At 73.4% G+C, this 56,533-nt stretch carries 49 protein-coding genes, 1 tRNA gene and 1 pseudogene (1 of these 51 cut by a window edge); 27 read left to right on the forward strand and 24 right to left on the reverse strand.

Annotated elements, in window-relative coordinates; translation table 11 throughout:
* Both IE287_RS11725 and IE287_RS11730 read left to right on the forward strand, forming a co-directional pair.
* A pseudogene (locus tag IE287_RS11725) lies at positions 1-111 on the forward strand (class E sortase); the annotation flags it as partial.
* A gap of 36 nt (positions 112-147) precedes the next feature.
* A complete protein-coding gene (locus IE287_RS11730; RefSeq protein WP_189848927.1) occupies positions 148-825 on the forward strand; it encodes a class E sortase in 678 nt (225 codons plus the stop codon).
* 105 nt (positions 826-930) lie between these two features.
* On the opposite strand, the gene pknB is transcribed toward IE287_RS11730, so the two are convergent.
* The 6 genes from pknB to IE287_RS11760 form a co-directional block, all read right to left on the reverse strand.
* Positions 931-2,964, reverse strand: a complete 2,034-nt coding sequence (gene pknB, locus IE287_RS11735) for a Stk1 family PASTA domain-containing Ser/Thr kinase (protein WP_189848928.1) — start codon at positions 2,962-2,964, stop codon at positions 931-933.
* A gap of 158 nt (positions 2,965-3,122) precedes the next feature.
* Positions 3,123-4,589: a peptidoglycan D,D-transpeptidase FtsI family protein gene (locus tag IE287_RS11740; RefSeq protein WP_189848929.1), complete on the reverse strand. Its 1,467-nt coding sequence runs from the start codon at positions 4,587-4,589 to the stop codon at positions 3,123-3,125.
* On the reverse strand, positions 4,586-6,028 hold the full coding sequence (locus IE287_RS11745; RefSeq protein WP_189848930.1) for an FtsW/RodA/SpoVE family cell cycle protein: 1,443 nt from the start codon (positions 6,026-6,028) through the stop codon (positions 4,586-4,588). The genes IE287_RS11740 and IE287_RS11745 overlap by 4 nt, the downstream gene beginning before the upstream one ends.
* A gap of 26 nt (positions 6,029-6,054) precedes the next feature.
* Positions 6,055-7,557, reverse strand: a complete 1,503-nt coding sequence (locus tag IE287_RS11750) for a Stp1/IreP family PP2C-type Ser/Thr phosphatase (protein WP_189848931.1) — start codon at positions 7,555-7,557, stop codon at positions 6,055-6,057.
* Positions 7,558-7,653: 96 nt separating this feature from the next.
* A complete protein-coding gene (locus IE287_RS11755) occupies positions 7,654-8,181 on the reverse strand; it encodes an FHA domain-containing protein FhaB/FipA (RefSeq protein ID WP_189848932.1) in 528 nt (175 codons plus the stop codon).
* 10 nt (positions 8,182-8,191) lie between these two features.
* A complete protein-coding gene (locus IE287_RS11760) occupies positions 8,192-9,037 on the reverse strand; it encodes an FHA domain-containing protein (RefSeq protein ID WP_189848933.1) in 846 nt (281 codons plus the stop codon).
* 698 nt (positions 9,038-9,735) lie between these two features.
* On the opposite strand from IE287_RS11760, the gene IE287_RS11765 reads away from it, so the two are divergent.
* The 3 genes from IE287_RS11765 to IE287_RS11775 all read left to right on the forward strand — a co-directional run bounded on the left by IE287_RS11765 (position 9,736) and on the right by IE287_RS11775 (position 12,501).
* Positions 9,736-9,822 (forward strand) — tRNA-Leu (locus tag IE287_RS11765).
* A gap of 170 nt (positions 9,823-9,992) precedes the next feature.
* Positions 9,993-11,786 carry a sensor histidine kinase gene (locus IE287_RS11770; protein WP_229883424.1) on the forward strand — a complete coding sequence of 598 codons (1,794 nt, stop codon included), beginning with the start codon at positions 9,993-9,995 and terminating at the stop codon, positions 11,784-11,786.
* Positions 11,787-11,829: 43 nt separating this feature from the next.
* Positions 11,830-12,501: a response regulator gene (locus IE287_RS11775; protein ID WP_268254977.1), complete on the forward strand. Its 672-nt coding sequence runs from the start codon at positions 11,830-11,832 to the stop codon at positions 12,499-12,501.
* Positions 12,502-12,622: 121 nt separating this feature from the next.
* Here IE287_RS11775 and IE287_RS11780 read toward each other — a convergent pair whose 3' ends face one another.
* Entirely contained in the window at positions 12,623-13,060 is a 438-nt protein-coding gene (locus IE287_RS11780) for a MarR family winged helix-turn-helix transcriptional regulator (RefSeq protein ID WP_229883460.1), read from the reverse strand.
* Positions 13,061-13,303: 243 nt separating this feature from the next.
* On the opposite strand from IE287_RS11780, the gene IE287_RS11785 reads away from it, so the two are divergent.
* From IE287_RS11785 to IE287_RS11800, 4 genes are all read left to right on the forward strand, one after another.
* On the forward strand, positions 13,304-14,449 hold the full coding sequence (locus IE287_RS11785) for an ABC-2 transporter permease (RefSeq protein WP_229883425.1): 1,146 nt from the start codon (positions 13,304-13,306) through the stop codon (positions 14,447-14,449).
* 116 nt (positions 14,450-14,565) lie between these two features.
* Complete coding sequence (locus IE287_RS11790; RefSeq protein ID WP_189848935.1) at positions 14,566-16,020, forward strand: DUF2252 domain-containing protein; 1,455 nt, start codon at positions 14,566-14,568, stop codon at positions 16,018-16,020.
* A gap of 511 nt (positions 16,021-16,531) precedes the next feature.
* The gene (locus IE287_RS11795) at positions 16,532-17,344 is read left to right on the forward strand and encodes a J domain-containing protein (protein ID WP_189849227.1); all 813 of its coding nucleotides are present in this window, start codon (positions 16,532-16,534) and stop codon (positions 17,342-17,344) included.
* A gap of 50 nt (positions 17,345-17,394) precedes the next feature.
* Positions 17,395-17,736: a rhodanese-like domain-containing protein gene (locus IE287_RS11800; RefSeq protein WP_189848936.1), complete on the forward strand. Its 342-nt coding sequence runs from the start codon at positions 17,395-17,397 to the stop codon at positions 17,734-17,736.
* Between the two features lie 78 nt (positions 17,737-17,814).
* On the opposite strand, the gene IE287_RS11805 is transcribed toward IE287_RS11800, so the two are convergent.
* The 6 genes from IE287_RS11805 to paaA form a co-directional block, all read right to left on the reverse strand.
* Entirely contained in the window at positions 17,815-18,948 is a 1,134-nt protein-coding gene (locus IE287_RS11805) for an acyl-CoA dehydrogenase family protein (RefSeq protein WP_189848937.1), read from the reverse strand.
* Between the two features lie 106 nt (positions 18,949-19,054).
* Positions 19,055-20,116, reverse strand: coding sequence for a 2Fe-2S iron-sulfur cluster-binding protein (locus tag IE287_RS11810; RefSeq protein ID WP_189848938.1), 1,062 nt, complete (start codon positions 20,114-20,116; stop codon positions 19,055-19,057).
* A complete protein-coding gene (gene paaD, locus IE287_RS11815; protein ID WP_189849228.1) occupies positions 20,117-20,617 on the reverse strand; it encodes a 1,2-phenylacetyl-CoA epoxidase subunit PaaD in 501 nt (166 codons plus the stop codon).
* A complete protein-coding gene (gene paaC / locus IE287_RS11820; RefSeq protein ID WP_189848939.1) occupies positions 20,614-21,393 on the reverse strand; it encodes a 1,2-phenylacetyl-CoA epoxidase subunit PaaC in 780 nt (259 codons plus the stop codon). Before paaC ends, paaD begins: the two co-directional genes overlap by 4 nt.
* Positions 21,390-21,677, reverse strand: a complete 288-nt coding sequence (gene paaB / locus IE287_RS11825) for a 1,2-phenylacetyl-CoA epoxidase subunit PaaB (protein WP_043229098.1) — start codon at positions 21,675-21,677, stop codon at positions 21,390-21,392. Before paaB ends, paaC begins: the two co-directional genes overlap by 4 nt.
* The gene (gene paaA / locus IE287_RS11830) at positions 21,674-22,687 is read right to left on the reverse strand and encodes a 1,2-phenylacetyl-CoA epoxidase subunit PaaA (RefSeq protein ID WP_189848940.1); all 1,014 of its coding nucleotides are present in this window, start codon (positions 22,685-22,687) and stop codon (positions 21,674-21,676) included. Before paaA ends, paaB begins: the two co-directional genes overlap by 4 nt.
* 161 nt (positions 22,688-22,848) lie before the next feature.
* Between paaA and IE287_RS11835 the strand changes: the two genes are divergently transcribed.
* The 3 genes from IE287_RS11835 to IE287_RS11845 are packed head-to-tail and all read left to right on the forward strand — an operon-like array spanning position 22,849 to position 25,525.
* Entirely contained in the window at positions 22,849-23,544 is a 696-nt protein-coding gene (locus tag IE287_RS11835) for a DUF5819 family protein (protein WP_189848941.1), read from the forward strand.
* Positions 23,541-24,851, forward strand: coding sequence for an HTTM domain-containing protein (locus IE287_RS11840; RefSeq protein WP_229883426.1), 1,311 nt, complete (start codon positions 23,541-23,543; stop codon positions 24,849-24,851). The genes IE287_RS11835 and IE287_RS11840 overlap by 4 nt, the downstream gene beginning before the upstream one ends.
* Positions 24,848-25,525, forward strand: a complete 678-nt coding sequence (locus IE287_RS11845) for a TrmH family RNA methyltransferase (protein WP_189848942.1) — start codon at positions 24,848-24,850, stop codon at positions 25,523-25,525. The genes IE287_RS11840 and IE287_RS11845 overlap by 4 nt, the downstream gene beginning before the upstream one ends.
* Before the next feature lie 50 nt (positions 25,526-25,575).
* On the opposite strand, the gene paaN is transcribed toward IE287_RS11845, so the two are convergent.
* The gene (gene paaN / locus IE287_RS11850; RefSeq protein ID WP_189848943.1) at positions 25,576-27,273 is read right to left on the reverse strand and encodes a phenylacetic acid degradation protein PaaN; all 1,698 of its coding nucleotides are present in this window, start codon (positions 27,271-27,273) and stop codon (positions 25,576-25,578) included.
* 220 nt (positions 27,274-27,493) lie between these two features.
* On the opposite strand from paaN, the gene IE287_RS11855 reads away from it, so the two are divergent.
* On the forward strand, positions 27,494-29,026 hold the full coding sequence (locus tag IE287_RS11855) for a 3-hydroxyacyl-CoA dehydrogenase (RefSeq protein ID WP_229883461.1): 1,533 nt from the start codon (positions 27,494-27,496) through the stop codon (positions 29,024-29,026).
* Positions 29,023-29,613: a TetR/AcrR family transcriptional regulator gene (locus IE287_RS11860; RefSeq protein WP_189848945.1), complete on the forward strand. Its 591-nt coding sequence runs from the start codon at positions 29,023-29,025 to the stop codon at positions 29,611-29,613. Before IE287_RS11855 ends, IE287_RS11860 begins: the two co-directional genes overlap by 4 nt.
* A 172-nt stretch (positions 29,614-29,785) precedes the next feature.
* Here the strand turns inward: IE287_RS11860 and IE287_RS11865 are convergent, their stop codons facing one another.
* Positions 29,786-30,337: an Lrp/AsnC family transcriptional regulator gene (locus IE287_RS11865; RefSeq protein WP_373307837.1), complete on the reverse strand. Its 552-nt coding sequence runs from the start codon at positions 30,335-30,337 to the stop codon at positions 29,786-29,788.
* Between the two features lie 201 nt (positions 30,338-30,538).
* On the opposite strand from IE287_RS11865, the gene pdhA (IE287_RS11870) reads away from it, so the two are divergent.
* From pdhA (IE287_RS11870) to IE287_RS11900, 7 genes are all read left to right on the forward strand, one after another.
* Positions 30,539-31,690 carry a pyruvate dehydrogenase (acetyl-transferring) E1 component subunit alpha gene (gene pdhA / locus IE287_RS11870; RefSeq protein ID WP_373307838.1) on the forward strand — a complete coding sequence of 384 codons (1,152 nt, stop codon included), beginning with the start codon at positions 30,539-30,541 and terminating at the stop codon, positions 31,688-31,690.
* The gene (locus IE287_RS11875; protein ID WP_189848948.1) at positions 31,687-32,724 is read left to right on the forward strand and encodes an alpha-ketoacid dehydrogenase subunit beta; all 1,038 of its coding nucleotides are present in this window, start codon (positions 31,687-31,689) and stop codon (positions 32,722-32,724) included. The genes pdhA (IE287_RS11870) and IE287_RS11875 overlap by 4 nt, the downstream gene beginning before the upstream one ends.
* A complete protein-coding gene (locus IE287_RS11880; RefSeq protein WP_189848949.1) occupies positions 32,724-34,145 on the forward strand; it encodes a dihydrolipoamide acetyltransferase family protein in 1,422 nt (473 codons plus the stop codon). Before IE287_RS11875 ends, IE287_RS11880 begins: the two co-directional genes overlap by 1 nt.
* A gap of 364 nt (positions 34,146-34,509) precedes the next feature.
* Positions 34,510-35,520: a DUF6457 domain-containing protein gene (locus tag IE287_RS11885; RefSeq protein WP_189848950.1), complete on the forward strand. Its 1,011-nt coding sequence runs from the start codon at positions 34,510-34,512 to the stop codon at positions 35,518-35,520.
* On the forward strand, positions 35,517-36,896 hold the full coding sequence (locus IE287_RS11890) for a molybdopterin molybdotransferase MoeA (protein WP_189848951.1): 1,380 nt from the start codon (positions 35,517-35,519) through the stop codon (positions 36,894-36,896). The genes IE287_RS11885 and IE287_RS11890 overlap by 4 nt, the downstream gene beginning before the upstream one ends.
* The gene (locus tag IE287_RS11895; protein WP_189848952.1) at positions 36,884-37,975 is read left to right on the forward strand and encodes a potassium channel family protein; all 1,092 of its coding nucleotides are present in this window, start codon (positions 36,884-36,886) and stop codon (positions 37,973-37,975) included. The genes IE287_RS11890 and IE287_RS11895 overlap by 13 nt, the downstream gene beginning before the upstream one ends.
* Before the next feature lie 63 nt (positions 37,976-38,038).
* Entirely contained in the window at positions 38,039-39,019 is a 981-nt protein-coding gene (locus tag IE287_RS11900; protein ID WP_189848953.1) for an NAD(P)H-quinone oxidoreductase, read from the forward strand.
* A gap of 85 nt (positions 39,020-39,104) precedes the next feature.
* Here IE287_RS11900 and IE287_RS11905 read toward each other — a convergent pair whose 3' ends face one another.
* The 6 genes from IE287_RS11905 to IE287_RS11930 form a co-directional block, all read right to left on the reverse strand.
* Complete coding sequence (locus IE287_RS11905) at positions 39,105-39,659, reverse strand: bacterial proteasome activator family protein (protein WP_189848954.1); 555 nt, start codon at positions 39,657-39,659, stop codon at positions 39,105-39,107.
* 99 nt (positions 39,660-39,758) lie between these two features.
* Positions 39,759-42,623, reverse strand: coding sequence for an FtsX-like permease family protein (locus tag IE287_RS11910; protein ID WP_189848955.1), 2,865 nt, complete (start codon positions 42,621-42,623; stop codon positions 39,759-39,761).
* Positions 42,620-43,363, reverse strand: coding sequence for an ABC transporter ATP-binding protein (locus IE287_RS11915; RefSeq protein WP_189848956.1), 744 nt, complete (start codon positions 43,361-43,363; stop codon positions 42,620-42,622). The genes IE287_RS11910 and IE287_RS11915 overlap by 4 nt, the downstream gene beginning before the upstream one ends.
* A 201-nt stretch (positions 43,364-43,564) precedes the next feature.
* Positions 43,565-44,233 carry a PadR family transcriptional regulator gene (locus IE287_RS11920; protein WP_229883427.1) on the reverse strand — a complete coding sequence of 223 codons (669 nt, stop codon included), beginning with the start codon at positions 44,231-44,233 and terminating at the stop codon, positions 43,565-43,567.
* 98 nt (positions 44,234-44,331) lie between these two features.
* Positions 44,332-45,300 (reverse strand): hypothetical protein, encoded by a 969-nt coding sequence (locus tag IE287_RS11925; RefSeq protein ID WP_189848957.1) that lies wholly within the window; start codon positions 45,298-45,300, stop codon positions 44,332-44,334.
* 78 nt (positions 45,301-45,378) lie between these two features.
* Positions 45,379-47,031, reverse strand: coding sequence for a protein kinase domain-containing protein (locus IE287_RS11930; RefSeq protein WP_189848958.1), 1,653 nt, complete (start codon positions 47,029-47,031; stop codon positions 45,379-45,381).
* Positions 47,032-47,321: 290 nt separating this feature from the next.
* Here IE287_RS11930 and IE287_RS11935 point away from each other — a divergent pair, with 290 nt between their 5' ends.
* On the forward strand, positions 47,322-48,977 hold the full coding sequence (locus IE287_RS11935) for a protein kinase domain-containing protein (protein WP_189848959.1): 1,656 nt from the start codon (positions 47,322-47,324) through the stop codon (positions 48,975-48,977).
* Between the two features lie 40 nt (positions 48,978-49,017).
* On the opposite strand, the gene IE287_RS11940 is transcribed toward IE287_RS11935, so the two are convergent.
* The 3 genes from IE287_RS11940 to IE287_RS11950 form a co-directional block, all read right to left on the reverse strand.
* Positions 49,018-50,034, reverse strand: a complete 1,017-nt coding sequence (locus IE287_RS11940) for a phosphotransferase (RefSeq protein WP_189848960.1) — start codon at positions 50,032-50,034, stop codon at positions 49,018-49,020.
* A 15-nt stretch (positions 50,035-50,049) separates the two neighbouring features.
* Positions 50,050-50,481, reverse strand: a complete 432-nt coding sequence (locus tag IE287_RS11945) for a pyridoxamine 5'-phosphate oxidase family protein (protein ID WP_189848961.1) — start codon at positions 50,479-50,481, stop codon at positions 50,050-50,052.
* A 154-nt stretch (positions 50,482-50,635) separates the two neighbouring features.
* Entirely contained in the window at positions 50,636-51,295 is a 660-nt protein-coding gene (locus tag IE287_RS11950) for a response regulator (RefSeq protein ID WP_189848962.1), read from the reverse strand.
* A gap of 342 nt (positions 51,296-51,637) precedes the next feature.
* Here IE287_RS11950 and pdhA (IE287_RS11955) point away from each other — a divergent pair, with 342 nt between their 5' ends.
* The 5 genes from pdhA (IE287_RS11955) to IE287_RS11975 all read left to right on the forward strand — a co-directional run.
* Entirely contained in the window at positions 51,638-52,819 is a 1,182-nt protein-coding gene (gene pdhA, locus IE287_RS11955; protein WP_189848963.1) for a pyruvate dehydrogenase (acetyl-transferring) E1 component subunit alpha, read from the forward strand.
* Between the two features lie 2 nt (positions 52,820-52,821).
* On the forward strand, positions 52,822-53,802 hold the full coding sequence (locus IE287_RS11960) for an alpha-ketoacid dehydrogenase subunit beta (RefSeq protein ID WP_189848964.1): 981 nt from the start codon (positions 52,822-52,824) through the stop codon (positions 53,800-53,802).
* Between the two features lie 10 nt (positions 53,803-53,812).
* Positions 53,813-55,213 carry a dihydrolipoamide acetyltransferase family protein gene (locus IE287_RS11965; RefSeq protein ID WP_189848965.1) on the forward strand — a complete coding sequence of 467 codons (1,401 nt, stop codon included), beginning with the start codon at positions 53,813-53,815 and terminating at the stop codon, positions 55,211-55,213.
* 92 nt (positions 55,214-55,305) lie between these two features.
* Entirely contained in the window at positions 55,306-55,980 is a 675-nt protein-coding gene (locus tag IE287_RS11970) for a GntR family transcriptional regulator (RefSeq protein ID WP_189848966.1), read from the forward strand.
* Positions 55,977-56,533 carry the 5' portion of an MFS transporter gene (locus IE287_RS11975; protein ID WP_189848967.1) on the forward strand. 760 nt of this gene lie beyond the right edge of the window, so the window shows 557 of its 1,317 coding nt (coding positions 1-557); it begins with the start codon at positions 55,977-55,979; its stop codon lies beyond the right edge, outside the window. The genes IE287_RS11970 and IE287_RS11975 overlap by 4 nt, the downstream gene beginning before the upstream one ends.

The following is a 56,533-nucleotide window of genomic DNA, read 5'->3' on the forward strand; positions in this document are numbered from 1 at the left end:
CTCACCACCTGCACCCCCGAGTTCACCAGCACCTACCGCATGATCGTCTGGGGAAAGCTCGTCGAGGAACGACCACGCAGCAAGGGCAAACCCGCCGCACTCGTAGGCTGAGACCCCACACCTCCAGAAGGGACGAGGTCCGACCCAGTGTCACGTGCGCGCAACCGGATCGCCGGGCTCATCAGCGTCTTCGGTGAACTCCTCATCACAGCCGGCCTCGTGCTCGGACTCTTCGTCGTCTACTCGCTGTGGTGGACCAACGTCCTCGCCGACCGCGCCGCCGACAAGGAGGGCGCGCAGATCCGCGGCGAGTGGGCCGACCCGGGGCCCGGAGCCCTCGACACCAAGGGCGGCCTCGGCTTCCTCCACGTGCCGGCCTTCGGCGGCGACGAGATCCTGGTGAAGCGGGGGACCGAGAGCTCCGTCCTCAACAACGGCGTCGCCGGCTACTACACCGACCCGGTCGCGTCGGCCCTCCCGCAGGACAAGCGCGGCAACTTCACGCTCGCCGCCCACCGGGACGGGCACGGCGCCAAGTTCCACAACATCCACAAGCTCAGGAACGGCGACCCGATCGTCTTCGAGTCCAAGGACACCTGGTACGTCTACAAGGTCTACAAGACCCTGCCGGAGACCACGAAGTACAACGTGGACGTCCTCCAGCCGGTCCCCGAGGAGTCCGGGAAGACCACGCCGGGCCGGTACATCACCCTCACCACCTGCACCCCGATGTACACCTCCGACCACCGCTTCATCGTGTGGGGCGAGCTGGCCCGCACGGAGAAGGTCGACGCGAACCGCACCCCGCCGGCCGAACTCCGCTGACGGCCGCACTCCGCCGCCGGACGAGGGAAAAGGGACGCGGAAAAGGGGAGAGCCCCGGAGCCTGCGCAAGGCTCCGGGGCTCTCCCCTTCTTCCACGGCCGGGGGCTAGTCGAACCAGCCGCCGATGTTGCCGTCGCCGTTCCCGCCGTCCTGCTGGCCGTTCCCGCCACCGGGGTTGCCCCCGCCGCCGTCCACGGTGAACAGCGTGACCGTGTCGCCCTGCTTGACCGGCGAGCCCGCGGGCGGGTTCGACTGGGCCACCCGGGCGTCGTCCTTGTCGACGCCGACCACGACCACGGTGACGCCCTGGCCCTGGAGGTTGTCCCGGACCTCCTTGAGCGGCTTGCCGACGATGTCCGCGGGAATCGTGACCTGGGTCACGGCCGGGCCCTTGGAGACCTTCAGCGTGATCTCCACGTCCAGCGGCTGGTTGGTGTTGCCGGCCGGGTTCTGCTCCAGGACCGTGCCCTTGGGCTGGTCGTTGTCGACCTCCTCCTGCTTCACCTTGGTGAAGCCGAGGCCGTTGAGCTGCTGGAGCGCGAGGCTGATGTCGCGGTTGGTCACCAGCGGCAGCTGCGTCAGCTTCTTCTTGGCGACGGTGAGCGTGACCTCGGAGTTCTTCTCGGCCTTGGTGCCGTTCTGCGGGTTCTGCCGCAGGACGGTGCCGGGGTCCTCCTCGGACTCCTCCTCGTCGACCTTGACCTTGAAGCCCTTGCCCTCCAGGGTCTCCTTCGCCCGCTCCAGCGACTGCTCCTGGACGTCCGGGACCTCCACGAGCGGGGCGCCCTCGGAGACCCACACCTGGACGGTGCCGTCGACGTCCATCTTGGTGACGCCGTCGGAGACCGGGCTCTGGCGGCAGATCGCGCCGGTGGGCTGGTCGCAGCGCTCGGTGCCGGCTTCCGCGAGCTTCACCTGGGCGTTGGTCGCGGACCCCTGCGCCTCGGCGATCTTCTGGCCCACGAGCGGCGGCACCAGGGTCTGCTGCGGCGTGTCGTTGGTGTCCATCAGGTACCGCGCGATGAAGATCGCGCCGACCAGCACCAGGACGCCGCAGAGCGCGAGCAGGATCGTCGAGGCGTTCGACTTCTTCTGCCCGCCGCGGCGCCGGTCCGGACGGTCGTCGTACCCGTCGTACCCGCCGTAGCCGCCGCCGTCCGGCGGGACCGGCGGCATCATCGAGGTCTGGCCGACCGGGTCCGCCTGGCGCAGCGCGGTGGTCTGCTGGTCCTCCTGCGGGTAGCCGTAGCCGTTGTACGCCGGGGCCGCCATGCCCATCGCGGCGGCGGCCGCGACCGGCTGCCCGTCGAGGCAGGCCTCGATGTCCGCGCGCATTTCGTCGGCGGACTGGTAGCGGTAGTCGGGGTCCTTGACCAGCGCCTTGAGGACGATGGCGTCCATCTCGGGCGTGATCTCGGCGTCGAAGTTGCTCGGCGGCTGCGGCTCCTCCCGGACGTGCTGGTAGGCCACGGCCACGGGGGAGTCGCCGATGAACGGCGGCCGGACGGTGAGGAGTTCGTAGAGCAGGCAGCCCGTGGAGTACAGGTCGGAGCGGGCGTCGACCTGCTCGCCCTTGGCCTGCTCGGGGGAGAGGTACTGGGCGGTGCCGATGACCGCGGCGGTCTGCGTCATGGTCATGCCCGCGTCGCCCATGGCGCGCGCGATGCCGAAGTCCATGACCTTGACCTGGCCGGTGCGGGTCAGCATCACGTTCGCGGGCTTGATGTCGCGGTGCACGATGCCGGCGCGGTGCGAGTACTCCAGCGCCTGGAGGATGCCGACGGTCATCTCCAGGGTGCGCTCGGGCAGCAGCTTGCGGCCGGAGTGCAGCAGCTCACGGAGGGTCGAACCGTCGACGTACTCCATCACGATGTACGGGATGGAGACCCCGTCGACGTAGTCCTCGCCGGTGTCGTAGACGGCGACGATCGCCGGGTGGTTCAGGGAGGCGGCGGACTGTGCCTCGCGGCGGAACCGGGCCTGGAAGGACGGGTCACGGGCCAGGTCGGCCCGCAGCGTCTTCACGGCGACGGTGCGGCCGAGCCGGGTGTCCTGGGCGAGGTACACCTCGGCCATGCCACCGCGGCCGAGCACCGAGCCCAGCTCGTACCGGCCGCCGAGGCGACGCGGCTCTTCCATAGCTAATCCAGCCCTCTCCGTCTGTCCCGACCGCACCCATGGGTGGTCCGGCGGTGTGTGCTGTCCGCGCATACGCTACCGGCCCCGAAGAGCCGTACCGTCCGCGGAGGGCAGCTGATACCTGACCGGTACCTGGAGCGCACCGGCCCTTCGCAAGATCAGCCGCGGCTCTTCAGGACGGCCTTCATGACCGCCTTCGCGATCGGCGCGGCCAGACCGCCACCGCTGATGTCCTCACGTCCGACGCCCTCGGCGTCCTCGACGATCACGGCGACGGCGACCGGGGAGCCCTGGTCGGTCTTGGCGTAGGAGATGAACCACGCGTAGGGGCGCTTGGCGTTCTTCTCGCCGTGCTGCGCGGTACCGGTCTTGCCGCCGACCTTCACGCCGTCCATCTTCAGGTCGGCCTTGCTGCCGGTGCCCTTCGAGACGACGTTCTCCATCATCGCCTGGAGCTTCTGCGCGTTCTCCGGGGAGACCGGCTGGCTCATCTGCTCCGGCTCGTTCTGCTTGATGACGTCCAGGTTCGGCGCGCGCAGCTGGTCGATCATGTACGGCTTCATCAGCTTGCCGTCGTTCGCGATCGCCGCCGTGACCATCGCCATCTGGAGCGGGGTGGTCGCGGTGTTGAACTGGCCGATGGAGGAGAGCGCGTTGCCGCCGCGGTCGGCCTTCTTGTCGTAGACGGAGGCGGCGGACCGGACCGGGGTGAACTGCTCGGCGTTGAAGCCGAACTTCTCGGCCGTCTCCACCATCTTGTCGCGGCCGACGTCGTCACCGAGCTTGGCGAAGACCGAGTTGCAGGAGACCCGCAGCGCCTCGTTGATGCTGGCGTTGGCGCAGCCGCCCGAGTGGTTCTTCATCGGGACGGTGGAGAGCGGGATCTTCCACCCCTCGGGGGTGTCCGTCGCCGCGTCGATGTCCTTGATCTTGCCGGACTCCAGCGCGGCGGCGGCGGTCACGACCTTGAAGACGGAGCCCGGCGGGTAGATCTCGCGCAGGGCGCGGTTCTGCTTCGGCTTGCCCTTGTCCTGCTCCAGCGCGACCCAGGCCTTCTCGTCCTTGCCGGAGTAGCCGGCGAAGGAGGACGGGTCGTACGAGGGGGTGGACGCCAGCGCCAGGATCTTGCCGGTCGACGGCTCGATCGCGACGACGGCGCCGGTGTTCTTGCCGAGGCCCTCGAAGGCGGCCTTCTGCGCGGCGCCGTTGAGGGTGGTGACGACGTCGCCGCCCTTCTTCTTCTCCCCGGTGAACATCGACAGGGTGCGGTCGAAGAAGAGCCGGTCGTCGTTGCCGGTGAGGATGCCGTCCTCGATCTTCTCGATCTGGTTGGCGTCGTAGGCCTGCGAGGCGTAGCCGGTGACGGGCGCCCACATGGGGCCGTTCACGTAGGTCCGCTTGTAGGTGAAGTACTCGTCGCCCGAGTCGATCGAGCCGGTGATCGGCTTGCCGTCGACGATGATGTTGCCGCGCTCGTTCGAGTAGCGCTCGATCTGGACGCGCCGGTTCTTCGGGTGCGCGTTCAGCTCGTCGGCGCGGACGAACTGGAGCCAGTTGTCGCGCAGGAGCAGGGCGAGGACGAGCAGGCCGCAGAAGATCGCGACCCGGCGCAGCGGCTTGTTCACGGACGGACCACCTGCGTCATCTCGGCGTCGGGGTTCGGAGCGGGGGAAGGGGCCGGGCGGCGCGCGGTGTCGCTGATCCGGATCAGGATGCCGATCAGGGCCCAGTTGGCGATCACGGACGAACCGCCGTACGCGAGGAACGGCATCGTCATACCGGTGAGCGGGATGAGGCCCATCACGCCGCCGGCGACCACGAAGACCTGCAGCGCGAACGCGCCGGACAGGCCCATCGCGAGGAGCTTGCCGAAGGGGTCGCGGGCGGCGAGGGCGGTGCGGATGCCGCGCTCGATGATCAGGCCGTAGATCAGCAGGAAGACCATGACGCCGGCCAGGCCGAGCTCCTCGCCGACGGTGGCGAAGATGAAGTCGGAGTTGGCGGCGAACTGGATGAGGTCGGAGTTGCCCTGGCCGAGGCCGGTGCCGAGGATGCCTCCGGAGCCGAAGGACATCAGCACCTGGGTCATCTGGTCACAGGCGTAGGCCATGTTCGAGCCCTCGGGTGCCGTCTTCAGGCACTCGAAGGGGTCGAGCCAGGCCGCCACGCGGGACTGCACGTGGCTGGCCGTGGAGCTCACGGCCACCGCGCCCGCGACGGCCATCAGCAGACCCATGACGATCCAGCTGGTCCGCTCGGTCGCCACGTACAGCATGATCACGAACATGCCGAAGAACAGCAGCGAGGTGCCGAGGTCGTTCTCGAAGACCAGGATGAGCAGGCTGACCGCCCAGATCGTCAGGATCGGGCCGAGGTCGCGGCCGCGGGGCAGGTAGAGCCCCATGAAGCGGCGGCTGGCCAGGGCCAGGGCGTCCCGCTTCACCATCAGGTAGCCGGAGAAGAACACGGCCAGGACGAGCTTGGCGAACTCACCGGGCTGGATCGAGAAGCCGCCGATGCGGATCCAGATCTTGGCGCCGAAGACGTCGGCGCCGAGGCCGGGGACGAGCGGCAGCAGCAGCAGCACGAGCGCCGCGACCATGGAGATGTACGTGTAGCGCTGGAGGACGCGGTGGTCCTTCAGGATCAGCAGCACGCCCACGAACATGGCGATGCCGATCGCCGAGTACATCATCTGGTTCGGCGCGGACGGGCTGAAGGCCCCGTAGCTGCGCTTCGCCAGGTCGATCAGCCGGGGCGACTGGTCGAGCCGCCAGATCAGCACCAGGCCCATGCCGTTGAGCAGGGTCGCCAGCGGGAGCAGCAGCGGGTCCGCGTAGGGGGCCCACTTGCGGACCACGAGGTGGGCGACGGTCGCGAGGAGCGCGAGGCCGAGCCCGTACCCGAGCATGCCGGAGGGGACCTCGCCGTCGAGCGCGAGACCCACGTTGAGGTACGCGAACACCGGGATGGCGACGGCGAACGCCAGCAGCGCCAGCTCGGTGTTGCGGCGGCTCGGCGCCTCGATGGCGCCGATGGTGGTCGTGTTGGTGACAACGCTCATGGTGGTGAAAGGCCCCCTACGGGTGCTTACTGCTTGCCGCAGTTCGAGGCCAGCTTCTGCTCCTCCGCGGTGAGGGTGGGACCCGGGGTCGGAGCGGCTGTGGTGGGCTTGGATTCGGGCTTGGCGTCCGCGTTCTCGCCGTCGGCCGGCGGCTTGGTCGCCTCGGCGGCGGCCTTCTCCTTGTCGGCCTTCTCCTTGGCCACGCGGCGCTCCTCGGTCTTCTTGCAGGCCGAGGCCTGCACCGAGAGCTCGGTGATCTTCGTCTGGGCCTTGGCGAGGCTGCCGCCCGCGATCGTGTCCTCGACCTGCTTCCGCTGGTAGGCGGGGAGGTACTTGAGTTCGATCTCGGGGTGGTCCTTCTCGACCTCCGAGAGCTTCACCCAGGCGAGGTCCTGGCTGATGCCCCGGTACAGCGCCACGTGCTCGTCCTTGGAGCCCACGTAGTACTGGGTCTGGGTCCAGCGCCAGCCGCCGTACGCGCCGCCGGCGAGGACGCCGAGCGCGAGGAGGAGGATCAGGGTGCGCCCGATCCACCGCCGCCGCTTCCGCGGCTTCACGAACTCGTCGTCGGTGTACGCGTCGAAGGAGCCGTGCGGCGGCACCGCGCCGTAGCCGTGGTCGTCGCCGCTGCCGGGCGGGCCGAAGCCGCCGGCGGGCGGCTGGTGGTGCGCGGGGCGGCCGAGCCCGGAGGCGCGGCCGGCCGGGGTCTGCATGGCCCCGCCGTCGTTCAGCTGCGTCTGGTTCTCGGCGACCGCGCCGACGACCACGGGGGTGTCGCTGAGGTGGCCGGCGAGGGTGTCGCCGCCGTCGACGTCGAGGACGTCGGCGACGATCACCGTGATGTTGTCGGGGCCGCCGCCGCGCAGCGCGAGCTGGATCAGCTCCTGCACGGTCTCCTGCGGGCCCTGGTAGCTGGCGAGGGTGTCCTCCAGGGTCTGGTGGGACACCACGCCGGACAGGCCGTCGGAGCAGATCAGGTACCGGTCGCCGGCGCGGACCTCGCGGATCGAGAGGTCGGGCTCGACGTGGTCGCCGCTGCCGAGCGCGCGCATCAGGAGCGAGCGCTGCGGGTGGGTGGTGGCCTCCTCCTCGGTGATCCGGCCCTCGTCGACGAGCCGCTGGACCCAGGTGTGGTCCTGGGTGATCTGGGTGAGGATGCCGTCGCGCAGCAGGTAGGCGCGCGAGTCGCCGACGTGCACGAGGCCGAGCCGCTGCCCGGTCCACAGCAGGGCGGTGAGCGTGGTGCCCATGCCCTCCAGCTGCGGGTCCTCCTCGACCATCATCCGGAGCTGGTCGTTGGCGCGCTGCACCGCCGTACCGAGCGAGGTGAGGATGTCGGAGCCCGGGATGTCGTCGTCGAGCGTGACGAGCGTCGAGATCACCTCGGAGGAGGCGACCTCGCCGGCGGCCTGGCCGCCCATGCCGTCGGCGATCGCGAGCAGGCGGGGACCGGCGTAACCGGAGTCCTCGTTCCCCTCGCGGATCATGCCCTTGTGCGAGCCCGCGGCGAATCGCAGGGACAGACTCATGCCCACCTGCCCTGTCGCCGCTGCATCGGGGTACAGCCGGTCTCGACCCACACTGCCCACCCTCCGGTCGCTCCGGTCAGCTCGCTCATTGTCGTACTACTTCCGCAGCTCGATGACGGTCTTGCCGATGCGGATCGGCGCCCCCAGCGGAATCGGCGTCGCGGTGGTGAGGCGGGTCCGGTCGAGGTACGTGCCGTTCGTGGACCCGAGGTCCTCGACGATCCACTGGCCGTCCCGGTCGGGGTAGATCCGGGCGTGCCGGCTGGACGCGTAGTCGTCGTCCAGCACGATCGTCGAGTCGTGCGCCCGCCCCAGGGTGATCGTCTGGCCCTGGAGGGCGACGGTGGTGCCGGTGAGGGTGCCCTCGGAGACGACCAGCTTGGTCGGCGCACCGCGGCGCGACCGGCCACCGCCGGCCGGCTGCTGCTGCTGTTGGGCACGCTGCTGCGGCGGCGCGGCCTGGCGCCCGCCCTGCTGAGGACGCGCCTCCTGGCGCCGCGAACCGCGCTGGGTCACCCGCGTACCGAAGAGGTCGCTGCGGATGACCTGCACGGCCACGATGACGAACAGCCACAGAACGGCCAGGAAACCCAACCGCATGACCGTCAGGGTCAGCTCTGACATTGCCCCCGCTTCACCCTTCGGCTTGCCGGTAAACGATGGTGGTGCTGCCCACGACGATCCGCGAGCCGTCGCGGAGCGTAGCGCGGGTGGTGTGCTGCCCGTCCACCACGATGCCGTTGGTGGATCCCAGATCCTGGATCGTCGAGGGCGTTCCGGTCCGGATCTCGCAGTGCCGGCGGGAGACGCCGGGATCGTCGATCCTCACGTCCGCGTCGGTGCTGCGGCCGAGGACCAGGGTCGGGCGGGAGATCTGGTGGCGGTTGCCGTTGATCTCGATCCAGCGGCGCACCTGGGTGCCGCCGGCCGCCGGAGGACGGCCGCCGCCGGCGGGGGGCCGGTGCCCCGCGCCACCGGGCGGCGGTGCGGACGGCATCGGCGGAGCGCCCGCCGGAGGCCCCTGCGGGTACCCGTAGCCGCCGCCCTGGCCCTGGGGCTGGTGCGGCTGCGGCGGGTTCCCGGCGTGCGGCTGCGGCTGGGACGTGCTCGACGCCAGCGTACGGCTGCGCACCCGGTAGAGACCGGTGTCGAGGTCGTCGGCCCGCTCCAGGTGGACCTTGATCGGTCCCATGAAGGTGTACCGCTGCTGCTTGGCGTAGTCACGGACCAGGCCGGCGAGCTCGTCGCCCAGCTGGCCCGAGTAGGGGCTCAGACGCTCGTAGTCGGGCGCGCTGAGCTCCACGATGAAGTCGTTGGGGACGACGGTCCGCTCGCGGTTCCAGATCTGCGCGTTGTTGTCGCACTCGCGCTGGAGCGCGCCGGCGATCTCGACCGGCTGGACCTCGGACTTGAACACCTTGGCGAAGGTGCCGTTGACCAGACCTTCGAGACGCTGCTCGAAACGCTTCAGGACTCCCATGGGGCACCTCCTCCGTCGTTGCCGTCCTGGTACTGCTTACTGATCGTATCCACGCGTCGGGAAATCGGCTGGTTCCCCTTCTCTGCCCTGTGGACGAGTGTCACCTCTCACAGGCCCTCCCCCCAGGGATCGTAGAGGGGGCCTGTGGACAGTGTCCCGCACCCGGCTGTGCGACAGGAGGGGCGGAGCGCGGGAGTGGGCGTGCCGGACGGAGCGGCCGGGGCCACAACCTCCCGCTTCTCCCCCGTCTCTCCCATCTCTCCGGTCTCTCCCCTGTGTCCCTTCTCTCCTTCTTCTCCGCACTTCTCCCCTCGCGACTTTTCCCCTCGTGGCGACATCTCCCCTCGCCGTGCTTCCTCCTTCCCCGCTCCGCTGCCCTCACCGCTTCCCCGCCCGGCTTCCTCGTCCCGTTCTCCCCGCCGGCCCCTGGTCCCCGGCCGGCGGGGAGGGCGGGCGGCAGGGCGGGCCGATGGGTCGATGAGTCCGCTGGGGCCGCGGGGCCGGGGCGGAGCTCCGTCGCCCGGTCGCCCTCCCCGCTTCTCCGCCTCCACGCCTTCCCGGGCCCCCTCCCCCTCTCCTCTGTTCTGCTCGCGGGGGGCCGAAACAACGGATGTGAATCCACCGTCCGCGACGTGCTAATCTTCAGATGTCGCCAGGCGCTCCCACCGAAAAGGTGAGAGACCGGGAGACCACCCAATGCGCGGGTGGCGGAATAGGCAGACGCGCTGGATTCAGGTTCCAGTGCCCGAAAGGGCGTGGGGGTTCAACTCCCCCCTCGCGCACCAGACGGAAGCCCCGTAGGTCTCAGACCTACGGGGCTTCCGCGTTGTTCCCTGACGCTCCGTCCTTCGGCGCCCCGTCACCCTGCACCTCCTCGCCTTCACCTCCTTTCGTCGTTCCCGGGCGCGACGAAAGGGGGACGACCCGGGCGTGCGGTGCTGCCTAGGGTGCGAGCGTGGAAGCGACGAGTGTGGGTACGACGGCGAGGGCGGCGGCCGGTCGCGGGATCGGGGCCAGGGCGGCAGCCGCGTGGAAACGGCTCGCGCCCGCCGGGGAGTGGTCGCGGCGCAGGACCGTCGGTGAGCTGGCCCTCACCGCCGTCGTCGCGCTGCTCGCCGCCGGCACCGAGGAACTGCTCGGCGGCGCGGGAGGGCAGCTCGCCGCGGTCGCCGCCGGCGCGGCCGTGCTGTCACTGCTGCGCCGCCGGTTCCCCGCCACCGTGCTCGTCGTGACCGCCGCGCTCAGCCCCGTCGTCCCGGGCCTCGGCCCGCTGCTGCTCGTCCTCGGCTGGTCCGCCGGCGGCCACGTCGTCGGCGTCGGCCGGGCCCTGTACGCGTTCGTCGCCGCCTACGTCCTCAACGTCGCCGCCACCCTGATCGCCGCCTGGGACCACCAGCGGATGCTCACCCTCGCCTTCATGGCGACCCTGTACTACCTGGGCACCACCCTCGCCCCCGGACTCGCCCACCGCTACTGGGCCCAGCGCCGCACCCTCCTCCACGCCCTCCAGGAGCGCAACGTGCGCCTGGTGCGCGAGCGGGCCATGATCGGGCGCAACGCCCGGCTGCGGGAGCGTCAGCGCATCGCCCAGGACATGCACGACAGCCTCGGCCACCAACTCGCCCTGATCGCCGTGCACACCGGCGCGCTGGAGGTCGACCGCGGGCTGAACGAGCGTCAGCGCGAGGTCGTCGGCGTCCTCCGCAACGCCTCCGTGACCGCCATGCACGAACTGCGGGAGGTCGTCGGCATACTCCGCGACGGCACCGAGGCCCCCGACCCCGACGCCGGCCCGGTCGCCGCCGGCGACGAGAGCGGCCGCGCGGCCCGCGGCATCGCCGGCATCGAAGGCCTCGTCGCCTCCGCGCGCGCCGCCGGGACCCCCGTCGAACTGCGGCGCATCGGGGACGAGCGGCCCCTGGAACCGGCCGCCGGGCACGCCGCGTACCGCATGGCCCAGGAAGCGCTCACCAACGCCTACAAGCACGCCCCCGGTGCCCCCATCAGCGTCGAACTGCGCTACGAGCCCGACACCTTCGTCATCGAGATCTTCAACGAGGAGCCGCCCGCCGGGCCCGCGGAAGGCGTCGTCAGCGGCGGCCAGGGCCTGGCCGGACTCGTCGAACGGGCGCGGCTCGTCGGCGGCATGTGCCACGCCGGCCCGGCCGACGGCGGAGGCTTCCGGGTCGCCGGCATGCTGCCGTACGGTGCCGCCCCGACCGGGGAACCGGCGCCTTTGGTCGACGCTGCCGACGACTTCCGGCAGCAGTCGACGAAGCCCTTCGGCCGCAAAGGTCGTTCCGTACCGGTCGGAGAGCCCGACTGGACCTTCACGGAACGGGAGTTGGCGATGGCACTGCACGGGGGCAAGACCCGCAGCACCGGAGGATCGGTCGCGCTCGGCTGCGGCATCGCCTTCGCCGCGCTCGTCGTCCTCCTCGTCGCGGCCGGCTTCGGCCTCTACTACTTCGTCGGATCGGTCCAGGACGCCATGGTCGAACCCGCGAAGTACGACGCGATCGAGGTCGGCATGGCGGAGAAGGACGTCCGCGCCATGCTGCCCGACGGCGAATCCTTCGCCAACATGGCCGTCACGGGCAAGGGAGCGCCCCCGGAGCCGCCGGGCGCGTCCTGTCTCGCCCTGCTCTCCACGGAGATGGGCGACGACTTCGGGACGGATCCCGTTTTCCGGTTCTGCTTCAAGGACGGCAAGCTGATCGAGAAGAAGTCGTACGAGGTGAGGCAGTAGCTTCACGGCCGCCGCCCGTACCGGGGGCGTGGGGGGAGGAACGGTGCAGACAGGGCAGACGAGGCGGACCGTCAAGGTCGTGGTCGCCGACGACGAGCCGCTGATCAGGGCGGGGATCCGGATGATCCTCAACTCCGATCCGGACATCCACGTGGTCGCCGAGGCCGCGAACGGCCGGGAGGCCGTCGACGCGGCCCGCGCGCACGCCGCCGACGTCGTGCTCCTCGACATCCAGATGCCCGTCCTCGACGGGCTCTCCGCCCTCCCGGAGCTCCGCCGGGCCGCGCCGGGGGCGAGGGTCATCGTCCTGACCACCTTCGGCGAGCGGGAAAACGTCCTGAGGGCGCTGGAACACGGCAGCGCCGGCTTCCTCCTGAAGGACACCGCGCCCGCCGAACTCATCGGAGCCGTACGGGCCGCGGCCGTTGGCGACGCCTACCTCTCGCCCGCGGCGACCCGGCACGTCGTCGAACGGCTCGCCTCCGGCCGCGAGACCGCGCGCGCCGAGGAGGCCCGCGGCCGCGTCGCCGCGCTCGGCGCGAAGGAGCGCGACGTCCTCGCCCTCCTCGGCGAGGGCCTCTCCAACGCGGACGCGGGCCGCCGCCTGCACATGAGCGAGGCCACCGTGAAGACCTACGTCAGCAGGATCCTCGCCAAGCTCCAGTGCGAGAACCGCGTCCAGGCGGCCCTCCTCGCCCGCGACGCCGGGCTGTAGGCACGGGGGCGCGGAGGGCGGCGACGGCGGGACGGCGGACGGCGGACGGCGGGCGGAGGGCGGCGACGGCTGGCCGGCGGGCGGCGGGCCGGCACGGGGGCCGGGGTGGGGACCGGGGCGGTCAGCGGGGGTCGGGGAGGCCGCTGAGGAGGCCACCGGGGTCCGCGGAGTTGTAGCGGAGCAGGTAGTGGGCGAAGCGGGCCAGATCCTCGCCCGACCAGTCCTTCAGGCGCTCCTGGTACGCGGCGAGGCGGTTGGCCTGGGCGGTGGCGAGCACCGCGAGACCGGCCTCCGTCGGGTGCAGCACCTGCACCCGGTGGTCCTCGGGGGCGGGCCGGCGCTCCACCAGCCCCAGCTTCTCCAGGCCCGCCAGCTGGCGGCTGACCGTCGACTTGTCCAGCAGGTAGTGCGCCGCCAGGTCCGTGGCACGGCAGCCGCGCCGCTCCTCGATGTGGGAGAGGAGCGTGTACGAGACGAGCGGGATCTCCGGATGGACCCTGGCCGCGGCGGCGCGGGCCCGGCGTGCGAAGGCCGTCAGCTCGCGCTGGATGACGTCCACGGACTCCTCGCGCGGGCGGGCTTCGGAGACCTCGCGGGGCTGTTCGTGGGCTGCCTCGGGGAGTGCTTCCTGGGCTGCCTCGTGGGTGGCTTCGTGGGGTGCGTCGTGAGCTTCCCGGCGGGGCGGGTCGGTTTCGGCGGCGGGCATCCGGGCTCCCTCGTCGTTCGCCCCCTGCGGGCTTTCAGTTGTATAGTACAACGGTTCTTTAGTTGTAAAAGCCAACCAAAGCCTTCGGAGGTCACGGTGTCCACAGGACCGAACCCCACCGCCGGCGCCCTGCGGCACGTCCTCGGGCACCTCCTCACCCCCCTCCTCATGTGCATCGGCATGGGCCTCGCCTACCTCGGCGCCTTCCACGCCCCCCAGCCCCACGACCTCCGCGTCGACGTCGTCGGCTCGGCACCCGCCACCCAGGTCCTCGCCCAGACCCTCCAGGACCGGGCCGCGGGAGCCCTCGACGTCCGCACCGTCCCCGACCGGGCCACCGCCGCCGCCGCGCTCCAGCGGCAGGACGCCTACGGCGCCTACATCCCCGGCGACCACCCCGAGCTCCTCGTCGCCTCCGCCTCCTCCGACACCAGCGCCATGGCCGTCGAGAAGGTCTTCACCCAGGTCGCCGCGGGCCAGGACGCCCCCCTCAAGGTCACCGACCTCGCCCCCACCGCCTCCGGCGACCCCACCGGCCAGGGCGTCTTCTTCCTCCTCGTGGCCGTCAGCATCGGCGCGTACGCCTCCGTCGCGGTCATCGGCGCCGCCGGAGCGGCCCTCCCGATGCGCATCCGAGCCCTCCTCGCCGCCGGCACCTCCCTCGTCGTCAGCCTCATCGGCACCCTCTTCGCCGGCCCCGTCTTCCACCTCGTCGACCACGGCCTCGCCGGCGTCTGGGCACTGTCCTGGCTCTACGCCGCCGGCATCCTCCTCATCGGCGTCGGCCTCCACACCTACCTCCGCCGCTGGACCACGCTCGGCGTCATGGTCCTGTTCGTCATGCTCAACTTCACGAGCTCCGGGGGCATCTACCGCCCCGAGCTGCAGCCGGGCTTCTTCGGCTCCCTGCACGCCTTCTGGAACGGCGCGGGCCTCGTCGAGGGCATCCGGAGCCACGTCTACTTCGACGGGCACGCCCTCGGCGGCAACGTCCTCGTCCTCGCCCTCTGGTTCCTCGCCGGAGCCGCCCTCGTCACCCTCGCCGGCCGCACCGAGGCCCGGCGGAACGCGGCGCCCGCCCGGGAGGGGACGGCACCGGAGAGCACCGGGGCGAAGACCGGAGCGAAGACCGGAGCGAAGACCGGGACGAAGGGGGCGCTCCGGGAGGGGACGGCGGCCGGGAACGAGGAGAGGGCGGAGGAGAGGGCGGAGGAGGAGATGGAGGAGGCCGTCGCCGTCTGACCAGGGGCCGGCAGTTGTCCACAGGCCCTTGTCCACAGGGGGAGACGAGTGATCGGGACCGGCTGTACGGTCAGGCCCGAAAGGTGTTCGGACCAGTCATCGGGGGAGGCCGTCCCATGGACGAGACCCAGGCCGTCGTGCCGGGACAGCGTGGAGGAGCAGTGGACGGGGAGCGCATCCCGCACGTGCCCGGATTCGCGCGGCGCGGTGCCGCGGAGGACTCCCCCAGGACGCGCGGCAAGCAGCTGCGCACCGCAGTCCCCCGCTCCTCCCACGCGGAGCTGACCCTCCCCGCCGGGCGCCCGGACGCCGTGCGCGCCGTCGAGGAGTCCAGCCGGGACCGGGTCCCCGAGCTCACCCCCCTCCGCGTCGGCCGCATGGCCGCCAACCCCTTCGCGTTCCTGCGCGGCTCCGCCGGCCTCATGGCCCACGACCTCGTCGGCACCCCCGTCACCGGCATCGCCGCCCAGCTCTGCGGCGACGCCCACGCCGCCAACTTCGGCCTCTACGGCGACGCCCGCGGCCGGCTCGTGATGGACCTCAACGACTTCGACGAGACCGTCGTCGGCCCCTGGGAATGGGACCTCAAGCGGCTCGCCACCTCCCTCGTCCTCGCCGGCCGTGTCGTCGGCGCGGACGAGGACACCTGCCGGGCCGCCGCCTTCGACACCGTCGGCGCCTACCGGCGCACCATGCGCCTCCTCGCCCGGCTCCCCGCCCTCGACGCCTGGAACGCGATACCCGACGAGGAGCTCGTCTCCCACACCGACGCCCGCGACCTCCTCGGCACCCTGGAGCGCGTCTCCGCCAAGGCCCGCAACAACACCAGCGCCCGGTTCGCCGCCCGCTCCACCGAAGCCGTCGGCGGGACGGACGGGATCGACGGAGGCCGCCGCTTCGTCGACGCGCCCCCGGTGCTCCGCCGGGTGCCCGACGCCGAGGCCGCCGCCGTCACCGCCGCCCTCGGTGACTACCTGGAGACCGTCTCCGAGGACCGCCTCCCGCTCCTCGCCCGGTACGCCGTCCACGACGTCGCCTTCCGGGTCGTCGGCACCGGCAGCGTCGGCACCCGCTCCTACGTCGTCCTGCTCCTCGACCACCGCGGCGAACCGCTCGTCCTCCAGGTGAAGGAAGCCCGGCCGTCCGTGCTCCTGCCGCACCTGCCCGCCGCAGGGTTCGCCGTCCCCGACCCCGGCCACGAGGGCCGCCGCGTCGTCCTCGGCCAGAAGCGCATGCAGGTCGTCAGCGACATCCTGCTCGGCTGGACCACCGTCGACGGGCGCCCCTTCCAGGTGCGCCAGTTCCGCAACCGCAAGGGCAGCGTCGATCCCGCCGCGCTCACCGCCGACCAGGTCGACGACTACGGACGCATGACCGGCGCGCTCCTGGCCCGCGCCCACGCCCACAGCGCCGACCCGCGCCTGATAGCCGGCTACTGCGGCAAGAGAGAGGAGTTCGACGAGGCCGTCGCCACCTTCGCCGTCGCCTACGCCGACCGCACCACCGAGGACCACGCCGACCTGCTCACGGCGATCCGCACCGGCCGCCTGGCGGCGGAACTCGGAGTCTGACGGACGGCTGGACACCGGACACGGGCGTGACGGGGCCCGGACACGGGCGTGACGGGGCCCGGAGCGGGCGTGACGGGGCCCGGAGCGGGCGTGACGGGGCCGGGGAGCGGGCGTGACGGGGCCCGGTGGACGTCTGGCGAGTGCCTGGCGAGTGACTGAGGGGCGGCTGACGGGCATCGGGCGTGAGCCCCGGCGGGTGTCCGGCGCGAGCCTGGCATCGGGGCCGGGAGGCTTCGGGCAGGGCGGGGAAACGAGGGGGAGGGGGAGGGGAGGGGAGGGAGGGGGGAGGGCCCCCGGTGAGGACCTAGGCTTGAGAGGTCGGGCCGGAACGAGGACGTGGGCGGGCGTGAACGTGAGCGAGGACCAGGACCAGGGTCAGGGCCAGGAGCCGAACCCGGGGACGCGGGAGGGCGCGGTGCCCGAGCCCGGACCCGGCCCGGTGCCGGAGGGTGGCTCCGAGGGCGCGGCCGCCGGGACGGCCGAGGACGCTTCCGTTGCCGAGGACGCTTCCGTGGCCGAGGGCGCCTCCGCAGGGGCCTCCGAGGGCGGGGAACGGCCGGAGGCTCGGCTGGAGCGGGCCGTGCGGGCGGCCGAGCAGGCGTTGATCGAGTTCGAGATCGCCGTGGAGACCTTCCGCGTCGAGGTGGAGAACTTCTCGCGGCTGCACCACCAGAAGCTGGGGCCGATGTACGCGCGGCTCGACGAGCTGGACGCGTCGATCGCGGAGGCGCGGGCCGCGCGGACCGGAGACCCAGAGGACCTGCGGCGGGCCCAGGAGGCACGGGCCGCGGTGATGCCGCTGCCGGGGGTCGAGGTGCTCTTCGACGACTGGATCGACTCCGACGGCATCTCCCCGGAGGCGGCCGCGATGCTGACCGAGCGGCCGGTCCGGCCGCCGCAGCGGGTGCGGCCCAGCGAGGAGGTGCGCCGGCTCTACCGGGAACTGGCGCGCAAGGCCCACCCCGACCTGGCGCGGGAGGACGACGACCGCAAGCGGCGGGAGGAGTTCATCACCCGGGTGAACGCCGCCTACGCGCGCGGCGACGAGGGGCTCCTGCGGGAGCTGGCCCAGGAGTGGGAGGCCGGGCCGGCGCCGGCCGAGGAGCGGCTGAGCGAGAGCGAGGAGCTGTACGCCCGCCTGGAGTGGCTGGCGCAGCGCAAGGACCTGCTGTCGGTGGTGGCGCGGGAGCTGGAGGAGAGCGCGATCGGTTCGATGCTGCGGCTGGCGCCGGAGGACCCGGACCGCCTCCTGGAGGAGATCGCCGAGCAGCTGCGCGGCCAGGTGTCCGAGCGCGAGGCCGAGCTGGCCACGCTGGTGCAGTAGGTTTTTCCGGGTCGAGGCGGTTCCGCCGTACACGAGAGAAGGTCAGTGCCATGAGTTTCGCCCCGCTGCCGTCGGTGCCCGCCGCGTCCGTGCCCGCCGATGCCCTGGTGCTCGACGTGCGCGAGGACGACGAATGGGCGGCCGGGCGGGTCGAGGGTGCGCTGCACGTGCCGATGAGCGACTTCGTGGCGCGGTTCGCCGAGGTCGGCGAGCAGCTCGCCGAGCACGGGCGCGCCTATGTGATGTGCCGCGTCGGCGGCCGGTCGGCGCAGGTCACGCAGTACCTGGTGCAGCAGGGCTACGACGCGGTGAACGTGGACGGCGGGATGGTGGCCTGGGAGGGCGCCGGGCGCCCCGTGGTGTCGGACCACGGCCCCGGGTTCGTCGCCTGACCCGTGCGGTGTCGGGCGGCGAACCCGTTCGTCGCCCGGGCCGGCGGGGCCGGCGGGAGACCCCGGCGCCGGTGCCGGTCAGTCCAGGGGGTGGGCGGCGATGAGGTCGCCGAGGGCCTCCTCGTGGGCGGCGGCCGGGCCGAGGGAGAGTTCGAGGTACTTGGCCCAGGCGTGGTAGCGGTGCAGGGGGTAGTCCGTGTCGGCGCCGAAGCCGCCGTGGAGGTGCTGGGCGGTCTGGACGACCCGGCGCACGCCCTCCGCGGCCCAGATCTTGGCGACGGCGAGGTCCGCCTCGGCGGGCAGGGCCGCTTCGGCGGCGGTGGAGACGCGCCAGGCCGCCTGCCAGAGGGTGGCCTCCATGGCGCGGAGGTCGATGTAGCGGTCCGCGGCCTGGACGGCGACGGCCTGGAAGGTCGCCACGGGATGGCCGAACTGTTCGCGCTTGCCGGTGTACTGGCTGGTCATGGTGAGCACCTGCTCGCCGAGGCCGAGGGCGAGCGCGCAGGTCCCGGTGGTGAGCAGGGCGCGCAGGGCCGGCCAGGCGGCGGCGGCGTCGAGGACGCGGTCGGCGTCGAGGCGGACGGCGTCGAGCCGTAGCCGGGCGAGGCGCTCGCCGTGGGTGCCGTACTGGGCGTCGAGAGCGAGCCCCGTGTGGTCGCGGGGGACCAGCGCGAGGACCGTACGGCCGTCGGCGGTGCGGGCGGGGACGGCGGTCAGGTCGGCGTGGTGGGCCCAGGGGACGTGGTCGGTGGCGCCGTCGAGGATCCAGTGGGTGCCGTCGTGGCGGGCGGTGACGGCGTTCTCCGCGGGCTCGTGGCCGGTGGTGCCGTGGGCGGCTGCGGTGAGGACCAGCCGGCCGGCGGAGACCTCGGGCAGCAGGGCGGCGGCGGTGCCGGCCGGGGCGTGGTGCTGGAGGACGTGCGCGACGGCGGTGGTCTCCAGGAGGGGGACGCGGGCCAGGACGCGGGCGGATTCGCGCAGGACGAGGCAGAGGGCGACCGGGTCGAGGCCGGTGCCGCCGTGCTCGGGCGCGACGAGGAGCCCCAGGAGGTCGGTGGCGGCGAGCCGCTGCCACAGGGGGCGGTCGAAGTCGTCGGCGACGGCGGTCGGAGTGAGCGCGGGGCTGGGTACGGCGTCGGGAGCGACGTCGGCGAAGACGGTGCGGGCCGTCTCCGCGGCCGCCTGCTGCTCCTCGGTGAACGTGAAGTCCATGGCCCGGTCCTTCCGTTGCTGTCCGTCGCCGATCCTGCGGCCCGTCAGGAGGCAGTTTTCTGACGGGCCGTCAAGATAGAACAGGTTCTAGCGGAAGGGAATGGGCTCAGCGGTCGAAGTCCAGCTCCACGTCGGCGCTGGCCGGGTGGGACTGGCAGGCCAGGACGTAGCCGGCGTCGGTCTCCTCCGGTTCGAGGGCGAAGTTGCGGTCCATGCGGACCTCGCCGCCGACGACGAAGGCCCGGCAGGTGCCGCAGACCCCGCCCTTGCAGGCGTAGGGGGCGTCGGCGCGGGCGCGCAGGACGGTGTCGAGGAGGCTCTCGCCGCGCTCGACGGGCCAGGTGCCGGAGCGGCCGTGGAGGGTGGCCGTGAGGGTGGCGTGGGCCGGGGTGTCGGCGGTGGGGACGGGCGCGGGGCCCGAGCCGTCGTCGACGTGGAAGATCTCCTGGTGGACGCGGGTCCGGTCGACGCCGAGGCCGCGCAGGGCCCGCTCGGCCCCCTCGACGAGGCCGTAGGGGCCGCAGAGGAACCAGCCGTCGATCGAGTCGACCGGGAGGAGGGCGGGCAGGAGGGCGGTGAGCCGCTCCCGGTCGAGGCGGCCGGAGGGCAGGCCGGCCTGCTGCTCCTCGCGGGAGAGGACGGTGACGAGCTGGAAGCGGTCCGGATGACGGTCCTTCAGGTCGGCGACCTCGTCGAGGAACATCGTGGAGGCGGCGGTGCGGTCGCTGCGGATCAGGCAGAACCGGGCGCCGGGTTCGCGGTCGAGGAGGGTGGCGGCCATGGAGAGCACCGGGGTGATGCCGCTGCCGCCGGCGACGGCGGCGAAGCGGCCGGGGCGCGGATCGAGGACGAAGCGGCCGGTGGGGGCCATGACGTCGACGGTGTGGCCGGGGGCGAGCTCCTTGAGGGCCCAGGTGGAGAAGGCGCCGCCGTCCACGAGGCGGATGCCGACGCGGAGTTCGGGTCGCTCGCCGGCCGGGGTGGCCGGGGAGCAGATCGAGTAGGTGCGGCGGATCTCCTGGCCGGTCTCGTCGGTGCGGCGCAGGGCGAGGTGCTGGCCGGGGCGGTGCCGGAAGGTCTCGTGGAGGGAGTCGGGGACCGCGAAGGTGACGGCCACGGAGTCGTCGGTGAGCTGCTCGACCCGGCTCACCGGGAGCGGATGGAACATCTACAGCTCCTTGAAGTGGTCGAAGGGCTCGCGGCAGGCGGCGCAGCGGCGCAGGGCCTTGCAGGCGGTGGAGGAGAAGCGGCTGAGCAGCTCGGTGTCCGTGGAGCCGCAGTGGGGGCAGCGGATGGCCAGGGTGAGGGCGACGGGTCCGCCGGCGGGGCCCTGGGGGCGGGGCGGGGCGATGCCGAACTCGGTGAGCTTGCGGCGGCCCTCCTCGCTGATGTCGTCGGTGGACCAGGCGGGGGCGAGGACGGTGACGACGGTGACGTCGGGGACGCCGTGCGCGTGGAGGGCGTGCTCGATGTCGGTGGACATCGTCTCGACGGCGGGGCAGCCGGTGTAGGTGGGCGTGAGGGCGACCTCGACGCGGCCGGGGCCGGTGACGTGGACGCCGCGCAGCACGCCGAGTTCGGCGAGGGTGAGGACGGGCATCTCGGGGTCGAGGACGGCGCCGGCGATCCGGGCCAGCTCCTCTTCGAGCGGGGTGGCGGTGCCGGTCACCACGCCGCCCCCGGGTGGCTGCGGTGCAGGTGCTGCATCTCGGCGAGCATCCGGCCGAAGGACTCGGTGTGGAGGCCCTGGCGGCCGGCTCCGGCGCGCCAGGCGCCGGTGCGGGGGGCGTCGGGGACGGTGAGTCCGGCGCGGGTGAGGACGGTAGTGACGGAGTCCAGCCAGGCCGCTTCGAGGGCGGCGGTGTCCAGGCCGAGGCCGTCGAGGGGCTGGAAAAGCTCGCCGGTGTACCGCCAGAGGGCGTCGCAGCCGGCCTGCATGCGGCGGTGGCTCTCCTCGGTGCCGTCGCCGAGGCGGAGGGTCCAGTGCTCGGCGTGGTCCTGGTGGTAGGCCACTTCCTTGACGGCCTTGGCGGCGAGCCCGGTCAGCGGGCCGTCGCCGGAGGCGAGGGCCGCGTAGAGGAGCCGCTGGTAGGTGGAGAAGTACAGCTGGCGGGCGATGGTGTGGGCGAAGTCGCCGTTGGGCTGCTCGACCAGCTGGACGTTGCGGAAGTCGCGCTCCTCGCGGAGGAAGGCGAGTTCGTCCTCGTCGCCGACGAGGGAGAGGAGGACGCGGGCCTGGCCGAGGAGGTCGAGCGCGATGTTGGCGAGGGCGACCTCCTCCTCCAGGACGGGGGCGTTGCCGGCCCACTCCCCCAGGCGCTGGGCGAGGACGAGGGCGTCGTCGCCGAGGGCGAGCGCCGCGGCCGTGGCGGCCGGGTCGGCGGCCGGTGCGGGGGCCGCCGTGGCGACGGTGCCCGTGGCGCCGGCGGTGTCGGTGGCGGTCACAGGTGCTTCACCCCCTCCGGGATCTCGTAGAAGGTCGGGTGCCGGTAGGGCTTGTCGGCGGCCGGCTCGAAGAAGGGGTCCTTCTCGTCCGGGGAGGAGGCGGTGATGGAGGCGGAGGGGACGACCCAGAGGGAGACGCCTTCCATCCGGCGGGTGTAGAGGTCCCTGGCATTGCGCAGGGCCATCTCCGCGTCGGGGGCGTGGAGGCTGCCGGCGTGGGTGTGGGAGAGCCCTCGGCGGGAGCGCACGAACACCTCCCACAGGGGCCAAGTGTCGCTGCTCATGCCTGTGCCTCCCCGTGCTGTCCGGTGTGCTTGCGCGCGTAGGCCGCGGCGGCCTCTCTGACCCAGGCGCCGTCCTCGTGGGCCCGGCGGCGCTGGTTGATCCGCTGGTCGTTGCAGGGGCCGTTGCCCTTCAGCACGTCCCAGAACTCGGCCCAGTCGATGGGGCCGAAGTCATAGTGCCCGCGCTCCTCGTTCCACTTCAGGTCGGGGTCGGGGAGGGTGAGGCCGAGGGTCTCGGCCTGCGGGGCGGCGATGTCGACGAAGCGCTGGCGCAGTTCGTCGTTGGAGTGGCGCTTGATCTTCCAGGCCATCGCCTGCGCGGTGTGGGTCGATTCGTCGTCGGGCGGGCCGAACATCATCAGGGACGGCCACCACCAGCGGTCGACCGCGTCCTGGGCCATGGCGTGCTGGGCCTCGGTGCCGCGGGAGAGGGCGAGCAGGGCCTCGTACCCCTGGCGCTGGTGGAAGGACTCCTCCTTGCAGACGCGGACCATGGCCCGGGCGTACGGGCCGTAGGAGCAGCGGCAGAGGGGGACCTGGTTGGTGATGGCGGCGCCGTCGACGAGCCAGCCGATGGCGCCGACGTCGGCCCAGGTGAGGGTGGGGTAGTTGAAGATCGAGGAGTACTTCTGGCGGCCGGTGTGGAGCTTGTCGAGGAGCTCGTCGCGGCTGACGCCGAGGGTCTCGGCGGCGCTGTAGAGGTACAGGCCGTGGCCTGCCTCGTCCTGGACCTTGGCCATGAGGATGGCCTTGCGGCGCAGCGAGGGCGCGCGGGTGATCCAGTTGGCCTCGGGCTGCATGCCGATGATCTCGGAGTGGGCGTGCTGCGCGATCTGGCGCACGAGGGAGGCGCGATACGCCTCCGGCATCCAGTCGCGCGGCTCGATGCGCTCGTCGGCCGCGACGGCGGCGTCGAACACCGCCTCGCGGGCGGCCTGCGCCGCCGCGTCCGCGGCGTGCGCGCCGGGCGCTTGCGCGGTCACTGCCGTCCCTGCCGTCCCTGCGGTCATCGGACCCCCTACCGACCGATCGTTCGGTTGAATGACTTCAATGGTGGGTCGGCGGCCCGTATGGTGTCAACCCTGTGGATAACCGCCTGCTCCGATCGGGGCGCAACGAGCGGGTCACCGGTGGGTCGGGAACGGGTCGGGAAGCCCGGGATCGGGGTGGGATGAGCGCGCACATCGACGACGGCGGGGAGCGGCGGCCGGCCGCGGGGATCCTGGCGCTGTCCATGCCGTACCAGGTGGTGGCCGCGGTGACGCTCGCCGCCCTGGCCGTCCTCGCCGCCCTCCACCTGGCCATGGTCTTCCTGCACGTGGCGCCGTCGAACACGATCACCAAGCAGCACGGACAGGCCGTCGACGACTGGATCTACCCCGAGTTCGAGCAGAACTGGAAGCTCTTCGCCCCCAACCCGCTCCAGCAGAACGTCGCCGTCGAGGTCCGCGCCGAGGTCGCCGACCCCTCCGGCACCCGCCGCACGACGGGCTGGATCGACCTGACCGCGCAGGACGTCGAGGACGTCCGGGGCAGCGTCTTCCCCAGCCACACCGAGCAGAACATGCTGCGCCGCGCCATCGACTGGTACGGCAACGCGCACGACGACGAGGGCCGCCCCAAGGGCTTCCGCGGCCGGCTGTCGGAGGAGTACATGCGCCGGATCGTGCTGCCGCGCATCGAGGGGCCCGGGGCGCGCGCGGACGTCGGCGGCACGGTGGAGCGGATCCAGCTCCGCCGGGTCGCCCGTCCGGTACCGGCCCCGCACTGGAGCGACGAGAAGCGCTCCACCACCCCCTCCACCACCGTCATGCCCTGGTGGGACATCACCGACGCCGACCGCAGCCGTACGGAGACGAGCCGATGACCGCCCCCAGCCCCGCCCCGGCCGAGGCTCCGGCGCGCGTGCCCCTCGACCGCAGGCTGGCCCGGGCCGCGCAGACCGTCACCTCGCGCGCGCTGGGCCCGTACCAGACCGCGATCGTCCGCATAGGCTTCTCGCTGACCTGGCTGTTCTTCCTGCTGCGGGAGTACCCGCACCGGCACGAGATGTACGGCCCCGACGGCCCCTGGTCGTTCGAGCTGGCCCGCCGGCTGATCGCCGACAACCGGGCCTTCACGGTCCTGATGTGGTCCGACGGACGGCTCTGGTTCGAGGTCGTCTACGCCCTCGCGGTGGTGGCCGCGGCGCTGCTGCTGGTCGGCTGGCACACCCGGGCCGTCTCCGTCGTCTTCATGGTCGGCGCGCTGTCCCTGCAGAACCGGTCCGTCTTCCTCGGCGACGGCGGCGACAACGTCGTACACCTCGTCTCGATCTACCTCACCCTGCTGCGCTGCGGCCAGGTGTGGTCCCTGGACGCCCGGCGGGCGGCCCGCAGGGTCCCCCGGGACGCGGGGGGCGGTAAGGCCGCCCGGCGGGTGGAGCTCGCGGGGCCGGTCCTCTGGATCGTCCTCGGCGGCTTCCTGGTCGCGGCGACCTGGTTCAGCCCGGTCACCGGCGAGTGGTGGATGTACGTGCTGCTGTGGGTGCTCTGGCTCGCCCAGGGCCTGTGGTGGCTGGTGGAGCAGTACGCGCCGGCCGAGCCCCGGGTCCTGCTGGACGTCATCGCCAACCTCGCCCACAACGCGGTGCTCGTCGTCCTCATGGCCGAGGTCTGCCTGATCTACGCCACCGCCGGCTGGTACAAGATCCAGGGCTCGCGCTGGCAGGACGGCACCGCGCTCTTCTTCCCGCTGCACCTGGACTACTTCACCCCGTGGCCGTCGCTCTCCGAGCTCCTCGCCTCCAGCGGGATCATGGTCATGCTGCTCAGCTACGGCACGGTGATCGTCCAGGTCGCCTTCCCGTTCACGCTCTTCAACCGCAAGGTGAAGAACGTGCTGCTCGTCGCGATGATGCTGGAGCACGCCGGCATCGCGCTCCTGCTCGGCCTGCCGGCCTTCTCGATGGCGATGATCGCCGCCGACGCCGTCTTCCTGCCCACCGTCTTCCTGGTGTGGCTGGGCGCGCGCGTCGCGCGGGGCCGGGACCTGCTGCTGCGGCGCAGGCCCGCCGCGGCGGAGCTGCCCGCGCAGCGGCCCGCCGGGGAGCCGACCGGCACGGCGGGGGCGGAGGACGGCGGGACCGGCGGGGAAGCCGGCGGCGAGGCCGCTCCCCGTACCCTCGTCGGGTGAGCACCACCGAAGAACACCCCGCCCCGGAGGGGGCCGAGCCGCTCCAGTACGACGAGGGCTACGGCTCCGAGGTCGGCGTCGGACCGCACCCCGGGCCGTGGCCCGAGGACCCGCGCTACGACCCCGAGCTGCTGGCCGGGGGCGACCGGCGCAACGTCGTGGACCCCTACCGGTACTGGACGCGGGAGGCGATCGTCGCCGACCTCGACACCCGCCGGCACGACTTCCACGTGGCGGTGGAGAACTGGGGCCACGACTTCAACATCGGGTCGGTGGTGCGGACCGCCAACGCCTTCCTGGCCAAGGAGGTGCACATCGTGGGGCGGCGCCGGTGGAACCGGCGCGGCGCCATGGTCACCGACCGCTACCAGCACGTGCGGCACCACCCCGACACCGAGGCGCTCACCGCCTGGGCGGCGGCCGAGGACCTGCCGATCATCGGCATCGACAACCTGCCGGGCTCGGTGCCGCTGGAGCGGACCGTGCTGCCCCGCCGCTGCGTGCTGCTCTTCGGGCAGGAGGGGCCCGGGCTGACCGAGGATGCCCGCCGCCACGTGCGGACGGTCTGCTCGATCGCCCAGTTCGGCTCCACCCGGTCGATCAACGCCGGGGCGGCCGCCGCGATCGCCATGCACGCGTGGGTGCAGCGCTACGCGGAGATCCCCGGCGACTGACCGCGGAACCGTCCGGTGCCGGAACCGCCGGCACCGGACGACCCCGGGACTCAGGCCTGGCGGCGCACCTCGACCACGCGGAAGCGGTTGGAGACGAAGGCGCCGTCGCACAGCGCCGCGTTCGCCGCCGGGTTGCCGCCCGAGCCGTGGAAGTCGGAGAAGGCGGCGGTCTGGTTCACGTACACCCCGCCCGTCAGGTTGAGCGAGAGCTGCGCCGACTCCTCCAGGCAGATCTCCTCCACGGCCCGCTCGGTGTCGGCGGACGTCGTGTACGCGCCGACGGTCATCGCGCCCTTGTCGCGGATCGTGCGCCGCAGCAGCTCCAGGCCGTCGGCGGTGGAGTCCACCGAGACGGCGAAGGAGACCGGGCCGAAGCACTCGGAGAGGTACGCGGCCTCCGCGTCCGGCTTGGAGCCGTCCAGCTTCACCATGACCGGGGTGCGGACGACCGCCTCCGGGAAGTCCGGGTTGACGACCTCGCGGGAGGCCAGGGCCACCTCGCCCAGGCCGGCGGCCGCCTCCAGGCGGGCCTTCACGTCCGGGTTGACCAGGGCGCCGAGCAGGGCGTTGGCCCGGGCGTCGTCGCCGAGGAGGCCGCCGACCGCGGCGGCCAGGTCGGACACCACCTCGTCGTAGGACCGGGGGCCCTGGTCGGTGGCGATACCGTCGCGCGGGATCAGCAGGTTCTGCGGGGTGGTGCACATCTGGCCGCTGTACAGGGAGAGCGAGAACGCCAGGTTGGACAGCATCCCCCTGTAGTCGTCGGTGGAGTCGATCAGCACCGTGTTGACGCCGGCCTTCTCCGTGTAGACCTGGGCCTGCCGGGCGTTGGCCTCCAGCCAGTCGCCGAAGGCGGTGGAGCCGGTGTAGTCGATGATCCGGATCTCCGGGCGGACCGCCAGGGTCTTGGCGATGCCCTCGCCCGGACGCTCGGTGGCCAGCGCCACCAGGTTCGGGTCGAAGCCGGACTCGGCGAGGACCTCGCGGGCGACCTTCACGGTCAGCGCGAGCGGGAGGACCGCGCGCGGGTGCGGCTTCACCAGGACCGCGTTGCCCGTGGCGAGGGAGGCGAAGAGGCCGGGGTAGCCGTTCCACGTCGGGAAGGTGTTGCAGCCGATGACCAGGGCGATCCCGCGGCCGACCGGGGTGAACTCCTTGCTCAGCTCCAGCGGGTCCCGCTTGCCCTGCGGCTTGGACCAGGCGGACCGGCCGGCGGGGGTGCGGGTCTGCTCCTCGTACGCGTACGCCACCGCCTCCAGGCCGCGGTCCTGCGCGTGCGGGCCACCGGCCTGGAACGCCATCATGAACGCCTGGCCGCTGGTGTGCATGACGGCGTGGGCGAACTCGTGGGTGCGGGCGGAGATCCGGGCCAGGACCTCCAGACAGACCAGGGCGCGCGTCTCGGCCCCGGCGTCGCGCCACGCGGGCAGGCCGGCGCGCATCGCGGGCAGCAGCACGTCGACGTCCGCGTGCGGGTACTCGACGCCCAGCGCGGGGCCGTACGGCGAGACCTCGCCGCCGGTCCAGCCGTCGGTGCCCGGCTGGTCGAGGTCGAAGCGGCCGTTCAGCACCGCCTGGTGGGCGGCGAGGCCGGCGGACGCGTCCAGCGAGCCGTCCGCCCCGTACGCCTTCGGATGCTCCGGATACGGCGACCAGTAGGCACGGCTGCGGATGGTGGCGAGGGCCTGATCGAGCGTGGACCGGTGCTTCTCGGCCAGAACGTCGGTGATCGGCTGGGCGGTGGCCATGGATGGACCAACTCCTCGTCGAGCTGGGCAGGGAGACGGGTACGGAGTTAGAGTAACCGAACGATCGGTCGGGACAAGGGGGTCCGTCGATCCTGTGGAAAACCCATCGGGGAGGATCACTCCTATGAGCGCCGACAGCAGCGCCGACAGCAGCGCCGACAGCAGCGCCGGCACGAGCGCCGCCGTGCAGGCCGACGGGACCGTCAGGGGGAGCGCCACCATGCGCGACGCAAGCGCCAAGGGCGAGGCGATCGAGCGGGACCGGACGGTCGCCGTCGTCGGCACCGGCACCATGGGCCAGGGGATCGCGCAGGTGGCGCTGGTCGCCGGCCATCCCGTACGCCTCCACGACAGCGCCCCCGGCCGGGCCGCCGAGGCCGTCGCGGCGATCACCGCCCGACTGGACCGGCTCGTCGAGAAGGGCCGCCTGGACGCCGCCGCCCGCGAGGACGCCGCCGGACGGCTGCACGCGGCCGAGGACCTGGCGGAGCTCGCCGACGCGGCCCTCGTCGTCGAGGCGATCGTCGAGGACCTGGCGGTCAAGCAGCGGCTCTTCGCCGACCTGGAGGAGGTCGTCGGGGACGACGCCCTCCTCGCCACCAACACCTCCTCCCTCTCCGTCACCGCCATCGCCGGGGGGCTGCGGCTCCCCGGCCGCTTCGTCGGCCTGCACTTCTTCAACCCGGCGCCGCTGCTCCCCCTCGTCGAGGTCGTCCGCGGCTTCGCCACCGACGAGACGGCCGCCACGCGCGCGTACGAGACCGTCCTGGCCTGGGGCAAGACGCCGGTGCGCTGCGCCGACACCCCCGGGTTCATCGTCAACCGGATCGCCCGCCCCTTCTACGCGGAGGCCTTCCGCGTGTACGAGGAGGGGCACGCCGACCCGGCGACCATCGACGCGGCGCTGCGCGAGAGCGGCGGCTTCCGGATGGGCCCGTTCGAGCTGACCGACCTGATCGGGCAGGACGTGAACGAGGCCGTCACCCGCTCGGTGTGGGAGTCCTTCTTCCAGGACCAGAAGTTCACGCCGTCGCTGGCGCAGCGCAGGCTCGTGGAGTCCCGGCGGCTGGGCCGCAAGACGGGGCACGGCTGGTTCCCGTACGGGGAGGGCGCCGAGCGGCCCGAGCCGCACACCGCGCCGCCCGCGAAGGCGCCGGAGCGGATCACCGTCCGCGGCGACCTCGGGCCGGCCCAGGCGCTGGTCGGGCTCATCGAGGGGGCGGGGATCGCGGTCCGCCGCAAGCGGGGCGACGGCTTCGTCGAGCTGCCGGGAGGCATGAAGCTCAGCCTCGTCGACGGCGAGAGCTCCTTCGAGTACCACCAGGAGGAGATCGCCTACTTCGACCTCGCCCTCGACTACGCGGCGGCGACCCGGATCGTCCTGTCGGTCCGGGAGGGGACCGATCCCGCGTCCGTGGAGGAGGCGGTGGGCCTCTTCCAGGCGCTCGGCAAGCAGGTCTCCGTCATCGGCGACGTGCCCGGCATGATCGTGGGCCGGACGGTGGCGATGCTGGTGGACCTCGCGGTCGACGCCGTCGACCGGGGCGTCGCCACCGCCGAGGACGTCGACACCGCCATGCGGCTCGGCGTGAACTATCCGGCCGGACCGCTGGAATGGGCGGCGAGACTGGGCCACCGGCGCGTGAACGCCCTGCTGGGCCAGCTCCACGAGCGGTACCCCACGGGCCGGTACGCGCCGGCGATCGGCCTGGTGCGCCGCGGATACACCGAGGAAGCGGAGGAGGCCCGATGACGACGGCCCGACGCGACACGTACACCCCCGAGACGCTGCTCTCGGTCGCGGTGAGGGTCTTCAACGAGCGCGGCTACGACGGCACCTCCATGGAGCACCTGTCCAAGGCGGCCGGGATCTCCAAGTCCTCGATCTACCACCACGTGGCGGGCAAGGAGGAGCTGCTGCGGCGGGCGGTCAGCCGGGCCCTGGACGGGCTCTTCGCGATCCTCGACGAGCCGGGCGCGGTGCGCGGCCGGGCCGTGGAGCGGGTCGAGCACGTGACCCGGCGGACCGTCGAGGTGCTGATAGCGGAGCTGCCGTACGTGACGCTGCTGCTGCGGGTGCGGGGCAACACCGCGACCGAGCGGTGGGCGATGGAGCGGCGCCGGGAGTTCGACCAGCGCGTGGCCGAGCTGCTCGGGGCGGCCGCCGCCGAGGGGGACCTGCGGTCCGACGTGGACATCCGGCTCGCCACCCGGCTCCTCTTCGGCATGATCAACTCGCTGGTGGAGTGGTACCGGCCCCATCCGGACCAGACGGAGCGCGATCAGCTCGCCGAGACCGTCGCCCACCTCGCCTTCGACGGCCTGCGCAAGCCGCACTGAGCACCCGGCGGGGGGGCGGCAGGGGCCCCTCGGGGGCTTGGAAGGGCGTGGAGGGCCTTCTCGGGCCCCGGAAGGCGTACAGGAGCGCCAGGAGGGCCCCGGGGCGTCCCGGGGCCCTCCTGCCGTGTCCGCGCTGTCCTGCCGTGTCCGTCGGCCGCGGGGCGTCCCGGGCTCAGGGGCCCGGGTCGGCGTTCATGTCCATCTCGTCGAAGACCAGCAGGGTGCGGGTGGAGAGCACCTCCGGGATCGCCTGGAGGCGGGTGAGGACCAGTTCGCGCAGGGTCCGGTTGTCCGGGGTGTGGACCAGCAGCAGGACGTCGAAATCGCCGCTGACCAGGGCGATGTGCGCGGCCCCGGGGAGCGCCTTGAGCTGTTCGCGGACCGTGCGCCAGGAGTTCTGGACGATCTTGAGCGTGATGTAGGCGGAGGCTCCGTGGCCCGCCCGCTCGTGGTTGACGCGGGCGCTGAAGCCGCGGATCACGCCGTCGTCGATCAGCCGGTTGATCCGGGCGTACGCGTTGGCGCGGGAGACGTGCACCCGCTCGGCCACGGAGCGCACCGAGGCGCGTCCGTCCGTCTGGAGCAGTCGCAGGATGTCCCGGTCTATCGCGTCCAGCGGGCGTGCCGGGGCGGCGTACGCCGGTGTGTCCGAGGGCGCGCTCAGCACCTCGCCGACGACGTCCTCCGCCGCTCCGTCCGGGGACCCGCCCCGAGCGGCGGCCATTTGTTCATCCGCCATGTCCCCCCGCCTCTCTCCGGTGGACGACCTGTCTCTATCCCAGGCTGTGGAGAACCGTTTGTCCACAGGCTGGAGGTGCCTGTAGCCAAAATGCCTCCACGACCGAACAATCGGTAGGTGAGGCGCACCACACTCGCGCCACCCGCCTTCGGGTCTTATGCCCGCTCCCACGAGGAGGTGGACTCGTTGCAACAGCGCAGTTCGACGGTCCAGGAGCCGCTCGCCGAGACGGCCCACCGGCCCACGCCGCCGCCGGCCTGGCGCCCGCGGACCGACCCCGCCCCGCTGCTGCCCGACGCCGAGCCGCTGCGCGTGCTCGGCACCGACGCGGTGGCCGACGCCGACCCCGCGCTGCTGCGCCGGCTCTACGCGGAGCTGGTCCGCGGCCGCCGGTACAACGCCCAGGCGACCGCCCTCACCAAGCAGGGCCGGCTCGCCGTCTACCCGTCCACCACCGGCCAGGAGGCGTGCGAGATCGGGGCGGCCCTCGCCCTGGAGGAGCGGGACTGGCTCTTCCCCTCGTACCGGGACACCCTCGCGGCCGTCGCCCGCGGCCTCGACCCGGTCCAGGCGCTCACGCTGCTGCGCGGCGACTGGCACACCGGCTACGACCCGCGCGAGCACCGCGTCGCGCCGCTGTGCACCCCGCTCGCCACCCAGCTGCCGCACGCCGTGGGCCTCGCCCACGCGGCCCGGCTGAAGGGCGACGACGTGGTCGCGCTCGCCATGGTCGGCGACGGCGGCACCAGCGAGGGCGACTTCCACGAGGCGCTGAACTTCGCCGCCGTGTGGCAGGCACCGGTGGTCTTCTTCGTGCAGAACAACGGCTTCGCGATCTCCGTGCCCCTCGCCAAGCAGACCGCCGCCCCCTCGCTCGCCCACAAGGCCGTCGGGTACGGCATGCCGGGCCGCCTGGTGGACGGCAACGACGCGGTCGCGGTGCACCAGGTCCTCACCGAGGCGGTGACCCGCGCCCGGCGCGGCGGCGGCCCCACCCTCGTCGAGGCGATCACCTACCGGATCGACGCCCACACCAACGCCGACGACGCCACCCGCTACCGCGCGGACGGCGAGGTCGAGGCCTGGCGTGCGCACGACCCGGTCCTCCTCCTCGAACGGGAGCTGACCGCCCGCGGGCTGCTCGACGACGAGGGCCGACGGGCCGCGGCCGAGGCCGCCGAGACGATGGCGGCGCAGCTGCGCGAGCGGATGAACGCCGACCCGGTGCTCGCCCCGATGGACCTCTTCACCCACGTCTACGCCGAGCAGACCGCGCAGCTGCGCGAGCAGGCGGCGCAGCTGCGGGCCGAACTCGAAGCGGAGGGCGAGAGCCGATGACGACGGCGACGACCGGCGCGGCGGCCGCCAAGGCGGCGGGCCGGGCCAAGCCGGCCACCATGGCGCAGGCGCTCCAGCGCGCCATGCGCGACGCGATGGCCGAGGACCCCACCGTCCACGTCATGGGCGAGGACGTCGGCACCCTCGGCGGCGTCTTCCGGGTCACCGACGGGCTCGCCAAGGAGTTCGGCGAGGACCGCTGCACGGACACCCCGCTGGCCGAGGCGGGCATCCTCGGCACCGCCGTCGGCATGGCCATGTACGGCCTGCGGCCGGTGGTCGAGATGCAGTTCGACGCGTTCGCCTACCCGGCGTTCGAGCAGCTCGTCTCGCACGTGGCGAAGATGCGGAACCGGACGCGCGGCGCGATGCCGATGCCGATGGTCATCCGGGTGCCGTACGGCGGCGGGATCGGCGGCGTCGAGCACCACAGCGACTCCTCCGAGATCTACTACATGGCCACCCCCGGCCTGCACGTGGTCACCCCGGCCACCGTCGAGGACGCCTACGGGCTGCTGCGGGCGGCCATCGCCTCCGACGACCCGGTCGTCTTCCTGGAGCCCAAGCGGCTCTACTGGTCGAAGTCCGACTGGTCGCCCGAGGCACCCGCGCGCGTGGAGCCGATCGGCAAGGCCGTGGTCCGCCGGCCCGGCACCAGCGCCACCCTGATCACCTACGGCCCCTCGCTGCCGGTCTGCCTGGAGGCGGCCGAGGCGGCCACCGCCGAGGGCTGGGACCTGGAGGTCGTCGACCTCCGCTCGCTCGTGCCCTTCGACGACGAGACCGTCGCCGCCTCGGTGCGGCGCACCGGCCGCGCGGTCGTGGTCCACGAGTCCGGCGGCTTCGCCGGCCCCGGCGCGGAGATCGCCGCCCGGGTCACCGAGCGCTGCTTCCACCACCTGGAGGCGCCGGTGCTGCGGGTCGCGGGCTTCGACATCCCCTACCCGCCGCCGATGCTGGAGCGGCACCACCTGCCGGGCGTCGACCGGATCCTGGACGCGGTCGCGCGCCTCCAGTGGGAAGCGGGGAACTGATGCCGCAGGTCCTGGAGTTCAAGCTGCCCGACCTCGGTGAGGGACTCACCGAGGCGGAGATCGTCCGCTGGCTGGTGAACGTCGGCGACGTCGTCGCGATCGACCAGCCGGTCGTCGAGGTCGAGACCGCCAAGGCGATGGTCGAGGTCCCCTGCCCGTACGGGGGCGTGGTCACCGCCCGCTTCGGCGAGGAGGGAACCGAACTGCCCGTCGGGGCCCCGCTCCTGACGGTCGCGGTCGGCGCGCCCGCCGGGACGACCGCGCCGCCCACCGCGGGGGAGGCGGCCGGCGCCGCCGAGTCCGCGGTCTCCTCGGAGTACTCGGGCAACGTGCTCGTCGGCTACGGCACCGCGGGCCCGGCGGCCCGCCGGCGCCGGATCCGTCCCCAGTCCCCGGCCGTCGCCCATCCCACGCCGAACGCGACGGCCGGCCCCGCCCCGAGCGTCCGGGCGGCTGCCCCGGTGGCCCTGGCGACCCCGGCGGCTCCCCCTGCTCCCGCTCCGGCGGGGGCGGGAACCGCCGGCGGCTCCGAGGGGCCGATCCCGGTCATCTCCCCGCTGGTGCGGAAGCTCGCCCGCGACCGGGGCCTCGACCTGCGCGAGGTGCCCGGCTCGGGTCCCGAGGGCCTCATCCTGCGCGCCGACGTCGAGCGGGCCCTCACCGCCCGCGAGGCGCCCGCCGCGGCCGCCCCGGCCACCGCGGTCGCCCCGGCTGCCTCGGCCGCCGCTCCGGCCGGTGAGCGGATCCCGCTGCGCGGGCTGCGCGGCGCCGTCGCCGACAAGCTCTCCCGGAGCCGTACCGAGATCCCCGACGCGACCTGCTGGGTGGACGCCGACGCCACCGAACTCATGGCGGCGCGGGCGGCGATGAACGCGGCGGGCGGACCGAAGATCTCGCTCCTCGCGCTCCTCGCCCGGATCTGCGCCCACGCCCTGGCGCGCTTCCCCGAGCTGAACTCCACCGTGGACACGGCCGCGCGCGAGATCGTCCGGCTGCCCGCGGTGCACCTCGGCTTCGCCGCGCAGACGCCGCGCGGGCTCGTCGTCCCCGTGGTCCGGGACGCCGGGACGCGGACCGCCGAGTCGCTGACCGAGGAGTTCGCCCGGCTCACCGAGTCGGCCCGGCAGGGCACCCTCACCCCGGCCGACCTCACCGGCGGCACCTTCACCCTCAACAACTACGGGGTGTTCGGGGTGGACGGCTCCACGCCGATCGTCAACCACCCCGAGGCGGCGATGCTCGGCGTCGGCCGGATCATCCCCAAGCCCTGGGTCCACCAGGGCGAACTGGCCGTCCGTCAGGTGGTGCAGCTCTCGCTCACCTTCGACCACCGGGTCTGCGACGGCGGCACGGCCGGCGGCTTCCTGCGGTACGTCGCGGACTGCGTCGAACAGCCGGCGGTCCTGCTCCGCACGGTCTGAGCACGCGGGCGCGTACCGGCCGGGCCCGGGGAACCACGGGGCCCGGCCGGGGCTCTCGTTCGGGGAGCCGAGGGCCCGGGATCCCGCCGGGCTCACCTGGCCTGCCGGGTCTGCCGGGCTCACCGGGTCTGCCGTGGTCCCCGGCTCCGCTGGGCCTGCCGGGCTCACCGGGCCTACCGGGCTCACCTGGCCTGCTGGGCCTGCCGTGGTCCCCGGGTCTGCCGGCCCCGCCGGGCTCCCTGGGCGACGGGGCCGTTGACGACCCCACGACCCCGACCCCCACGAGGGCCCCGGCGGGGCGGTGAGGACGGTGCGAGGGGCCCCGCAGGGGCACCCGCGGGCGGCGGCGGCCCATACTGCTGGGGTGACCACCGCATTCGACGCCGTCGTGCTCGCCGGAGGCGCCGCGCGGCGCCTCGGCGGCGTGGACAAACCCGGGGTACGGGTCGGCGGCCGGGCCCTGCTCGACCGGGTGCTCGCCGCCTGCGCCGGAGCTCGGGCGACCGTCGTCGTCGGCGACCCGCGCCCGACCGTCCGGCCCGTCCGCTGGACCCGCGAGGAGCGGATCGGCTCGGGCCCCGTGGCCGCGCTGGACGCCGGGGCCACGGCCCTCCGGGGCCCCGGAGACGGCCCCGCCGGTCTCCCGGCCTCGCGCAGTGGCTCCGGCGACGTCCCGGCCTCGGGCAGCGAGCCCGCCGACGCCCCGGCCTCGGACGGTGGGTCCACCGGGCTCCGGCACTCCGCCGGTCCCCCCGGCCCCGGGGTCCTGCTCGTCCTCTCCGCCGATCTGCCGTTCCTCGGGGAGGCGACCGTCCGCCGGCTGCTCGCCGCGCTGGAGGCGGGGGCGGAAGCCGAGGCCGCCCTGCTCACCGACGCCGAGGGGCGGGACCAGCCGCTCGTCGCCGTCTACCGCGCCGGTCCGCTCCGCCGCGAGCTCGAAGCGCTGCGGCACGCCCACCGCGGCCTCGACCACCTCCCCCTGCGGTTCCTCACCGGCGGGCTCCGGACCGTCCGCGTCCCGGCCGGGCCGGACGAACCCTCGGCATCCTTCGACTGCGACACCTGGGAGGACATCGCCACGGCCCGGGCCCGCATCAGGGACCATGGAGCCGTGCTGGACGAATGGATCACCGCAGTCAAGACCGAACTGGGCCTCGACCTGGACGTCGACACCGGCGCCCTGCTCGACCTGGCCCGCGACGCCGCCCACGGCGTCGCCCGCCCCGCCGCGCCCCTGACGACCTTCCTCGTCGGCTACGCCGCGGCCAGGGCCGCCGAGGACGGCACGGACCCGGCCGCGGCCGTCGCCGAGGCCTCCCGCAAGGCCGCCGCCCTCGCCCAGCGGTGGGCGGCCGAACAGGACGAGGCCGGATGACCCCCGGACAACCCGCGCCCGCCCCCGCACCCGCGCCCGAGCGGGGGCACGGGCACCACCGCGCCACCCCGTGGCCCGAGGCGCGAGCCCGCGCCGCGCGCGCCGGAGCGGAGGCCCGCGCGGCCGCGGACCGCGCGCCCGTCCGCGTACCCCTCGGGCAGGCTCTCGGCCGCACCCTCGCCGAACCGCTGCGGGCCCTCACGGCCCTGCCGTCCTTCGACGGCTCCGCCATGGACGGCTGGGCGGTCGCGGGCCCGGGCCCCGGCCCCTGGACCGTCCGCGAGGAGTCCGTCCTCGCCGGGCACGCCGGAGCCGTGGCCCTCGCCCCCGGGGAGGCGGTACGGATCGCCACCGGGGCCCGCGTCCCCGCCGGCGCCACCGCGGTCATCCGCACCGAACACGCGCGTACCGACGCCGTGCCCGCCCCTGACACCGCCACCGACGCCGACGCCGTGGAAACCGCCACCGGAGCGGCCCCGGCTTCCGCCCCGGCCCCGGCCGGAACGGTTCTTCTGCACCCCCTCCGCGAGGTCGTCACCGGGCAGGACATCCGGCCGCGCGGCCAGGAGTGCCGGGCCGGGGACGAGCTGTTGCCGGCCGGGTCCGGTGTCGGTCCGGCCGTCCTCGGGCTCGCCGCCGCCGCCGGTTACGACGAGCTCGCCGTGGCGCCCCGCCCCCGTGTGGAGGTCCTCGTCCTCGGGGACGAGCTGCTGACGGCCGGGCTCCCCCACGAGGGACTGATCCGGGACGCGCTCGGTCCGATGCTCGGGCCCTGGCTGACGGCGCTCGGCGCCGAGGTCGTGGCGACCCGGCGGATCGGCGACGACGCCGAGGCCCTGTACGAGGCCGTCACGGGCTCCGCCGCCGAACTCGTCGTCACCACCGGCGGCACCGCCGCCGGACCCGTGGACCACGTCCACGGGATCCTCGACAAGGCCGGCGCCACCCTCCTGGTCGACGGGGTCAAGGTCCGCCCCGGCCACCCGATGCTGCTGGCCCGGCTGGACGCCGGACGCCACCTGGTCGGCCTCCCGGGCAACCCCCTCGCCGCCGTCTCCGGGCTCCTCACGCTCGCCGCGCCCCTGCTGGCGGCCCTCGGCGCCGCCGCCGAGCCCCCCGCGGCGGCCCTCGGCGCCCCCCTCCGCGACCCCGTGCAGGGCCATCCGCACGACACCCGGCTCGTCCCCGTCGTCCACCGGGACGGACTCCTGGTGCCCCTGCGCTTCAACGGGCCTGCCATGCTGCGAGGCGTCGCCGCGGCCGACGGCATGGCCGTCGTCCCGCCGGGAGGAGCGGAGCCCGGCCGACGGCTGGAGCTGCTCACCCTGCCCTGGCCGACCGAGACGCCGTTCGCCCAAGGAGCATGTTTCACGTGAAACTTCCCAGTCGTGACGTCATGGCCCGCCATGCCGACGAAAAGGTCACCGGCTCGCGGGTCCATCTGCCACGCAGGAACGTGGACCCGCTCCGCCAGGTGGGCCGCCGCATCCTGATGGCCCTCGGGGTCCTCTTCCTGACGGTCCTCATCGTCTACGCCGACCGCGACGGCTACCACGACAACGCCAACGGCACCGTCGACTTCCTCGACTGCGCCTACTACGCGACCGTCACCCTCTCCACCACCGGATACGGCGACATCGTCCCGTACAGCGACTCCGCGCGGCTCGTCAACATCCTGGTGATCACGCCGCTGCGCGTGCTCTTCCTGATCATCCTGGTCGGCACCACCCTCGAGGTCCTCACGGAACGGACCCGGGAGGAGTTCCGCCTCAAGAAGTGGAGGTCCCACTTGCGCGACCACACCGTGATCGTCGGCTTCGGCACCAAGGGCCGGTCCGCGATCCAGACCCTCTGCGCCACCGGCCTCCGCAAGGACCAGATCGTCATCGTGGACCCCTCCGGGAAGGTCATCGAGGCGGCCAACCGCGACGGCTTCGTCGGAGTCGTCGGCGACGGCACCCGCAGCGACGTCCTGCTCCGGGCCGAGGTGCAGCGGGCCCGCCAGATCGTCATCGCCACCCAGCGCGACGACACCGCCGTCCTGGTCACCCTGACGGCGCGCCAGCTCAACCGGGGCGCGAAGATCGTCGCCGCCGTCCGCGAGGAGGAGAACGCGCCCCTGCTCCGCCAGTCCGGCGCCGACGCGGTCATCACCAGCGCCTCCGCCGCCGGCCGTCTGCTCGGCCTCTCCGTGCTCAGCCCCAGCGCGGGCACGGTCATGGAGGACCTCATCCAGCAGGGCTCCGGCCTCGACCTGGTCGAGCGCCCGGTGACCAAGGCGGAGGCGGGCCGGAGCGTCCGCGAGACCGACGACCTGGTGGTCAGCGTGCTCCGCGGCCACCGGCTGCTCAGCTACGACGACCCGTCGGCCAGCCCCCTCCAGCTCACGGACCGGGTCATCACCATCGTGCGAGCCGCCCCCGTCACCCCGCTCAGCACGCCCCCGGAGGACTGACCGCGGGCCCGTCACCGGAGGACCGGCCCGGCCGGGTGGGGGCGCGGGAGTAGCCTCGCCGCCATGCATGCGATCACGATTCCGGAACCCGGTGGTCCCGAGGCCCTCGTCTGGGCCGAGGTGCCCGATCCCGTGCCCGGCGAGGGCGAGGTCCTCGTCGAGGTGGCGGCCGGCGCCGTCAACCGGGCCGACGTCCTCCAGCGGCAGGGCTTCTACGACCCGCCGCCCGGCACCTCGCCCTACCCCGGCCTGGAGTGCGCCGGGCGGATCACCGCCCTCGGCCCCGGAGTGGCCGGCTGGTCGGTCGGCGACGAGGTCTGCGCCCTCCTGGTCGGCGGGGGCTACGCCCAGCGGGTCGCCGTCCCCGCCGCCCAGCTGCTGCCGGTCCCGAAGGGCGTCGACCTGGCCACGGCCGCCGCGCTCCCCGAGGTGGCCTGCACGGTCTGGTCCAACATCTTCATGATCGCCCACCTGCGGCCCGGCGAGACGCTGCTCGTGCACGGCGGGGCCAGCGGCATCGGCACGATGGCGATCCAGCTGGCGAAGGCGGTCGGCGCGAAGGTCGCGGTCACCGCCGGCAGCCCCGAGAAGCTGGCCCGCTGCGCCGAACTCGGCGCGGACGTGCTGATCGACTACCGCACCCAGGACTTCGTCGAGGAGCTCCGCGCGGCCACCGACGGGGCCGGCGCGGACGTGATCCTCGACATCATGGGGGCCAAGTACCTGGACCGGAACATCCGCGCCCTCGCCGTCAACGGGCGCCTCGTCGTCATCGGCCTCCAGGGCGGCGTCAAGGGCGAGCTGAACCTCGGGGCGCTGCTCGCCAAGCGGGCCGCCGTGATGGCGACGACCCTGCGGGCCCGGCCGCTCCAGGAGAAGGCGGCCATCGTCGCAGCCGTCCGCGAGCACGTGTGGCCGCTGGTCGAGGGCGGCACGGTCCGCCCGGTCGTCGACCGGACGCTCCTGATGCAGGAGGCCGCCGAGGCCCACCGCGTCCTGGAATCCGGCGCCCACGTCGGCAAGATCCTGCTGCTGGCCCCCTGAGCGGTACCCGCCCCCGGGGGTGGACATGGGACGGGCCCGGCGCGCTCGCGGCGCGCCGGGCCCGTCACGTGCGGGAAGCGGTCTCCTACAGGTACGGCCCCGAGCCGACCGCGCGGCCGGGGCCGCGACCGCCGCCCTCGTCGTCGTCATCGTGGGAAGCGCCGGGCGGGAGGGCGCGCCGCATCTGCTCCAACTGGGCGCGGGCCGCCATCTGCTGGGCGAACAGCGCCGTCTGGATGCCGTGGAAGAGGCCCTCCAGCCAGCCCACCAACTGGGCCTGGGCGATGCGCAGTTCCGCCTCCGAGGGGATGGCCTCGTCGGTGAACGGGAGCGAGAGGCGCTCCAGTTCCTCCACCAGCTCCGGCGCGAGGCCGTCCTCCAGCTCCTTCACCGAGCTGGCGTGGATCTCCTTGAGCCGGACCCGGCTGGCCTCGTCGAGAGGTGCCGCCCGAACTTCCTCCAGAAGCTGCTTGATCATGCTGCCGATCCGCATGACCTTCGCAGGCTGCTCGACCATTTCCGTCACCGGGACCTCGCGGGGTTCGTCGTCGCCCTGGGCGCCGCCGAAAGTCATCCCGTCCTGTCCCATGATGAGGACCTGCGGGCTCTCCGGCGACCTGTCATTCCTCGGCATCTCCATGCCGCCCATTCTCTCGCACACGTGCTTCACCACCAGGTGTGCCCGGGGAGGAGGGTGATCCACCCTCCTCCCCGGGCACGGTCACGGCACGGAAAGGTGTCAGGTCGCCTCGCGGCGGGCCACGGCACCCTTCGAGCGGGTCACCAGGGCGGCGAGCAGGGCCGCGCCGAGCGGGACGGCGACGAGCAGCGCCGCCAGCGTCTCCCAGGGCACCACGATCGGCACGTACGGCGGGGTGAGGTCGCCGCCCCAGCCCTCCGCGATCGTCTGCTCGTGGTACCGGATCTGCTGCCGCTCCTCGGTGAGCCGCAGGCCCACCGCCGGGAGGAGGCCGGAGACCGAGCCGAGGACGACACCCATCGCGGCGACCACCCCGCACTGGAAGCCGCTCAGCGTGCGGCGGACGCGCGGCGGGGCGCCGACGGCGGCGAGCGTCTTCAGATCGGCCTCGGCGTCGGCCTGCGCGAGGCCGGTGGCGATCCCGGCGGCGCCGATGGTGACCAGACCGGCGAAGACGGTCAGGGCGAGCAGGAAGATGCTGTCGTCGGAGACGTACCCCTCCTCGACGGTGAGGTCGATGCCGGCGCCGAGGGTGGCCAGCTCGGCGTCGAGCTTCTGGCGCTGCTCGCTGCCGGGCAGGGCGTCGGTGCTGAAGTAGGCACCGACGGGGACCGTGCGCAGACCGGCGGCCCGGGCGGTCTCGGGGCTCATCAGCACCTGGAGGCCGTACGTCTTCGGGTCGCCGGTCACCAGGTGGGCGGGGACCCGGGAGATCCTGCCCGGGGAGGGCTTGTTCTCCGCGGACGCCTTCTCGGCGGCCTTCATGTCGGTGACCTGCTTGATCCCGATCGAGCCGTCCGCGGCGACCAGCGGCTTGGAGAAAACGACCGCCTTGCCGTCCGCGAGCGCCCGGGACGCGGCCGCGTCCTCGATGCCGAGGACCTTCAGGAGCCGGGCGTCGCCGACGAGGAGACCGCCGTCGACGTAGAGGCCGCCGCCCCCCGAGGTCTGCGCGCAGCGCCAGTCCTCGCGGATCATCGTGCGCCGCTGCTCGGGGGTGAACTTCTCGGAGGGGTCGCTGCCGTCCGTGGTCGGCACCCACATCGGGCAGAGGTTGGCGGGCGGCGTCATCACCTCGTACTGGCCGCACCCGTCACCGCCGCCCCACGGGGGGCAGCCGGGCTTGCCGACGGAGACGCGGGAGACGTCGGCGCGGGTCTCGACCGAGAAATAGCGCTGGACGGCGTCGGCGACGGCGGGGACGTCCCGGCCGCCCTCCTCCATCTGGAAGAAGGAGACGGCGCCGTGCGGCAGGCTGGCGGTGTACTCGGCGCGGTACTGGGCGTCGGTGCTCGCCGTGTGGGTGGCGACGGCGACCGTGCCGGCGACCGCGGCGAGGACGGCGGCGACCGCGGGAGCCGTACGGCCCCGGTTGCGGACGGCGTCGCGCAGCGCGAGCCGCGGCGACAGCGGAAGCCAGCGGCCGACCCGTCCGAAGAGGCCGACGAGGGCGGGGGTCATGGCGACCACGCCCAGCTCGGCGAGGGCGGAGCCGCCGGCGACGATGGCGAACTGGTCGGTGACCACCGAGCCGTAGAGCGCGATCGCCGCGCCGATGAGGAGCGCGACCAGGCCGAGGACGGGCAGCACCTTGCTGGTGGAGCGGACGCCGCGGCGGCCGGTGAGCGAGGCGAGCACGGTCTGCCGGGAGGCGGTGACGGCCGGGACGATCGCGGCGAGCAGACCGGTGAGGACGGCGAGCAGCGCGATGCCGAGGAGTTCCAGCGGCCGGATGTCGAAGGCGCCGAACCGCTGGCCGATGAAGTCCTCCAGGAACGGACGGAGGGCCAGGGTGAGGGCGAGGGCGAGGACCGTGCCGACGACGGCGGCGGCGACGCCGATCACCAGGCCGCCGCTCAGCACGATGGCACGGATGTGGCTGCGGGAGCCGCCGTTGGCGCCGACCAGGCCGAGCTGGCGGCGGGAGCGGCGGGCGCCGACCGCGAAGGCCGGTCCGGCGAGCAGGCAGATCTCCAGCATCGCCAGGCCGACGACGGTGGCGAGGGAGGCGAGGACCATGGCGTCGGCGCCGGAGCTCGACTCGAAGCTGCGCCAGTCGGGACGCTGGTAGAGCGGGACCTCGGAGTCGGCGGGCGGGTTCAGCTGGACGGCCCGGGAGACGACGCTGATGCCCTTGGTGTTGATCTCCTTCACGTCGTTCCACGTGAAACCACCGGCGTGCTGCACCAGGTACGAGGTGGAGGAGCCGGGAGCGAGCGCGCCGGCCTTCTCCGCGGCCTTGCCGTAGGGGGCGAGGAAGGCCCCGGGCAGCGCGGTGATCTGGGCGGCGTCGAGGCTGTCGGGCAGCTCGTAGGAGCCCACGATCCGGTACGGCCGGTCGAAATTGCGAGCGGAAACGGTCGAGCCGAGGGAGAGGCCGCTCTGCTCCAGGAAGGCGGAGGTGGCGATCACCTCGTCGGCCTTCCGCGGGTAGTGGCCGTCGAGGAGCGTGGTGATGCCCCGGGCGATCGGATCGTCGGCCTTGAGCTCCCGCACGTCGGTCTGGAGCAGGCCGTGCACCGTGGTCAGCTTGGCCGCGCCCTGGGTGTCGCTGATCCAGCGGGAACCGGCGGGTATGACCTTGGTGGGGTCGCCGGGACCGCTGGGCCAGGGGGCGTTCTCCTCGTCCTTCGCCGGGTAGACGTTGTCGCCCGCGGGGGTCTGGAAGACCGGGACGCCGCCGAGGCCGGGGTCGTGGAAGGAGGCGTCGGCGGCGCCGATGCCGCGCTCCATCCGCTCGGAGACGGAGAGTTCGGAGCTGCGGATGGTGAGGTCGGCGGCGCTGACACCGAGGATGGGCAGGGCGATCATCGCGAGGACGAGCGAGCTGCGGCCCTTGGCGCGCCAGGCGTCGCGGCGGGCGATGCGGACGGCGGCCCGCCAGGAGTGGAACCAGGTCTTCACGCCTCGGCCACCCGGCCCGTGAGGAGGGAGTCCGCCTCGCTGCGCACGGTCTGGTCGACGATGGCGCCGTCGCGCAGGAAGACGACCCGGTCGGCCCAGGCGGCGAAGCGCGGCTCGTGGGTGACGAGGACGCCGGCGGCACCGGCGTCGCAGCGGGCGCGGAGCAGCGCGAGGACGGACTCGCCGGTCTCGGAGTCGAGGGCACCGGTGGGCTCGTCGGCGAGGACGAGGCGGCGGTCGCCGACGAGGGCGCGGGCGATGGCCACGCGCTGCTGCTGGCCGCCGGACATCTCGTCGGGGAAGCGGTCGGCGAGGTGGCCGAGCCCCATCTCCTCCAGGGCGGCGACGGCTTCGACGCGCGCCTTGCGGGCGGAGGTGCCGTCGAGCTCCCGCGGCAGGGAGACGTTCTCGGCGGCGGTCAGCGCGGGGATGAGGTTGTAGTCCTGGAAGACGTAGCCGATGCTGCGGCGGCGCAGGGCGGCGAGCTCCTTCACCCCGGCGCCGGTGATGTCGGTGCCCTCGACGATCACCTGGCCGGAGCTGGGGGCGTCGAGGCCGCCGGCGATGGTGAGCAGCGTGGACTTGCCGGAGCCGGAGGGGCCCATGACGGCGACGAGTTCGCCGGGGTGGACGTCGAGGTCGATGCCGCGCAGGGCGTGCACCTCGGTGGCGCCGGATCCGTGGACCCGGGTCAGGTTCTGCAGGCGCAGCACGGGCTGCGCGGCGAGCGGTGTGGACATGGAGGGGTCCCCCTAGGCGTGCGCGGCGACGGCGGCGCACGGATGTGAGCGGTGCGGTGGGTGACGTGCGGTGGTACGGGGCCCGTGCGGGCCCGGAGGCGGTGGGGCCGGAGCCGGCGGCCGGAGTCGGTGGGCCCGGAGGCGGTGGGCCTTGGGCCGGCCGGTCCGGAGGCGGCGGGTCCGGGGTCGGTGGGTCCGGGGTCAGCGGATCCGGTTGTCGGCGCCGTTGCCGGTGCCCGCGCCGGCCGGGGCGGGCCCGGCTTCGGTTCCGGTCCTGGTCTCGGTTCCGGTTCCCGGCCCCGTCCCGGGGCCCGGCGCGGGGGCCGTGGCGGAGAGGCGGATCAGCCGGGACTCGCAGTGGTCGAGCCAGCGGGCCTCGGCCTCGGTCTGGAAGATCAGCTGCTCCAGGACGAGGAGCCAGGCCACGTCGTCGCGTTCGCGCGAGCCGCCGCCCTCGAGGGCGGCGAGGGCCTGGGCCTTGAGCCGGGTGTAGTCCTGCATCGCCTTCACGGTGTGGCGGCGCTGGGCCTGGATGACCTCGCGGATGTCGACCCCGGGTGCCCCGACGGCCATGGCGAGCTTGATGGCGAGCTCGTCGCGGGCGGGGCTGGTGCGGTCCACGGGCCGCTCGAACCAGGTGCGCAGTTCGGCGCGGCCGGCGTCGGTGATCGCGTAGAGCGCGTGGCCAGCGCCGTCCTCGCCGTTCTGGCCGACCAGGCCGTCCCGTTCGAGCCGGCCCAGGGTGGTGTAGACCTGGCCGACGTTGAGCGGCCAGGTGGAGCCGGTGCGGGACTCGAACTCGGTGCGCAGCTGGGAGCCGTAGCGGGGGCCGTGTTCGAGGAGGGCGAGAAGCCCGTGGCGGATCGACATACCGAGTATGTATACCGGGTATGCCGAGGGCGGCAACCCTCCGCAGAGGGACCCGGAGGGTCCGACTCAAGGGGGACCGGGCGCGGCCCGCGGGGGCCTCAGCGGCGGCGCAGACGGAGCCCGAGGAAGCCGAGGCCGAGGCCCATCAGGGTGAGCCCGATGCCGAGGGTGAGCAGCGGAACGGGCTGGTCGGAGGCGGCGCCGGGGGTCCGCACGGCGAGCTGGGGGACGGCGGCGGGGCGGGTGGCGCGGGCCGCTTCGGGGCGGGCGGAGGCATCCTCCCCGGGTACCGCGGCCTCCTCCTCCGGGAGGCCGTCCCCGACGGATTCTGTAGCGGTTCTGTCACGTCCGGGGTCGGTGTCGGCGCCGGTCCCGGTGGGGGTGGCGCCCTCGGGGCGGCCGGGCCGGGCGCGGCCCTCGCCGGCGGGCCGGCCGGCGAGGGAGGGGGAGCCGGTGGGCTCGGGGGCGTCGCTGGTGCGGGCGGCGGGCTTGCCGGGCCGGGGGGCGCCGGTCCCGGTGGGGACGGCGGTGCCCGGGGCGGGGGAGGCGGTGGCGGGGGCGGTGGTGCCCGGGGCGCCGGTGGAGGTGCCGGTGCCGGTGGGCAGGGGCGGGCGGCGCGTTCCGGTGGGGGGCCGCGGCGCCGGGGCCGTGCCCGGTCCGGTGGTGCCGACCGGCCCGGCGGTGCCGGTGGGGGCGGGGGGTCCGGTGGAGGGTCGGGCCGGGGCGGGGGCGCCGGGCGCGGTGGGGCCCGCGGTGGGGCCGTACGCGGGAGCACCGGGGTGCCGTACGGGGGTGCCGGGCGCCTGGGCGCGGGTCGTGCCGGGGGCGCCGCCGGGGGACCGCCAGGCGGGCCCGGGGGTCTGGGCGAGGGGTGTGCCGGCGGGGTGGCCGGGTGCCTGGGCGAGGGCCGCGCCGGTGATGCCGTACAGGGGGAAGGCGCAGGCCAGTGCGGGTGCGAGGAGGGCCCTGCGGAGGGCGGGGCCGGAGCGTGCGGCCCGCCCCCGGGCCCGTGTCCCGCGGGGCGTGCCGCTCCCGCCCCCGCCGTGTCCGCCGCGTGTGGGAGTCACCGGGAAACCCTCCCCTGCCGTGCCGCCGAGGTGTCCGACTCAGCGTCACATACCGGGACGCACTCGGCATCCGGGCGGCTACTTCTGGGGGTTGCCGGTGGAGATCTCCAGGGTGAACTCGGCTTCCCCGGGCTTGATGTCCGTGCCGGCCGGCGGGTACTGCTCCAGGACCGTGTCCTCGCCGTAGGTGTTCTCGTCCACCGGCATCTGCTTGGTGATCTTCCAGCCCGCGGCGTTCACGCAGTCCTTCACCGAGGTCAGGTTCTTGTAGGTGAAGTCGGGCACCTCGAACTTCTCGGGGTCGTCGCTCGACTCCCGCGCCTCGGTGCACTTCTTGGTGTCGATGGTCTTCGACAGGTCCGGGCCCTTGTGGCCGGGGCTGTCGGTCTGGGTCTGCTGGGTGCCGCCGGTCCCGGCGCCGGTGCCGCCCGCGGTGGTGCCGCCGTCGCCGTCGTCCTTCATCTTGAGGGCGACGATCACGCCGCCGACGGCGATCAGGGCGACCAGGACCGCGCCGATCAGCACCGGCATGTTCCGGCGCGGGGCGGCCGCCGGAGCGGGGGCCGGCGCGTGCGCGTAGGAGACGGGCGGCGGGGTCTGGTAGCCGGGGGCGGGCGCCGGGGCCGGCTGCGGGTAGCCGTAACCGGGACCGGGCACCGGCGCCGGGGTCGGCTGCCCGTACGGGCCGGGCTGCGGGGCCGGGGACGGGTACGGCTGCTGCGGGTGCGGGCCGGAGCCGGTGCCGTGGTGCGGCGGCGGGGTCTGGCCGACCGGCGGGAAGACGGCCGAGCCGACGCCCGAGCCGCTGTTGACCGGCCCGCCGGCCACGATCACGGGGGCCGCGGACTGCCCGGCGGAGAGCACCCGGAGGCACTCGTCGCGCATGACGGCGGCGCTCGGGAAGCGCTCGTTCGGGTTCTTCCGCAGCGCGCGGGCGACCAGCGCGTCCATCGCGGGCGTCACGGAGCGGTTGACGGAGGACGGGGCGACCGGCTCCTCCTGGACGTGCGCGTAGGCGATGGCCAGCGGGGAGTCCGCGTCGAAGGGGAGGCGGCCCGTCAGCAGCTGGAAGAGCATGATGCCGACCGAATAAAGGTCGGAGCGGGCGTCCACCGGCCGGCCCAGGGCCTGCTCGGGGGAGAGGTACTGGGGGGTGCCGACGACCATGCCGGTCTGGGTCATGGAGGTGACGCCGGACTGCATGGCGCGGGCGATGCCGAAGTCCATGACCTTCACGACGCCGCGCTTGGTCATCATCACGTTGCCGGGCTTGATGTCGCGGTGGACCAGCCCCATCTCGTGGCTGACCTCCAGGGCGGCGAGGACGTCCGCCGTCACCTTCAGCGCCTTGTCGGCGGGCATCGCCCCGTACTGGTGGACGTCGGAGGCGAGCACCGAGCCGAGCGGCTGCCCCTCCACGTACTCCATGACGATGTACGGCATGAGGCCGCCGTCGAGGGTGTCCTCGCCGGTGTCGAAGACCGAGACGATGTTGGTGTGCGAGAGCTTCGCCACGGCCTGCGCCTCGCGGCGGAACCGCTCGCGGAAGGACGCCTCGCGGCCCAGCTCGGTGTGGAGCGTCTTGATCGCGACCTGGCGGTCCAGCGCGCTGTCGTACGCGAGGTGGACCGAGGCCATGCCGCCCTCGCCGAGGAGGTCGCGCAGCTGGTAGCGGCCGTTCGCGACCGAACCGCCCGTGTAGCGGCCGCCCTGGGCGCCGTCGTGGCTCATCTGTGCTGTCCCCCTGCGCCCCGCGGCGTCCGTCGGATCGTCTCCGGCCGGACCCCGATATCCCGCCGATTCTGCGCCAAGTCTGCCCGAGGCCCCTGACACGTCAAGCCGGGTGCCCGTTCCGTGACCCTCCGTACGGCCGCGCGTGCGCGGCGGCCGGGCGAAACCCGCGGAATTTGCACAGGCGTACACGAGAAGGGTTGGATGGCCGGTCATCGCGGACCGTGATGTCGTACGGAGCCTGTAGCGTGACGACTGGACACGGCAAGGACAGACGACGGCGAGGACTCATGGAACCCGGATCCGACGCAGGTGGCGGTATGCCGGGCGCTGGCGCCGAGTCATGGGGAGTCGGCCGCGTCGTCGGCGACGGCCGCTACCGCCTGACGCACCGTCTGGGACGCGGCGGCATGGCCGAGGTCTTCGCCGCCGAGGACGTGCGGCTCGGCCGGACGGTCGCGGTGAAGCTGCTGCGCTCCGATCTCGCCGAGGACCCGGTCTCCAAGGCCCGTTTCACGCGCGAGGCGCAGTCGGTCGCCGGCCTCAACCACCACGCGATCGTGGCGGTGTACGACTCCGGCGAGGACGTCGTCGACGGGCGCCCGGTGCCGTACATCGTGATGGAGATCGTCGAGGGACGCACCATCCGTGACCTGCTGGTCAGCGCGGAGGCGCCCGGGCCCGAGCAGGCGCTGGTGATCGTCTCCGGCGTCCTGGAGGCGCTGGCCTACTCGCACCAGCACGGCATCGTGCACCGCGACATCAAGCCGGCCAACGTGATCATCACGCACGCCGGCGCGGTGAAGGTCATGGACTTCGGCATCGCCCGCGCGCTGCACGGCGCGCAGGCGACGATGACCCAGACCGGCATGGTCATGGGCACGCCCCAGTACCTCTCCCCCGAGCAGGCGCTCGGCAAGGCCGTCGACCACCGCTCCGACCTGTACGCGACGGGCTGCCTGCTCTACGAACTGCTCGCGCTGCGTCCCCCCTTCACCGGCGAGACGCCGCTGTCGGTGGTCTACCAGCACGTGCAGGACACCCCGGTCCCGCCGTCCGAGGTCCGCGGCTCGACCCCGCCGGAGCTGGACGGCCTGGTGATGCGCTCGCTCGCGAAGGAGCCGGACGACCGGTTCCAGAGCGCCGAGGAGATGCGCGGGCTGATCCAGTACAGCCTGGAGATGCTCCAGCAGCAGGGCGGCCACACCGGCACCTGGGGCACCGGCCCGGTCTCGGTCTACGAGGGCGGGCACACGCCCCTGCACGGCATGACCGCGACGACGGCCATGGGCCACCCGCCGCTCGGCGAGACCGCGCAGGGCCGGATCGTCCCGCTGCCCAACCCCGACGACGGCGGCTACGCCGGGTACGGCGGTTACGACGACGGCACGGGCGGCACCGGCGGCTACGGCCAGGACGGCGGCTACGGCGGCCAGGACGGCGGCCGGGGCAACCGCGGCAGGATGGTGCTGTTCGCGGCGCTCGCGCTGGTCGCGATCGTCGCCGGCGTCGTCTTCGCGGTGCAGATGGCGGGCGGCGGCGAGAAGAAGAAGGGCCCGATCACGACGCCCACGACGGTGTCGGACTCGCCCTCCACGGCCTCGGAGGAGCCCGCGCCGTCCGAGGAGCCGTCCGAGGAGACGTACACCGAGCCGCCGGCGACCGGCGGCGAGAGCACGTACGAGCCGACGACGCAGCCCCCGACGACGCAGCCTCCGACGACCACGCCCCCGCCGACCACCGAGCCGCCGGTGACCCAGGAGCCCACCACGGGCCCGACGTCGACCGGGAGGCCGAGCACGCAGCCGACGGACACCGGGGAGCCCACGGGCGAGCCGACCGGCGGCGACAACGGCGGCCAGACCGAGCCCACCGGCGGCGGCAACGGCGAGCCGGGCACGGATCCGACCGACGCCGCCGGGGACACCGGAGCCACCGCTCCGTAGGGCCGCCTGCGAGGCCTCGGGAGACCGGGGCCCCGGAGCCTCACGTGGAGAAGGCGTCGCGCACGGCGTCGTACTCCCGGGTCCACCACACGGCCAGGGCCGACACCGCGGGGAACTGCGGGTCGGCCCTGCGGTCGTTCAGCTGGTAGCGCCAGCGCAGCGTCCAGAAGTCGTTCAGCCGCTCCCACCACACCCGGTGCACCGCCGCGGCCAGCTCGGCGCCGTCCGCGCCGGTGGCCCGCCGGTACGCGCGCGCGTAGGCCCGCACCTTCTCCAGGTCCAGCTCGCCCCCCGGCCGTACGAAGAAGATCGCGGCGGCCCGGACGGCCTCCTCGGCGCGGGGGCGGACGCCGAGCCGGTCCCAGTCGACGATCGCGGCCGGTTCGGCGCCCCGGTAGAGCAGGTTCAGCGGGTGGAAGTCCCCGTGGACCCAGCCGGCCGTGGCGGGCGCCGGGGGGCGGCGGTGGGCGTGCTGGGCGATCAGCCGGCGGCGCTCCCGCAGCCGGTGCTCGGCGAGCGCGTCGAAGCTGCCGTGCGGGCGGTGGGAGCGGGCCAGGCGGATCAGCTCGGCGATGGCGGCGAAGGTCTCCTCCAGGCGGGCGCTGTCGTGCCGGTCCTCCGCCGGCGGGGGCTCCATGACCCGGTCCAGGGTGGTGTGGACGCGGCCCAGGAGGGCCCCGAGGCGGCGCGAGCCCCCGGTGGTGAGCTGGGTGCCGTCGCGGTGCCGTCCCTCGACCCAGGGGTGCAGGGCGTAGCAGCGGCCGCCGATGACGGCGACCGTGCGGCCGCGGCTGTCGGGCAGCGGAGGGGCCACCGGCAGCCCCAGGGCGTGCAGCCGCTGGGTGGCCCGGTGCTGGCGGGTGATGGTGGCCCGGTCGGCGGTGGGGGCGTCGAGGTGCTGTTTGAGGAAGTAGCGCCCGCGGGTGGTGGAGAGGCGGTAGCCGCGGTTGAGCAGGCCCTCGGTCACGGGGACGCAGGACAGGGGCTCACCGGCGTGCGGGTGGCGGCGGAGGAGGGCGCCGACCGGAGGAGCGGGGTGTTCAGATGAGCGCGGCACTCCGCAGATGTTAGATCACGCCGCGTGGTGGAGGTGTCGCGGTGCGGAAGAGGCGCCGGAACCGTAGTCGATGCTGTGCACGGTGGCGAACTGGGGTTCGATCCGCATGTAGACGGGGACGAACGGCTCGCCGTCCACGCTCAGCGGCTCGGGGCCGAAGGCGGCGACCTCCGCCGGCGTCGGCTCGATGATCTCGGCGGTACCGGTGAACTGCACCGACCACAGGACGCCGGAGGCGGGATCGAGGTCGTCCGCCCCGTAGGCGACGACGCTGCCGCTGCACGCCTGGTGGTAGCCGAGCCCCTCGTGCATGCGGACCAGGACGCTGCCGTCGGAGACGATGTGCCGGGCGGGGGCGACGAAGGGCATCGCCCGCATGCTCGTGGCGATCCGGCCGTACGACGCACGGCCGAGCAGTTCGATGGCGCGGATCTCCTCGGTGGACATGCCTCCACTCTCCGCCACCGGCACCCCGTCGGGAAAGGGGCCCCGGCCCCGGTTCCACGGGGACGTAGGTCCCGAATGCCGCCGGCCGGCCCGGGCTGCTCCCTTCGGGCGATGCCGTCGGGGAGGGCGCCGGGTCCGGTGGGCGTCGGGTGGCTCAGTGCCGCTCGGCCTGCATCCGCGCGACGTACGCGGCGGCCTGCGAGCGGCGCTCCATGCCCAGCTTCGACAGCAGGCTGGAGACGTAGTTCTTGATGGTCTTCTCCGCGAGGTGGAGGCGCTCGCCGATCGCCCGGTTGGTCAGGCCCTCGCCGATCAGATCGAGGATCTTGCGCTCCTGGTCGGTGAGGTTCGCGAGCCGGTCGTCACCCTTCGGGTTGTTGCCGTCGCGCAGCCGCTCCAGGACCCGCGCCGTGGCCACCGGGTCGAGCAGCGACTTGCCGGCCGCCACGTCCCGGACCGCGTTCAGCAGTTCGTTGCCCCGGATGGCCTTGAGGACGTATCCCGAGGCCCCGGCCATGATCGCGTCGAAAAGCGCTTCGTCGTCCGCGTACGAGGTCAGCATCAGACATTTGATCGACTCGTCCTGGGAGCGGACCTCGCGACAGACCTCGACCCCGCTGCCGTCGGGCAGCCGCACGTCGAGCACCGCCACGTCGGGGCGGGTCGCGGGGATCCTGACCAGGGCGTCCGCCGCGGTTCCGGCCTCGCCGACCACCTCGATGTCGTCCTCCACGGAAAGCAGCTCGTGGACGCCGCGCCGGACGACTTCATGGTCATCCAGCAGAAATACCCGGATTTTTCCTTCTTCGCGCACGAAGCCAGTCTCACATATTGGCTCTTCCGGTGCCCGGGGTGTGCGGGTTACGGTGCCGGATGTTCCGACGACGGTGTCGGGCCGTTGCCCAACGCGCTGACCAGGGCGAGCTTCCGCTTTTCTCGATTTACTTGGAAATCCAAGCAAAATTGCAGGTCAAGTGGGGTTTCGCAGGAATGCCGCGGTGTGGGTAACGTGCCTATGACGGCGCTCGCCGGGACACCTGTCACGCCCGACCCCGGCCGCGTCGCACCCACCCCGTGCGCAGGGTACGGATAAGGCGGAGAGCCGCACTGGCCTTGCCGGCGAACCCGGGGGCCGGACCGACGGAGGAGCACGCACGTGACCGTGGAGAGCACTGCCGCGCGCAAGACGACGCGACGCAGCAGCGGCGCCAAGCGCACCACCGGCGCCAGCGCCGGCGCCAAGAAGGCCGACCAGGCCCCGGCCGGGGAGCCCGAGCTCGTTCAGCTGCTGACGCCCGAGGGCGAGCGCGTCCAGCACCCCGACTACGACATCGACCTGAGCGCCGAGGAGCTGCGCGGCCTCTACCGCGACATGGTCCTCACCCGCCGCTTCGACGCCGAGGCGACCGCCCTCCAGCGCCAGGGCGAGCTGGGCCTGTGGGCCTCGCTGCTCGGCCAGGAGGCCGCGCAGATCGGCTCGGGCCGGGCCCTGCGGGACGACGACTACGTCTTCCCGACCTACCGTGAGCACGGCGTGGCCTGGTGCCGCGGCGTCGACCCCACCAACCTGCTGGGCATGTTCCGCGGGGTCAACAACGGCGGCTGGGACCCCAGCAGCAACAACTTCCACCTGTACACGATCGTCCTCGGCTCGCAGACCCTGCACGCCACCGGCTACGCCATGGGCATCGCCAAGGACGGCGCGGACTCCGCCGTACTCGCCTACTTCGGCGACGGAGCCTCCAGCCAGGGCGACGTCAACGAGTCCTTCGTCTTCTCCGCGGTCTACAACGCCCCGGTCGTCTTCTTCTGCCAGAACAACCAGTGGGCGATCTCCGAGCCCATCGAGAAGCAGACCCGCGTCCCGCTCTACCAGCGCGCCCGCGGCTTCGGCTTCCCCGGCGTCCGCGTCGACGGCAACGACGTCCTCGCGTGCCTGGCCGTCACCCGGTCGGCCCTGGAGCGCGCCCGCCGCGGCGAGGGCCCCACGCTGATCGAGGCCTTCACCTACCGGATGGCCGCCCACACCACCTCCGACGACCCGACCCGCTACCGCCGCGACACCGAGCGCGAGGCGTGGGAGGCCAAGGACCCGATCCTGCGCCTGCGGGCCTACTTGGAGAACGAGGGCCACGCCGACGCGGCCTTCTTCGAGGAGCTGGAGACCGAGAGCGAGAGCCTCGGCAAGCACGTCCGTGAGGTCGTCCGCGCCATGCCGGTCCCGGACCACATGGCGATGTTCGACCACACGTACGCGGACGGGCACGCGCTCGTCGACGAGGAGCGCGCGGAGTTCGCCGCCTACCAGGCGTCCTTCGCGGACGGAGAGGCCGAGTAATCATGGCTGTGCAGAAGCTTCCCCTCGCGAAGGCGCTCAACGAGTCGCTGCGCAAGGCCCTGGAGACCGACCCCAAGGTCGTCGTCATGGGCCTGGACGTCGGCAAGCTCGGCGGTGTCTTCCGCATCACCGACGGCCTCCAGAAGGACTTCGGCGAGGACCGGGTGGTCGACACCCCGCTCGCCGAGTCCGGCATCGTCGGCACCGCGATCGGCCTCGCGCTGCGCGGCTACCGCCCCGTCGTGGAGATCCAGTTCGACGGCTTCGTCTTCCCGGCGTACGACCAGATCGTCACCCAGCTGGCGAAGATGCGGGCCCGCTCGCTCGGCACCGTGAAGATGCCGGTCGTCATCCGCATCCCGTACGGCGGCGGCATCGGCGCGGTCGAGCACCACTCCGAGTCCCCCGAGTCGCTCTTCGCGCACGTCGCGGGCCTCAAGGTCGTCACCCCGGCGAACTCCTCCGACGCCTACTGGATGCTCCAGCAGGCGATCCAGAGCGACGACCCGGTCATCTTCTTCGAGCCCAAGCGCCGCTACTGGGACAAGGGCGAGCTCGACACCGAGGCGATCCCCGGCGAGCTCCACAAGGCCCGCGTGGCCCGCGAGGGCACCGACCTCACCCTGGTGGCGTACGGCCCGATGGTGAAGACGTGCCTGGAGGCGGCCGCGGCCGCCGCCGAGGAGGGCAAGTCGGTCGAGGTCGTGGACCTGCGCTCGATCTCCCCCCTCGACTTCGACACCATCCAGACCTCGGTCGAGAAGACCGGCCGTCTGGTCGTCGTCCACGAGGCCCCGGTGTTCTTCGGCTCCGGCGCGGAGATCGCCGCCCGGATCACCGAGCGCTGCTTCTACCACCTGGAGGCCCCCGTCCTGCGGGTCGGCGGCTACCACGCGCCGTACCCGCCGGCGCGCCTGGAGGAGGAGTACCTGCCGGGCCTGGACCGCGTGCTCGACGCCGTCGACCGCTCGCTGGCGTACTGAGGAGAGCACGATGACGATCCGCGAATTCAAGATGCCCGACGTGGGCGAGGGCCTGACCGAGGCCGAGATCCTCAAGTGGTACGTCCAGCCCGGTGACACCGTCACCGACGGGCAGGTCGTCTGCGAGGTGGAGACGGCCAAGGCCGCCGTGGAGCTGCCGATCCCCTTCGACGGCACCGTCCACGAGCTGGTCTTCCCCGAGGGCACCACGGTCGACGTCGGCCAGGTCATCATCTCGGTGAACGTCGGCGGCGACGCCCCCGCCGAGACCCCGGCCCCGGCCGCCGCGGCGCCCGCCGCCGCGACCCCGGCTCCCGCCGCACCGGCGCCGGCGCCGGCGGAGGCCGAGGAGCAGCAGGGCCGCCAGCCGGTCCTCGTCGGCTACGGCGTGGCCGCCTCCTCCACCCGGCGCCGGGCCCGCAAGGGCGCGCCCGCCGCGGTGGTCCCCGAGCAGCTCAACGGGCACGGCACCGTGACCGCCGCGCCCAGGCCGCTGGCCAAGCCGCCGGTGCGCAAGCTCGCCAAGGACCTCGGCGTGGACCTGGCGGCGGTCCTGCCGACGGGTCCGGACGGGATCATCACCCGCGAGGACGTGCACCGCGCGGCCGCCCCGGCCGCGCCCGCCGTCCCGGCGGCCCCCGTGGCCGAGGCGGTCCCCGCCCCGGCCGCCGCCCCGGTCCCGGCGCCCTCCGCCGTCGCCGCGGGCGACGCGCGGGAGACCCGGGTCCCGATCAAGGGCGTCCGCAAGGCCACGGCGGCGGCGATGGTCGGCTCGGCCTTCACCGCCCCGCACGTCACCGAGTTCGTGACCTTCGACGTCACGCGCACGATGAAGCTGGTCGAGGAGCTCAAGTCCGACAAGGACATGGCGGGCCTGCGGGTCAACCCGCTGCTCCTCATCGCCAAGGCCGTCCTGGTCGCGGTCAAGCGCAACCCGGAGATCAACGCGGCCTGGGACGAGGCGGCGCAGGAGATCGTCCTCAAGCACTACGTGAACCTGGGCATCGCGGCGGCCACCCCGCGCGGCCTGATCGTGCCGAACATCAAGGACGCGCACGCCCAGACCCTGCCGGAGCTCTCCCGCTCGCTCAGCGAGCTGGTCTCCACCGCCCGCGAGGGCAGGACGACCCCGGCGGCGATGCAGGGCGGCACCTTCACCATCACCAACGTCGGCGTCTTCGGCGTCGACACCGGCACGCCCATCCTCAACCCGGGGGAGTCCGCGATCCTCGCGGTCGGCTCGATCAAGCTCCAGCCCTGGGTCCACAAGGGCAAGGTGAAGCCGCGTCAGGTGACGACGCTGGCGCTCTCCTTCGACCACCGCCTGGTCGACGGCGAGCTCGGCTCCAAGTTCCTGGCCGACGTGGCCGCGATCCTGGAGCAGCCGAAGAGGCTCATCACCTGGGCGTAGTGCCCGATTGACGCGTGTTTCACGTGAAACAGGCCCGTCCGCATCGCGGACGGGCCTGTTTGTTGTACCCACCTTGTATCTATGATGTGCGCATGCCATCAGCCGCACCCCCCTCCACCGGACGGCCCGCCAAGCAGCCCCCCGCCGCCGAACGCGTCTACAGCCACGTCAAGCGGGCGGTGCTCGACCGCCGTTACGAGGGCGGGACGCTCCTCACCGAGGGGGAGCTGGCCCAGGCCGTCGGGGTGTCCCGCACCCCCGTCCGCGAGGCGCTGCTCAAGCTGGAGATGGAAGGGCTGCTCAAGCTCTACCCGAAGAAGGGCGCCCTCGTCCTCGCCGTCTCCGCCCAGGAGATCGCCGACGTCGTCGAGACCCGGCTCCTCGTCGAGGAGTTCGCCGTCCGCCGCGCCGTCCCCGCGCCGCCCGCGCTCCTCGCCCGCCTCGAAGAGCTCCTGGAGGAACAGCAGCGGCAGGCCGGCGCCGGCGACCTCGCCGACGTCGCCGTCACCGACCGCTGCTTCCACGCCGAGATCGTCCGCCACGCCGGCAACCAGATCCTCGCCCGCCTCTACGACCAGCTCCGCGACCGCCAGCTCCGCATGGGCGTCGCCGTGATGCAGGCCCACCCCGACCGGATCGCCCAGAACATCGCCGAGCACGCCGAGATCCTCGACCGGCTCCGCGCCGGCGACGCGGAGGGAGCGGCCGCCGCCGTCCGCCGCCACCTCGGCCGCGTCGGCGCCCTGGTCCGGGGTGAGGGCAGGTGAGCGGCCGCAACGGCTACGGCTCCGCCGTCACCCTCCCCGGCGACCCGCCCGGCGGCCGCCGCGCCGCCCTCGTCTGGGGCGTCGGCGTCGCCGTCTACTTCGTCGCCGTCATCTTCCGGACCTCGCTCGGCGTCGCCGGACTCGACGCCGCCGACCGCTTCCACGTGGGCGCCTCCGCGCTCTCCACCTTCTCCATACTCCAGCTGCTGGTCTACGCGGGCATGCAGATACCGGTCGGCCTCATGGTCGACCGGCTCGGCACCAAGAAGGTCCTCGCCCTCGGCGTCGTCCTCTTCACCCTGGGCCAGCTGGGCTTCGCGCTCTCCCCCACGTACCCCATGGCGCTGGCCTCCCGGGCCCTCCTCGGCTGCGGCGACGCCATGACCTTCATCAGCGTCCTGAGGCTCGGCGGCCGCTGGTTCCCCGCCCGCCGCGGACCGCTCGTCGCCCAGCTCGCCGGCCTCATCGGCATGGCGGGCAACCTGGTCTCGACCGTCGTCCTCTCCCGCGCCCTGCACGGCCTCGGCTGGACCACCACCTTCGTCGGCAGCTC

Origin of the sequence: Streptomyces omiyaensis (assembly GCF_014650895.1) — a bacterium.
Classification (GTDB): Bacteria; Actinomycetota; Actinomycetes; order Streptomycetales; family Streptomycetaceae; genus Streptomyces; species Streptomyces omiyaensis.

What these genes read in the sequence shown, in the direction of transcription:
- IE287_RS11965 (WP_189848965.1), top strand. Translation starts at nt 53,813, where the DNA reads ATGACGATCCGCGAATTCAAGATGCCCGACGTGGGCGAGGGCCTGACC.
- IE287_RS11920 (WP_229883427.1), bottom strand. Translation starts at nt 44,233, where the DNA reads ATGTCGATCCGCCACGGGCTTCTCGCCCTCCTCGAACACGGCCCCCGC.
- IE287_RS11790 (WP_189848935.1), top strand. Translation starts at nt 14,566, where the DNA reads ATGGACGAGACCCAGGCCGTCGTGCCGGGACAGCGTGGAGGAGCAGTG.
- IE287_RS11755 (WP_189848932.1), bottom strand. Translation starts at nt 8,181, where the DNA reads ATGTCAGAGCTGACCCTGACGGTCATGCGGTTGGGTTTCCTGGCCGTT.
- paaA (WP_189848940.1), bottom strand. Translation starts at nt 22,687, where the DNA reads ATGACCGCAGGGACGGCAGGGACGGCAGTGACCGCGCAAGCGCCCGGC.
- IE287_RS11915 (WP_189848956.1), bottom strand. Translation starts at nt 43,363, where the DNA reads ATGTCCACACCGCTCGCCGCGCAGCCCGTGCTGCGCCTGCAGAACCTG.
- IE287_RS11960 (WP_189848964.1), top strand. Translation starts at nt 52,822, where the DNA reads ATGGCTGTGCAGAAGCTTCCCCTCGCGAAGGCGCTCAACGAGTCGCTG.
- IE287_RS11800 (WP_189848936.1), top strand. Translation starts at nt 17,395, where the DNA reads ATGAGTTTCGCCCCGCTGCCGTCGGTGCCCGCCGCGTCCGTGCCCGCC.
- IE287_RS11880 (WP_189848949.1), top strand. Translation starts at nt 32,724, where the DNA reads ATGCCGCAGGTCCTGGAGTTCAAGCTGCCCGACCTCGGTGAGGGACTC.
- IE287_RS11895 (WP_189848952.1), top strand. Translation starts at nt 36,884, where the DNA reads ATGTTTCACGTGAAACTTCCCAGTCGTGACGTCATGGCCCGCCATGCC.
- IE287_RS11835 (WP_189848941.1), top strand. Translation starts at nt 22,849, where the DNA reads ATGAGCGCGCACATCGACGACGGCGGGGAGCGGCGGCCGGCCGCGGGG.
- IE287_RS11970 (WP_189848966.1), top strand. Translation starts at nt 55,306, where the DNA reads ATGCCATCAGCCGCACCCCCCTCCACCGGACGGCCCGCCAAGCAGCCC.
- IE287_RS11810 (WP_189848938.1), bottom strand. Translation starts at nt 20,116, where the DNA reads ATGTTCCATCCGCTCCCGGTGAGCCGGGTCGAGCAGCTCACCGACGAC.
- IE287_RS11805 (WP_189848937.1), bottom strand. Translation starts at nt 18,948, where the DNA reads ATGGACTTCACGTTCACCGAGGAGCAGCAGGCGGCCGCGGAGACGGCC.
- paaB (WP_043229098.1), bottom strand. Translation starts at nt 21,677, where the DNA reads ATGAGCAGCGACACTTGGCCCCTGTGGGAGGTGTTCGTGCGCTCCCGC.
- IE287_RS11930 (WP_189848958.1), bottom strand. Translation starts at nt 47,031, where the DNA reads ATGAGCCACGACGGCGCCCAGGGCGGCCGCTACACGGGCGGTTCGGTC.
- IE287_RS11935 (WP_189848959.1), top strand. Translation starts at nt 47,322, where the DNA reads ATGGAACCCGGATCCGACGCAGGTGGCGGTATGCCGGGCGCTGGCGCC.
- IE287_RS11865 (WP_373307837.1), bottom strand. Translation starts at nt 30,337, where the DNA reads ATGGCCGCCGCTCGGGGCGGGTCCCCGGACGGAGCGGCGGAGGACGTC.
- IE287_RS11750 (WP_189848931.1), bottom strand. Translation starts at nt 7,557, where the DNA reads ATGAGTCTGTCCCTGCGATTCGCCGCGGGCTCGCACAAGGGCATGATC.
- IE287_RS11945 (WP_189848961.1), bottom strand. Translation starts at nt 50,481, where the DNA reads ATGTCCACCGAGGAGATCCGCGCCATCGAACTGCTCGGCCGTGCGTCG.
- paaN (WP_189848943.1), bottom strand. Translation starts at nt 27,273, where the DNA reads ATGGCCACCGCCCAGCCGATCACCGACGTTCTGGCCGAGAAGCACCGG.
- IE287_RS11855 (WP_229883461.1), top strand. Translation starts at nt 27,494, where the DNA reads ATGCGCGACGCAAGCGCCAAGGGCGAGGCGATCGAGCGGGACCGGACG.
- IE287_RS11900 (WP_189848953.1), top strand. Translation starts at nt 38,039, where the DNA reads ATGCATGCGATCACGATTCCGGAACCCGGTGGTCCCGAGGCCCTCGTC.
- IE287_RS11905 (WP_189848954.1), bottom strand. Translation starts at nt 39,659, where the DNA reads ATGGAGATGCCGAGGAATGACAGGTCGCCGGAGAGCCCGCAGGTCCTC.
- IE287_RS11745 (WP_189848930.1), bottom strand. Translation starts at nt 6,028, where the DNA reads ATGAGCGTTGTCACCAACACGACCACCATCGGCGCCATCGAGGCGCCG.
- IE287_RS11890 (WP_189848951.1), top strand. Translation starts at nt 35,517, where the DNA reads ATGACCCCCGGACAACCCGCGCCCGCCCCCGCACCCGCGCCCGAGCGG.
- IE287_RS11760 (WP_189848933.1), bottom strand. Translation starts at nt 9,037, where the DNA reads ATGGGAGTCCTGAAGCGTTTCGAGCAGCGTCTCGAAGGTCTGGTCAAC.
- pknB (WP_189848928.1), bottom strand. Translation starts at nt 2,964, where the DNA reads ATGGAAGAGCCGCGTCGCCTCGGCGGCCGGTACGAGCTGGGCTCGGTG.
- IE287_RS11875 (WP_189848948.1), top strand. Translation starts at nt 31,687, where the DNA reads ATGACGACGGCGACGACCGGCGCGGCGGCCGCCAAGGCGGCGGGCCGG.
- IE287_RS11860 (WP_189848945.1), top strand. Translation starts at nt 29,023, where the DNA reads ATGACGACGGCCCGACGCGACACGTACACCCCCGAGACGCTGCTCTCG.
- IE287_RS11840 (WP_229883426.1), top strand. Translation starts at nt 23,541, where the DNA reads ATGACCGCCCCCAGCCCCGCCCCGGCCGAGGCTCCGGCGCGCGTGCCC.